The sequence below is a fragment of the Gordonia jinghuaiqii genome (assembly GCF_014041935.1).
GTDB classification, from domain to species: domain Bacteria; phylum Actinomycetota; class Actinomycetes; order Mycobacteriales; family Mycobacteriaceae; genus Gordonia; species Gordonia jinghuaiqii.
The window spans coordinates 2,189,308-2,246,978 of record NZ_CP059491.1 but is presented as its reverse complement, the minus strand read 5'-3'; the positions used below and the strand labels follow the sequence as shown (position 1 = coordinate 2,246,978).

50 protein-coding genes and 2 tRNA genes (2 of these 52 only partly in view) are annotated in these 57,671 nt (G+C 67.8%); 15 read left to right on the top strand and 37 right to left on the bottom strand.

Annotation, left to right across the window (positions count from 1 at the left end; genetic code table 11):
* The 4 genes from H1R19_RS09960 to rsmD form a co-directional block, all read right to left on the bottom strand.
* On the bottom strand, positions 1-80 hold the 5' end (the start) of the coding sequence (locus H1R19_RS09960; RefSeq protein WP_219851319.1) for a YceD family protein. 541 nt of this gene lie to the left of the window's left edge; only the first 80 of its 621 coding nucleotides appear in the window; the start codon lies at positions 78-80; its stop codon lies off the left edge, out of view.
* A 131-nt stretch (positions 81-211) separates the two neighbouring features.
* A complete protein-coding gene (locus H1R19_RS09955) occupies positions 212-1,063 on the bottom strand; it encodes a DivIVA domain-containing protein (RefSeq protein WP_188329309.1) in 852 nt (283 codons plus the stop codon).
* Between the two features lie 154 nt (positions 1,064-1,217).
* Positions 1,218-1,706: a pantetheine-phosphate adenylyltransferase gene (gene coaD / locus H1R19_RS09950; RefSeq protein ID WP_219851318.1), complete on the bottom strand. Its 489-nt coding sequence runs from the start codon at positions 1,704-1,706 to the stop codon at positions 1,218-1,220.
* Between the two features lie 16 nt (positions 1,707-1,722).
* Positions 1,723-2,274, bottom strand: coding sequence for a 16S rRNA (guanine(966)-N(2))-methyltransferase RsmD (gene rsmD, locus H1R19_RS09945; RefSeq protein ID WP_219851317.1), 552 nt, complete (start codon positions 2,272-2,274; stop codon positions 1,723-1,725).
* A 164-nt stretch (positions 2,275-2,438) separates the two neighbouring features.
* On the opposite strand from rsmD, the gene ectA reads away from it, so the two are divergent.
* The 3 genes from ectA (at position 2,439) to H1R19_RS09930 (ending at position 4,866) form a co-directional block, all read left to right on the top strand.
* Positions 2,439-2,966, top strand: coding sequence for a diaminobutyrate acetyltransferase (gene ectA / locus H1R19_RS09940; RefSeq protein ID WP_188328989.1), 528 nt, complete (start codon positions 2,439-2,441; stop codon positions 2,964-2,966).
* A gap of 197 nt (positions 2,967-3,163) precedes the next feature.
* On the top strand, positions 3,164-4,435 hold the full coding sequence (ectB, locus tag H1R19_RS09935) for a diaminobutyrate--2-oxoglutarate transaminase (RefSeq protein ID WP_188328988.1): 1,272 nt from the start codon (positions 3,164-3,166) through the stop codon (positions 4,433-4,435).
* Positions 4,432-4,866 (top strand): ectoine synthase, encoded by a 435-nt coding sequence (locus H1R19_RS09930; RefSeq protein WP_188328987.1) that lies wholly within the window; start codon positions 4,432-4,434, stop codon positions 4,864-4,866. Before ectB ends, H1R19_RS09930 begins: the two co-directional genes overlap by 4 nt.
* 21 nt (positions 4,867-4,887) lie before the next feature.
* Here the strand turns inward: H1R19_RS09930 and H1R19_RS09925 are convergent, their stop codons facing one another.
* A complete protein-coding gene (locus H1R19_RS09925) occupies positions 4,888-5,793 on the bottom strand; it encodes an alpha/beta fold hydrolase (RefSeq protein WP_219851316.1) in 906 nt (301 codons plus the stop codon).
* Positions 5,794-5,885: 92 nt separating this feature from the next.
* On the opposite strand from H1R19_RS09925, the gene H1R19_RS09920 reads away from it, so the two are divergent.
* Complete coding sequence (locus tag H1R19_RS09920; protein WP_244970934.1) at positions 5,886-6,503, top strand: TetR/AcrR family transcriptional regulator; 618 nt, start codon at positions 5,886-5,888, stop codon at positions 6,501-6,503.
* Between the two features lie 21 nt (positions 6,504-6,524).
* Entirely contained in the window at positions 6,525-7,403 is an 879-nt protein-coding gene (locus H1R19_RS09915; RefSeq protein ID WP_188328985.1) for a Sir2 family NAD-dependent protein deacetylase, read from the top strand.
* An 18-nt stretch (positions 7,404-7,421) separates the two neighbouring features.
* On the opposite strand, the gene proB is transcribed toward H1R19_RS09915, so the two are convergent.
* The 11 genes from proB to mobA all read right to left on the bottom strand — a co-directional run bounded on the left by proB (position 7,422) and on the right by mobA (position 21,635).
* A complete protein-coding gene (proB, locus tag H1R19_RS09910) occupies positions 7,422-8,549 on the bottom strand; it encodes a glutamate 5-kinase (RefSeq protein WP_188329307.1) in 1,128 nt (375 codons plus the stop codon).
* A gap of 20 nt (positions 8,550-8,569) precedes the next feature.
* Positions 8,570-10,036, bottom strand: a complete 1,467-nt coding sequence (obgE, locus tag H1R19_RS09905) for a GTPase ObgE (RefSeq protein ID WP_219851315.1) — start codon at positions 10,034-10,036, stop codon at positions 8,570-8,572.
* 98 nt (positions 10,037-10,134) lie between these two features.
* Positions 10,135-10,398 carry a 50S ribosomal protein L27 gene (rpmA, locus tag H1R19_RS09900; protein WP_188328983.1) on the bottom strand — a complete coding sequence of 88 codons (264 nt, stop codon included), beginning with the start codon at positions 10,396-10,398 and terminating at the stop codon, positions 10,135-10,137.
* Between the two features lie 39 nt (positions 10,399-10,437).
* Positions 10,438-10,749 carry a 50S ribosomal protein L21 gene (rplU, locus tag H1R19_RS09895; RefSeq protein WP_188328982.1) on the bottom strand — a complete coding sequence of 104 codons (312 nt, stop codon included), beginning with the start codon at positions 10,747-10,749 and terminating at the stop codon, positions 10,438-10,440.
* Positions 10,750-11,048: 299 nt separating this feature from the next.
* Complete coding sequence (locus H1R19_RS09890; RefSeq protein WP_219851314.1) at positions 11,049-14,672, bottom strand: translation initiation factor IF-2 N-terminal domain-containing protein; 3,624 nt, start codon at positions 14,670-14,672, stop codon at positions 11,049-11,051.
* A gap of 428 nt (positions 14,673-15,100) precedes the next feature.
* Complete coding sequence (gene ndk / locus H1R19_RS09885; RefSeq protein ID WP_188328980.1) at positions 15,101-15,517, bottom strand: nucleoside-diphosphate kinase; 417 nt, start codon at positions 15,515-15,517, stop codon at positions 15,101-15,103.
* A gap of 38 nt (positions 15,518-15,555) precedes the next feature.
* The gene (locus H1R19_RS09880; RefSeq protein ID WP_188328979.1) at positions 15,556-16,017 is read right to left on the bottom strand and encodes a hypothetical protein; all 462 of its coding nucleotides are present in this window, start codon (positions 16,015-16,017) and stop codon (positions 15,556-15,558) included.
* Positions 16,018-16,220: 203 nt separating this feature from the next.
* Positions 16,221-16,610 (bottom strand): DUF4233 domain-containing protein, encoded by a 390-nt coding sequence (locus tag H1R19_RS09875; protein WP_188328978.1) that lies wholly within the window; start codon positions 16,608-16,610, stop codon positions 16,221-16,223.
* Entirely contained in the window at positions 16,607-18,145 is a 1,539-nt protein-coding gene (gene folC / locus H1R19_RS09870; RefSeq protein WP_244970933.1) for a bifunctional tetrahydrofolate synthase/dihydrofolate synthase, read from the bottom strand. The genes H1R19_RS09875 and folC overlap by 4 nt, the downstream gene beginning before the upstream one ends.
* Positions 18,142-20,817 carry a valine--tRNA ligase gene (locus H1R19_RS09865; protein WP_188328977.1) on the bottom strand — a complete coding sequence of 892 codons (2,676 nt, stop codon included), beginning with the start codon at positions 20,815-20,817 and terminating at the stop codon, positions 18,142-18,144. The genes folC and H1R19_RS09865 overlap by 4 nt, the downstream gene beginning before the upstream one ends.
* Before the next feature lie 155 nt (positions 20,818-20,972).
* A complete protein-coding gene (mobA, locus tag H1R19_RS09860) occupies positions 20,973-21,635 on the bottom strand; it encodes a molybdenum cofactor guanylyltransferase (RefSeq protein WP_372632649.1) in 663 nt (220 codons plus the stop codon).
* Positions 21,636-21,684: 49 nt separating this feature from the next.
* Here mobA and H1R19_RS09855 point away from each other — a divergent pair, with 49 nt between their 5' ends.
* Complete coding sequence (locus tag H1R19_RS09855; RefSeq protein ID WP_188328976.1) at positions 21,685-23,994, top strand: FdhF/YdeP family oxidoreductase; 2,310 nt, start codon at positions 21,685-21,687, stop codon at positions 23,992-23,994.
* 85 nt (positions 23,995-24,079) lie between these two features.
* Here H1R19_RS09855 and clpX read toward each other — a convergent pair whose 3' ends face one another.
* The 5 genes from clpX to H1R19_RS09830 all read right to left on the bottom strand — a co-directional run bounded on the left by clpX (position 24,080) and on the right by H1R19_RS09830 (position 28,783).
* A complete protein-coding gene (gene clpX / locus H1R19_RS09850; RefSeq protein WP_188328975.1) occupies positions 24,080-25,360 on the bottom strand; it encodes an ATP-dependent Clp protease ATP-binding subunit ClpX in 1,281 nt (426 codons plus the stop codon).
* A gap of 243 nt (positions 25,361-25,603) precedes the next feature.
* The gene (locus tag H1R19_RS09845; protein WP_280527234.1) at positions 25,604-26,302 is read right to left on the bottom strand and encodes an ATP-dependent Clp protease proteolytic subunit; all 699 of its coding nucleotides are present in this window, start codon (positions 26,300-26,302) and stop codon (positions 25,604-25,606) included.
* A 79-nt stretch (positions 26,303-26,381) separates the two neighbouring features.
* Positions 26,382-26,981, bottom strand: a complete 600-nt coding sequence (locus tag H1R19_RS09840) for an ATP-dependent Clp protease proteolytic subunit (protein WP_280527233.1) — start codon at positions 26,979-26,981, stop codon at positions 26,382-26,384.
* A 277-nt stretch (positions 26,982-27,258) separates the two neighbouring features.
* Positions 27,259-28,623: a trigger factor gene (tig, locus tag H1R19_RS09835; RefSeq protein ID WP_219851313.1), complete on the bottom strand. Its 1,365-nt coding sequence runs from the start codon at positions 28,621-28,623 to the stop codon at positions 27,259-27,261.
* 86 nt (positions 28,624-28,709) lie between these two features.
* Positions 28,710-28,783, bottom strand: a tRNA-Pro gene (locus H1R19_RS09830).
* 227 nt (positions 28,784-29,010) lie between these two features.
* Here H1R19_RS09830 and H1R19_RS09825 point away from each other — a divergent pair.
* Positions 29,011-29,084 (top strand) — tRNA-Gly (locus H1R19_RS09825).
* A gap of 64 nt (positions 29,085-29,148) precedes the next feature.
* Here H1R19_RS09825 and H1R19_RS09820 read toward each other — a convergent pair.
* Complete coding sequence (locus tag H1R19_RS09820; RefSeq protein ID WP_188328973.1) at positions 29,149-29,313, bottom strand: hypothetical protein; 165 nt, start codon at positions 29,311-29,313, stop codon at positions 29,149-29,151.
* 391 nt (positions 29,314-29,704) lie between these two features.
* Between H1R19_RS09820 and H1R19_RS23405 the strand changes: the two genes are divergently transcribed.
* Entirely contained in the window at positions 29,705-29,890 is a 186-nt protein-coding gene (locus tag H1R19_RS23405) for a hypothetical protein (protein ID WP_308258839.1), read from the top strand.
* Positions 29,891-30,214: 324 nt separating this feature from the next.
* Positions 30,215-30,913, top strand: coding sequence for a L,D-transpeptidase (locus tag H1R19_RS09815; RefSeq protein WP_188328972.1), 699 nt, complete (start codon positions 30,215-30,217; stop codon positions 30,911-30,913).
* Between the two features lie 89 nt (positions 30,914-31,002).
* Here H1R19_RS09815 and H1R19_RS09810 read toward each other — a convergent pair whose 3' ends face one another.
* From H1R19_RS09810 to H1R19_RS09795, 4 genes are all read right to left on the bottom strand, one after another.
* Entirely contained in the window at positions 31,003-31,920 is a 918-nt protein-coding gene (locus tag H1R19_RS09810) for a PE-PPE domain-containing protein (protein ID WP_219851312.1), read from the bottom strand.
* Between the two features lie 92 nt (positions 31,921-32,012).
* The gene (locus tag H1R19_RS09805; protein ID WP_372632653.1) at positions 32,013-32,468 is read right to left on the bottom strand and encodes a cupin domain-containing protein; all 456 of its coding nucleotides are present in this window, start codon (positions 32,466-32,468) and stop codon (positions 32,013-32,015) included.
* A gap of 165 nt (positions 32,469-32,633) precedes the next feature.
* The gene (locus H1R19_RS09800) at positions 32,634-33,437 is read right to left on the bottom strand and encodes an Fpg/Nei family DNA glycosylase (RefSeq protein WP_188328969.1); all 804 of its coding nucleotides are present in this window, start codon (positions 33,435-33,437) and stop codon (positions 32,634-32,636) included.
* 3 nt (positions 33,438-33,440) lie between these two features.
* The gene (locus H1R19_RS09795; RefSeq protein ID WP_219851310.1) at positions 33,441-33,920 is read right to left on the bottom strand and encodes a ribose-5-phosphate isomerase; all 480 of its coding nucleotides are present in this window, start codon (positions 33,918-33,920) and stop codon (positions 33,441-33,443) included.
* A 22-nt stretch (positions 33,921-33,942) separates the two neighbouring features.
* Here H1R19_RS09795 and H1R19_RS09790 point away from each other — a divergent pair, with 22 nt between their 5' ends.
* A complete protein-coding gene (locus tag H1R19_RS09790) occupies positions 33,943-34,989 on the top strand; it encodes a M48 family metallopeptidase (protein ID WP_219851309.1) in 1,047 nt (348 codons plus the stop codon).
* An 83-nt stretch (positions 34,990-35,072) separates the two neighbouring features.
* On the opposite strand, the gene H1R19_RS09785 is transcribed toward H1R19_RS09790, so the two are convergent.
* Complete coding sequence (locus H1R19_RS09785) at positions 35,073-35,693, bottom strand: mycothiol-dependent nitroreductase Rv2466c family protein (protein ID WP_188328966.1); 621 nt, start codon at positions 35,691-35,693, stop codon at positions 35,073-35,075.
* Between the two features lie 205 nt (positions 35,694-35,898).
* Here H1R19_RS09785 and H1R19_RS09780 point away from each other — a divergent pair, with 205 nt between their 5' ends.
* The gene (locus tag H1R19_RS09780; RefSeq protein WP_219851308.1) at positions 35,899-37,125 is read left to right on the top strand and encodes a TetR/AcrR family transcriptional regulator; all 1,227 of its coding nucleotides are present in this window, start codon (positions 35,899-35,901) and stop codon (positions 37,123-37,125) included.
* A 37-nt stretch (positions 37,126-37,162) separates the two neighbouring features.
* Positions 37,163-39,751, top strand: coding sequence for an aminopeptidase N (gene pepN, locus H1R19_RS09775; protein WP_219851307.1), 2,589 nt, complete (start codon positions 37,163-37,165; stop codon positions 39,749-39,751).
* 74 nt (positions 39,752-39,825) lie between these two features.
* On the opposite strand, the gene H1R19_RS09770 is transcribed toward pepN, so the two are convergent.
* Entirely contained in the window at positions 39,826-40,506 is a 681-nt protein-coding gene (locus H1R19_RS09770) for a response regulator (protein WP_219851306.1), read from the bottom strand.
* Positions 40,503-42,083: a sensor histidine kinase gene (locus H1R19_RS09765; RefSeq protein ID WP_219851305.1), complete on the bottom strand. Its 1,581-nt coding sequence runs from the start codon at positions 42,081-42,083 to the stop codon at positions 40,503-40,505. Before H1R19_RS09765 ends, H1R19_RS09770 begins: the two co-directional genes overlap by 4 nt.
* A 125-nt stretch (positions 42,084-42,208) precedes the next feature.
* On the opposite strand from H1R19_RS09765, the gene H1R19_RS09760 reads away from it, so the two are divergent.
* Positions 42,209-43,675: a cation:dicarboxylate symporter family transporter gene (locus tag H1R19_RS09760; protein WP_219851304.1), complete on the top strand. Its 1,467-nt coding sequence runs from the start codon at positions 42,209-42,211 to the stop codon at positions 43,673-43,675.
* A 176-nt stretch (positions 43,676-43,851) separates the two neighbouring features.
* Here the strand turns inward: H1R19_RS09760 and H1R19_RS09755 are convergent, their stop codons facing one another.
* The 3 genes from H1R19_RS09755 to H1R19_RS09745 form a co-directional block, all read right to left on the bottom strand.
* The gene (locus tag H1R19_RS09755) at positions 43,852-44,346 is read right to left on the bottom strand and encodes a DUF5130 family protein (protein WP_219851303.1); all 495 of its coding nucleotides are present in this window, start codon (positions 44,344-44,346) and stop codon (positions 43,852-43,854) included.
* Complete coding sequence (gene ctaJ / locus H1R19_RS09750) at positions 44,333-44,587, bottom strand: aa3-type cytochrome oxidase subunit CtaJ (RefSeq protein ID WP_188329302.1); 255 nt, start codon at positions 44,585-44,587, stop codon at positions 44,333-44,335. Before ctaJ ends, H1R19_RS09755 begins: the two co-directional genes overlap by 14 nt.
* Before the next feature lie 160 nt (positions 44,588-44,747).
* Positions 44,748-45,311, bottom strand: coding sequence for an HNH endonuclease (locus tag H1R19_RS09745; protein ID WP_219851576.1), 564 nt, complete (start codon positions 45,309-45,311; stop codon positions 44,748-44,750).
* 188 nt (positions 45,312-45,499) lie between these two features.
* On the opposite strand from H1R19_RS09745, the gene H1R19_RS09740 reads away from it, so the two are divergent.
* Positions 45,500-45,949 (top strand): globin, encoded by a 450-nt coding sequence (locus H1R19_RS09740; RefSeq protein WP_244970932.1) that lies wholly within the window; start codon positions 45,500-45,502, stop codon positions 45,947-45,949.
* Between the two features lie 86 nt (positions 45,950-46,035).
* Positions 46,036-47,961, top strand: coding sequence for a glycoside hydrolase family 13 protein (locus H1R19_RS09735; RefSeq protein WP_219851302.1), 1,926 nt, complete (start codon positions 46,036-46,038; stop codon positions 47,959-47,961).
* A gap of 26 nt (positions 47,962-47,987) precedes the next feature.
* Here the strand turns inward: H1R19_RS09735 and H1R19_RS09730 are convergent, their stop codons facing one another.
* The 5 genes from H1R19_RS09730 to ettA all read right to left on the bottom strand — a co-directional run.
* Positions 47,988-48,674 carry a DUF8185 domain-containing protein gene (locus H1R19_RS09730; protein ID WP_188328959.1) on the bottom strand — a complete coding sequence of 229 codons (687 nt, stop codon included), beginning with the start codon at positions 48,672-48,674 and terminating at the stop codon, positions 47,988-47,990.
* Positions 48,674-49,159, bottom strand: a complete 486-nt coding sequence (locus H1R19_RS09725; RefSeq protein ID WP_219851301.1) for an acyl-CoA thioesterase — start codon at positions 49,157-49,159, stop codon at positions 48,674-48,676. Before H1R19_RS09725 ends, H1R19_RS09730 begins: the two co-directional genes overlap by 1 nt.
* A gap of 78 nt (positions 49,160-49,237) precedes the next feature.
* Positions 49,238-51,484, bottom strand: coding sequence for a molybdopterin-dependent oxidoreductase (locus tag H1R19_RS09720; RefSeq protein ID WP_219851300.1), 2,247 nt, complete (start codon positions 51,482-51,484; stop codon positions 49,238-49,240).
* Between the two features lie 91 nt (positions 51,485-51,575).
* Positions 51,576-56,315: an NAD-glutamate dehydrogenase gene (locus H1R19_RS09715; RefSeq protein ID WP_219851299.1), complete on the bottom strand. Its 4,740-nt coding sequence runs from the start codon at positions 56,313-56,315 to the stop codon at positions 51,576-51,578.
* A gap of 40 nt (positions 56,316-56,355) precedes the next feature.
* A protein-coding gene (gene ettA / locus H1R19_RS09710; protein WP_188328955.1) for an energy-dependent translational throttle protein EttA crosses the window boundary here: on the bottom strand, positions 56,356-57,671 show its 3' portion. Its footprint extends 361 nt past the window's final position; 1,316 of the gene's 1,677 nt are visible here — the last part of the coding sequence; its start codon lies off the right edge, out of view — the gene reads right to left on this strand; its stop codon occupies positions 56,356-56,358.

Sequence of the window (57,671 nt, the reverse complement as noted above, 5' to 3'; positions counted from 1 at the left end):
CGTCCCAGCGATCTGATGTCGAGGACGAAGGGTTCGCGCCGCGGCGCAGAATCGCGACCGTGCGACGCTTCTGATGTCACAGCATGATCAGCCACAGACGACCACCATACGCTCGGAGCGGCGAATGATCGACCGGCCCCGGCGGCGTGTGCGGAGCCGAGCTCTCGACCGCGTTTCCGATCGGACTTCGCGCACGCCTTTTCCCCTCCGGTCAGACGGCCAGCGGAGATCCCTGGTCGCGGTCGTAGCTGTTGTGCGTCGAGGCCTCGCGGGGACGGTTTCCCGCGGTACGTGCGTCGCCACGACCCTGGTCGTCGACCCCGCGCGGGTATTCGACGTAGTCGTGCATGCCGGCGCCGGTGCGCAGCTGGTGGCGTCCGCGGTTGACCGACCGCATTGTGCCGGTGAGGATCTCCTCGAACTGCGCGAGCTTCTCGTCGACGTAGACGTCGCAATCCCCGCGCAGGCGATCGGCCTCGGCATGCGCCGCATCGATGATGCGCTCGGCCTCGGACTTCGCCGCACCGACTACCTCGGTCTCGGAGACCAGCCGCTGCTGCTCGGCGATGCCGTCGGCAACCGACTTGTCGTAGGTGTTGTTGGCGGCGTCGATGGTGCGCTGCGCCTCGGCACGCGCCCGGCCGGTGACGGCCTCGAATTCCCGTGCCGCGCTGGTCTGCAGCCGGTGCGCCTCTTCGGTCGCGTCCTCGAGGAGCGAGTTCGAGTGCGACGCGGCCTCGTCGACCATGCGGTCGGCCTGCGCCTTGGCCTCGGAGAGGATGCGGTCGGCTTCGGCCCGTGCGTGCGCGAGCACCGCCTCGGACTCGGAGTCCGCCTTGGCGACCGTCGTCTCGGCGTGGTGTCGCGCGTCACCGATCAGGGTGTCGCGCTGGTCCAGGACGTCCTGGGCGTCGTCGAGCTCGCCGGGGATGGAGTCCTTGATGTCGTCGAGAAGTTCCAGCACATCCCCGCGTGGGACGACGCACCCCGCGGTCATCGGCACGCTACGCGCCTCTTCGACTATCGCGACGAGCTCGTCGAGAGCCTCGAATACCCGGTACACAGCCACCCCAATCCGGCTTCTGCCTGTTTGTAACAGTTGGTGATCTTGTGGCCATTGTGCCGAATGTTGCGCTTGTGACTCGTGAAGCGGGAGGGGTGTGTCGCGATTGCCCAGGTCGGCTCCCATCCCGGCGACCCTCAGGGCAGACGTCCGCTCAGACCGACCGCTCCCCCGACAGTCGCGCCTGCAGGCGCTCGTGGATGTGCGCGGACAGGAACGGTGTGACGTCCCCGCCCAGCTTGGCGACCTCTTTCACCAGGGAGCTCGACACATGGGCGAACCGGGGATCGGTGAGGAGGAATACGGTCTCCACGTCCGCGAGCTCGCGGTTCATCTGGGCCATCGGCACCTCATAGTCGAAGTCGACGGCCGAGCGCAGCCCTTTCACGATGGTGTGGATCGACTCCTGGCGCAGATAGTCGACGAGCAATCCCTCCCACCGATCGACGCGCACGTTGCCCAGATCGGCACAATCCTCGGCGATGAGGCCGATCCGCTCGTCGACGCTGAACATCCCGCGCTTGTTGGGATTGACCACCACGGTGATGACGACCTCGTCGAAACAGGCCGCCGCGCGTTCGACCACATATCGATGGCCGAGGGTGAAGGGATCGAAGGAGCCGGGACACACTGCCGTTGTCATGGACCGAACTTACCGGTCAGATACGGACGCCGACCTCCACCCGGGTGTCGCCGTACGACTTGTCCAGGACCGCCTCGAAACCCTCGGGCCAGATGTCGCCGCGTGAGCGCGTCGACCTCTCCACCACGACCAGCGCACCGTCGGCGAGCCGGGAGACCAGATGACCGAGGTCCGCGGCGATCGTCTGCGCATCGAGGTCGTAGGGCGGGTCGGAGAAGACGAGATCGAAGACGCGCTCCGGAGAAGACGACAGGTAGGCAGACACCGAACGCGCGAGTACGGTGGCGGAGGATGCGATTCCACAGGCCTTCACATTGGCGCCGATCGTCGCTGCGGCCTTACGTCCGGAGTCCACGAACGTGACGTCGGCGGCACCGCGGGACACCGCCTCGATGCCCAGGGCGCCAGATCCCGCGTAGAGGTCGAGCACCGACATGCCGTCGAGATCGAAGCGAGCGTCGAGCATGTTGAACACCGACTCGCGAACCCGATCCGATGTGGGCCGGGTCCCCTCGTCCGGGACGCGCAGACGCCGCCCCCGCAGCTCGCCCGCGATGATCCTCGTCATGGGGCCATTCTGCCGTCCACCGCACCCCCGAACCCAATCAGGAATCACGTCTTTGTGACCCACTTCACATTGCGTGCCTGAGCAGGCGTAAGGTAGGCGTTCGCGGGGGCAATTTCGCCTGGTACATGACTTCGCCGACACGCGTTGTTAACGTCGAATGCGTTATGAGCCCTTCCCAAACAAGATCGGCCCCAACAACCGCCCTCGCTGTCGACTACCGCGTACCAACGGTCGACGACGGCACACGACTCTGGGAAATCGCGTCGGATTCGAAGGTCCTCGACGTCAACTCGAGTTATTCCTATGTTCTCTGGTGCCACGACTTCGCCTCGACGTCCATCGTCGCCGAAGTCGACGGCCGCGTAGTCGGTTTCGTCACCGGTTACCGTCGGCAGAGCGACCCCTCGACCCTGATGGTCTGGCAGGTCGCCGTCGACGACGATGTTCGCGGACACGGCATCGCCGGCTCCATGCTGCATCACCTCTTCGATCGGGTCAACCGCCAGGGCATGGTCGCGATGCACACGACCATCAGCCCGGACAACGTGCCCTCGCAGCGCCTGTTCGAGTCTGTCGCCAAGGCGCGGGGACTTCGTTTCGAGCGTCGAGACCTGTTCCCCGTCAACGCTTTTCCGGACGCACACGAGCCGGAGGACCTCTACATGCTGGAACCGGAGATCCCCGAGCCCTGACGGGCAGCGATAGCGATCCCGCGCGCATGCGCCGGCGAGACGACACGGCTTTACCCCGATTGCGGGTGCACCCCGGGAGATGCACCCGCACAACGGCTTTCATCGGCGCACCCCTGATCGATGGACTCATGACAGCGCCTCTGCGATCTCGGCGAATAAACCTGAAAAAGATGTCACACCAGAAGGAAGCACGAATCATGCAACTTCTCGACACCACCATCGACGACTCCGTCTTCACCACCCACGAATCCGAGGTTCGCAGCTACTGCCGTAACTGGCCCGCTGTGTTCACCACCGCCAAGGGTTCCTACATCACCGACCAGAACGGTCGCGAATACCTCGACTTCTTCGCCGGTGCCGGTTCGCTGAACTACGGCCACAACAATCCCGTGCTGAAGAAGGCCCTCCTCGAGTACATCGAGGCCGACGGCATCACCCACGGTCTGGACATGGCGACCGTGGCCAAGGGGAACTTCATCGAGAAGTTCACCGAGCACATCCTGGCGCCGCGCGGCCTGGACTACAAGATCCAGTTCCCCGGCCCCACCGGCACCAACGCCGTCGAGGCGGCCCTCAAGCTCGCCCGTAAGGTCACCGGCCGCGAGTCGATCATCAGCTTCACCAACGCCTTTCACGGCATGACCCTCGGATCGCTGGCGGTGACCGGCAATTCGATGAAGCGCGCAGGCGCCGGAATCCCGCTGGTCCACGCCACCCCGATGCCTTTCGACAACTACTTCGGTGGCGTCATGGAGGACTTCGGCTGGTTCGAGCGCGTGCTCGACGACTCCGGCAGCGGTCTCAACCGCCCCGCCGCGGTCATCGTCGAGACCGTCCAGGGTGAGGGCGGCGTGAACGTCGCCCGCACCGAGTGGCTGCGCGCCCTCGCCGACCTGTGCGAACGTCGCGACATCCTGCTCATCGTCGACGACGTGCAGATGGGTTGCGGCCGCACCGGCGAGTTCTTCTCTTTCGAGGAAGCCGGCATCAAGCCCGACATCGTCACCCTGTCCAAGTCCATCAGCGGGTACGGCCTGCCGTTCGCACTGACCCTGTTCAAGCCCGAGCTCGACGTGTGGACCCCCGGTGAGCACAACGGCACGTTCCGCGGCAACAACCCGGCCTTCGTCACCGCGGCCAAGGCGATCGAAACCTATTGGGCCGACGACACTCTGAGCCGCGAGGTGCACGCCAAGGGCGAGCGCATCAATGAGGTCTTCGCCGAGCTGTGCAACCGCTACGACGGCATCTCGACCCGCGGTCGCGGCATGGTTCGCGGACTCGCTTTCGACGACCACACCGCGGCGGGCAAGGTCTGCGCCCTGGCGTTCGGCGAGGGCCTCCTCGCCGAGACGTCGGGTCCTTCCGACGAGGTCGTCAAGTTGCTTCCGCCGCTGACGATCTCGCGCGAGGACCTCGACCGCGGCCTGTCCATTCTGACCGATGCAGTCAAGGAGGTGCTCGGATGATCGTCCGAACCACAGCTGAAATCAGCGGTACCGACCGCGAGGTCGCCGACCCCAAGGGCAACTGGGTCTCCAAGCGCATCATTCTCGGCGGCGACAACGTGGGCTTCTCGTTCCACGAGACGACGATCAACGCCGGCTCGGTGAACGAATTCCACTACGCCAACCATGTCGAGGCCGTCTGGCTTGTCGAGGGTGAGGGCACCCTCCTCGACCGCGAGACAGGCGAAACCTATCCCCTCGCCCCCGGCACGATGTACCTGTTGAACGGTCATGAGCGGCACACCGTCACCGCCGATACGCAGTTGCGCATGCTGTGTGTCTTCAACCCGCCGGTCGTCGGCACCGAGGTCCACGACGAACACGGGGTGTACCCGCTGGTCGCCGTCCCACAGCCGACCGGTAAGCACGCCGAGGAGGCCGTCTCCTCCTGAGTTCCCGACGTCAGAGAGCTCTCACAATCGCCGCTCCCGTGGCGGTCGCCGGTTGTCGGCGATCGTCGTCGGGAGCGGCGATTTCGTTGTTTTCTGCGGTGCCGTCGTCTTGTCCGATGTCTGCGCCCAGAAGGCCAGCACGGCATCGGCTGTCCGGGCCGGTTGTTCGAGGGCGGGGATCACCCGGGCTTCGCCGATGGTGACCTCACGGGCGTCGTGCATGGTGCGCGCCACCGCGCGGGCCTCCTCCGGCGTCCACTCGCCGCGGTCGTCGGTCGTGACGAACAGCACCGGGCATGCGATGCGCGCAGCCGCCCATGTCAGGTCGGTGCGGTTGAGGATGGCCGTCCGTACGGCCGGGATCATCGACCGGCCCGAGACTGCGAGACCGCGACGCAACGTGGCGACGGCGTCGGGGTCGTCGCGCCGGGTGGCGTCGGTGAGCAGGGTGGTCGAGATGGCCGACCACACCGGGCCTCGTGCGCCGATGATCCGGTAGAGCGGCAGCAGCAGCTGGATTCGGCGCCGCAGCTCGCGGTCGATCGGCCCGGTGGGTGCGCTCATCGCCACCAGGGTGTTGATGCGCGCCGGCTCGACCGCGGCGAGATGCATGCCGACATGGCCGCCCCATGCGTTGCCGACCCAGTCCACCGCATCCGCCCCACACCGGTCCCCGACCGCCTCGATGAGCTCGGTGGCCACACCCACGCACGTCTCCATGTCCGCGGCCGGAGCCGACTTCTCGCTCGCGCCGCACCACGGTGCGTCGACGATGAACAGCCGACGGTGCGCTGCGAGCCCGGGCACGATGCGGTCCCAACTCGCCGAGTCGACGAACATGCTGTGCCACAACACCGCCGGTGGCCCGTTCCCGACATCGCGGACGTGTATGCGCCCGAGCCGTGTCTGTACCTCGAAGTCCGTCATGGGTGCTCCCCCCTGAGATGGTGGCCCTCTGCGCGGATCACCGACAATTGGAATTACACCGTGTATTTCCAATTTTGTCTAGACTGTCATTCGTGTCCAGGACCTACACCTCGGAACTGCGGACGACGCGAGCGCGCGAGAACCGCGCCCTGGTCATCGACACCGCCACCGCCATGTTCTGTCAGGAGGGTTGGGTCACGACTACGATGGCCGGGGTGGCCGGCCGTGCGGGACTGACACGGCCGACCGTCTACCGCCAGTTCGCCACCAAGCTCGATCTTCTCGATGCGTGCATCGTCTCGGCGCTACGCCGGAACGAAGACGTCCCGGTACGCGAGACCGCCGAGTACCAGGCGATGGGTCACGGCGATCGCCACGAACGCATCCGCGCCGCGGCGTCCTGGTTGTGCGCCACGCACATCCGTTCCGCCGCCATCCAGCATGTTCTGGACCAGGCCGCCGTCACCGACGACGAGGCGTCCGCGCTTCGGGACCGGCGCGAACAGACCCGCTGGCAGGAGGTGCGCTGGGCGCTCACCCTGATCCAGGGCCGGGAACCGGACGACGAGGTGGTGGACTCGATGTGGATACTCGCCTCCCGGACCGTGTGGCTTCGACTCACCCAGGAACGGGGCTGGAGCCCCGACCGCTGGGAACGGTGGTTCGTGGCGCAGACCACGGCCGCGCTGGACCCGGCGGACACCGTCTGAGTCGCGCCTATCCTGGTCAGGGTGCGTACCCGTCTCCAGCTCGGCCACAGCCCGGCCGAACACACCCCGCCCGACGACGACGTCGAGGACCGGATCGCCCTGTCCGCCGACATCCTCGCCGGGCGTCGCTTCGCGGTACTGACCGGTGCCGGGATCTCCACCGATTCCGGCATCCCCGACTACCGCAGTCCCGGGTCTCCGCCGCGGACGCCGATGACCCTCGAGATGTTCCTGTCCTCCCCGGAGTTCCGTCGCCACTACTGGGCCAGGAATCATCTCGGCTGGCGGCACATGGACGCGGCACTTCCCAACAGCGCACATCTCGCGCTCACCGATCTCCAGCGGCGAGGTCGGCTCTCGACGGTCATCACCCAGAACGTCGACATGTTGCACACCAAGGCCGGCACGCGGGGGGTGGTGGAGTTGCACGGCTGCTACGGGCGGGTTCGCTGCCTGGCCTGCGACTGGCGCATCTCCCGGCACCGGCTGGCCGGGCTCCTCGAGTCCGTCAACGAGGGCTTCGCCGAGCGGGTCGGCGGGCGCGGGGCCATCGAGGTGGCCCCCGACGCCGACGCCACCCTCTCCGACACCTCCGGCTTCCGTATGGTCGACTGCCCGCACTGCGGCGGCATCCTCAAACCCGACATCGTCTATTTCGGTGAGACCGTGCCGAAAACCACTGTCGAGCACGCGTTCTCGGTGGTCGACGACGCCGACGCACTTGTCGTCGTGGGGTCGTCGTTGACGGTGATGTCAGGTCTGAGGTTCGCGCGACGCGCGCACCGCGCGGGCAAACCGCTGATCATCGTCAACCGCGGTCACACCCGCGCCGACGACATCGCGACCTTGAAGATCGATCACGAGGCCGGGGTGGTCCTGCCCGCCATGGCCGCCATGTGAGCCCGCCGGGTGGCTCGGTCAGCGCGTGACGACGACGAGATCGTCGGCGTGCACCACCGGGCGTTGCAGCTCGGCCGGCAGATCGCCGGTCGACCGGCCGATCATCGAGGTGACGTCGTCGGCTGTGTAGGCCGCGACCCCTCGCGCCCGCACCGCTCCGTGCCGGTCGACCAATTCCACGACGTCGCCGTCGAAGAACCTGCCCTTGACCCCCACGATTCCCGCGGCGAGCAACGACCGGCGCCGGCGGGACACCGCGGCCACCGCGCCGTCGTCGAGGATGATCTGCCCGCGCGCGTCCGCGGCGTGGCGTACCCAGAACCGACGTGCGGACATGCGCTCGGGACGTGCGGCGAACACCGTCCCCACGGAGGCGTCGGCCAGCGCCTGCGCGGCCGACGAGGCGGCGGCCAGCAGCACCGGCACCCCGGCGTCGGCCGACAACCGGGCGGCCGCCAGTTTCGACGCCATGCCGCCGGTCCCCAGCGCTCCCCCGGATCCGGCGATCACGCCGTCGAGGTCCTCGGGACCGTTCACCTCGGGGATCAGCCGCGCACGCCGGCCGTCGACGCCCACCTTGCGCGGGTCACCGTCGTACAGGCCGTCCACGTCGGACAGCAGAATGAGCGCATCGGCGCCCGAGAGATGGGCGACGAGCGCGGCGAGCCGGTCGTTGTCGCCGAACCGGATCTCGGTGGTCGCCACGGTGTCGTTCTCGTTCACCACCGCGACCGCGCCCAGCGAACGCAAACGGTCCAGTGTGCGTTGGGCATTCGCATGGTGACTGCGATTGGAGATGTCATCGGCGGTGAGCAGGACCTGGCCGACCGTACGACCGTACCGCGCGAAGGAGGTCCCCCAGGCGTGTGCGAGCGCCAGCTGTCCGACGCTCGCCGCCGCCTGCTTGGTCGCCAGGTCGGTGGGACGTTTCTTCAGGCCGAGCGGGGCGATGCCCGCGCCGATGGCTCCCGAGGACACCACGATCACATCGGAACCGGCGCGCATCCGCGCCTCCAGCGCATCGGCGAGCGCATCGAGGCGGTTGCGGTCAAGCCCTTCGGCGAGGTCGGTCAGCGCCGAGGACCCGATCTTGACCACGACGCTGCGGGCATGCGCGATCCGGTCCCGAACTCCCCCGTCGTGCATCCCCTGGCTGGTTGCCGAGGTCACGGCAGGTCCTGCTCCCCGTCCTCACCCGGCACTCCGCGCCGCAGCCGGCGGGCCTGCTTGCGTTCGGCGGCGCCGACGCGATCGGACCGGTCGAGACGAATGTCGGTGCCGCGCCCGGTGATCGGGACCTCGTCACCCATGGGTGTGGTCGGTTCCCAGTCGAACGTCACGGCCCCGATCGTGACCGGCGCACCCGGCTCGGCACCTCGGCGCACCAACTCGTCCTCGACGCCGAGCCGGGTGAGCCGGTCGGCGAGGTAGCCCACCGCCTCGTCGTTGTCGAACTGTGTCTGCGCGATCCAGCGTTCCGGACGCGTGCCGCGAACGATGAACCCGCCTTCGTTGTCCGGATCGGTCTCGATGGTGAAGCCGGTCTCGTCGGCGGCCTTGGGCCGGATGATCGCACGCTTGGGCACCTTCGCCGGCTGGGCTTCCCGGTACTCCCGAACCATCCGCGCCAGCGCGAAGGTCAGCTCACGCAGACCCTCGTGGGCGACGGCCGAGATCCGGAACACCGGCCAACCGCGTTCGGCGATTTCCGGTTCGACGAGATCGGCGAGTTCGGCGGCATCGGGCACATCGATCTTGTTGAGGATGACCACGCGCGGGCGAGAAGCGAGATCACCGAGTCCGTGGTCGGCGTCGAGAGCCGGTCGGTATGCGGCCAGTTCGGCCTCGAGAGCATCGATGTCGGACAGCGGGTCGCGGCCCGGTTCCAGTGTGGCGCAGTCGACGACGTGCGCGAGCACGGCACACCGCTCGAGGTGGCGCAGGAACTCCAGGCCGAGGCCGCGTCCCGTCGAGGCGCCCGGGATGAGGCCGGGGACATCGGCGATGGTGAACACGTCACCGGCGGCCTGCACCACGCCCAGGTTCGGGACCAGCGTCGTGAAGGGGTAGTCGGCGATCTTCGGCTTGGCGGCGGAGAGCACCGACACCAGCGACGACTTGCCCGCGGACGGGAACCCGACGAGACCCACGTCGGCGACCGACTTGAGTTCGAGAACCAGGGAGCGTTCCTGCCCCTCCTCGCCGAGCAACGCGAACCCGGGGGCCTTGCGCGCCTTCGAGGCCAGGGACGCGTTGCCCAGCCCGCCGCGGCCACCGGCCGCGGCGTCGAAGGTGGTGCCCGCGCCGACGAGGTCGGCGACGATCTTGCCGTTGTCATCGAGGACCATGGTGCCGTCGGGCACCTTGAGGACGAGGTCCTCACCGTTCGCACCGTCGCGGTTGTCGCCGGCGCCCGGCTTGCCGTTGCCGGCCTTCGCATGTGGGTGGAAGTGGAAGTCGAGCAGCGTATGCACCTGCGGGTCGACGACGAGCTTCACCGAGCCGCCGTTACCACCGTTGCCGCCGTCCGGGCCGCCGAGAGGCTTGAACTTCTCCCGGTGGACCGACGCGCAGCCGTGGCCGCCGTTACCCGCCGCGACATGAATGGTCACGCGGTCGACGAACCGTGACATCGAAATCCTTCTTCCGTTCAAAAAAGAACAGGGCGGGCGGGGTACGCGATGACCCTGCCCGCCCTGTCCAAGAGCTTCTGTCGTGCCGGTTGCTCGGGTCAGACCTGAGCGGGTTCCGGGACGATGTTGACCGTCTTGCGGCCACGCTTGGAGCCGAACTCCACCGCGCCCGCGGAAAGCGCGAACAGGGTGTCGTCGCCGCCGCGTCCGACGTTGACGCCGGGATGGAACTTGGTGCCGCGCTGGCGAACCAGGATCTCGCCTGCGCTCACCTGCTGGCCGCCGAAGCGCTTCACGCCGAGTCGCTGGGCGTTTGAATCGCGACCGTTGCGCGAGCTGGACGCGCCCTTCTTATGTGCCATGTGTCAGTCCTCCTGGGGTCTTCGTAGAAGCTGCGTCGACTACTTGATGCCGGTGACCTTGAGGACCGTCAGCTTCTGACGGTGGCCCTGGCGCTTGTGGTAGCCGGTCTTGTTCTTGAACTTGTGAATGCGGATCTTGGGGCCCTTGACGTGCTCCACGACCTCACCGGTGACCGAGATCTCGGCCAGCTTGTCGGCGTCGGTGGTCAGGGTCGAGCCGTCGACGACCAACGCGACCGGCAGGCTCACCGTGGAGCCGACCTTTCCGTCGATCTTCTCGACCTTGACAGTGTCGCCCTCAGCGACCTTGTACTGCTTGCCGCCGGTCTTGACGATCGCGTACGTTGCCATCGAAGTTCTTCCTCTTACTCGTCTGTCGGGCCTCTGAACGCTGTGCGCTCGTGAGGCGTTGGTGTTGTACACCCGGCGCGGGCCGTAGTTCACCCAACCTTGAGGCCGGGAATGGCTGCGGTTCACACCAGAGGGCCTGCCGACGGGGCTCGCACCGTGTGCCGTGCCGAAGCAGGCAGAACAGCGCACACCCTCCGCGGGAGGCGACTTTCCAAGGTTACGGGACCGGCGGCATTCGGGTCAAACTCACTCCCCGTCCGCGCGCCGAGCCCCTCGCCCCGGTGATCCGGTGCGCCGGATCATGTGTCGGCCGGCGGCGGTCCGGCCGGCCGGCCGGCCGTCCGCTTGCGGGGTCGACGCCGCACCGCGACGGTCGCCTCACCCGGATCCGTGGAGATCGGCCCGAAGGTGGTCGTCGGGGTCTCCGGGACCACATCCACCGCGGTCATCACCACGTTCTCGGGTGCCGTGGTCGTCTGCGCCGGGCGCCGCACCACTCGGCGACGTCGTCGCGCGACCGCCGGTGCTCCGCCGTCCGTCGGCTCCGCCGCCACTGCGGCCTCCGCCTTCTCGGCGGGTGCGGCCACCTGGGCATCGACCTGCGGGCGGACCTTCTCGGTGTCCGGTTCGGTCACCTGCTCGGCCTTCTCGTCCTTGGCCTCGGATTCGGCCGCGCGCGCCCGGCGTTCGCCGCGCGACACCTCGGCAACCGCGACATCGGCAGGAGCAGCCTCGTCGTGTCCGCCCTCGACCTCTTCCCCGTCGTGGGTGGTCGCAGCCATCGCACGGAACAGCGGATGCTCCGCCGCAGGCTTGTGCGCGGGATTGACCGCAGGCTTGCTCTCGGCAGGCGTGTCGACCTTCTTCTTGCCGCGCCGCGACCTCTTGGACCCGGCGGCGTCGGGGCGCGCCGTGTCGTCGGACCTGACCTCCACCGGATTGGCGTGCACGATGATTCCCCGGCCGTTGCACGAGGTGCACGTGGTCGAGAAGGCCTCGAGCAGACCGGTCCCCAGTCGCTTACGCGTCATCTGGACCAGACCCAGCGACGTCACCTCCGACACCTGGTGCCGGGTACGGTCCCGGGCCAGGGCCTCGGTGAGCCTGCGCAACACCAGATCCCGGTTGGACTCGAGGACCATGTCGATGAAGTCGACGATGATCATGCCGCCGATGTCGCGCAGTCGCATCTGGCGCACGATCTCCTCGGCGGCTTCGAGGTTGTTACGGGTGACCGTCTCCTCGAGGTTGCCGCCCGAGCCGGTGAACTTGCCGGTGTTGACGTCGACGACGGTCATGGCCTCGGTGTGCTCGATGATGAGCGTGCCGCCCGAAGGCAGCCACACCTTGCGATCCAGGGCCTTGGCCAGCTGCTCGTCGATGCGGTGCACGACGAACGAGTCGGGCGCGTCGGCATGCGGCTTCTCGAACTTCTCGACGCGCTCCATCAGATCGGAGGCCACCGAGTTGACGTAGCCCTCGACCAGGTTCCACGCCTTGTCGCCTTCGACGACGAGCTTCTTGAAGTCCTCGTTGAACAGGTCGCGAACCACGCGCACCAGGAGGTCGGGCTCCTCGTACAGCGCCTTCGGGGCCGACGCCCCGCCCTTCTTGGCCTCGGCGACCGACGCGTCGATCGCCTTCCACTGCGATTCGAGGCGTGCGATGTCGGCGCCGAGTTCCTCGGCACTGACACCCTCGGAGGCAGTGCGGATGATCACGCCCGCCTCGTCGGGGACGAGCTTGGCGAGGATCTGCTTGAGGCGCTTGCGCTCCACGTCGGGCAGTTTGCGGCTGATACCGGTGGACGAGCCACCCGGCACGTACACCAGGTAGCGGCCCGCGAGTGAGATCTGCGTGGTCAGGCGAGCACCCTTGTGCCCGACGGGGTCCTTGCTGACCTGCACCAGCACGTTGTCGCCTGGCTTGAGTGCCTGCTCGATCTTGCGGGAACCCCCGTCGAGACCGGCAGCGTCCCAGTTGACCTCACCGGCGTAGAGCACTCCGTTGCGCCCGCGACCGATGTCGACGAACGCGGCCTCCATGCCGGGCAGGACGTTCTGCACCCGACCGAGGTAGATGTTGCCGACCATCGACGACGAGGTCGACGTCGTCACGAAGTGTTCGACGAGGACACCGTCCTCGAGCACGGCGACCTGGGTGTAGTCCTCCACCGCGTCGATCTCGTGACCGTCACCGGTGGAGATACGGCTGTTGGCGCTGCGCTCACGCACCACCATCACCCGGTCGACGGCCTCGCGGCGTGCGAGGAACTCCGACTCGGTCAGGATCGGCGGCCGACGACGACCGGCATCGCGGCCGTCGCGACGCCGCTGACGCTTCGCCTCGAGCCGCGTCGACCCCGAGATCCCCTGGACCTCGTCGCGGACACGCTTGCTGCGCGGTTCCCGCTCGTGGACCACGGTGTTCGGGGGATCGTCCGGCGACGCATCCTCCTGCTCGCCTCCGACCTTGCGCCTGCGGCGACGACGGCGCCGGCGGGTCGACGACCCGTCACCCGACTCGTCGTCCGCGGAGTCGTCGGAGTCGTCGGCGTCAGCGCCGGCGGAGTCACTCCCCGAACCGTCCTGGTCGGCGGCGTCTGAGCGTGCCTTCGTGCCCTCGGCGTCATCGGTCCTGTCGCCACCTGCACGACGACGCCGCTTGTTGCGCTTCCCGGACGGGCGGCCGTCCTCCGAGCGCGAATCATCCGCGCCCTCGGCGTCGGCGTCGGCCTCGTCGGAGTCGTCACGATCGCTCGCGGCGTCGTCGGCGCCGCCGGTGCGGTCGGCCCTGCCACGGTCGCCGGTATCGGTATCGGTGTCGCGGTCGACGGTCTTCGCGGCTCCGGTGTCCGCGGCGGTATCTGCGGCGTCGGTGCGTGCGGCGTCGGTGTCGGCGGACTCGTCGTCGTCACCGTTCTCACCGCCCTGATCGCCGCGGCCACGGCCACGACCCCGCCGCCCGCGGCGACGCCGCCGGCTGCGTCCGGAACCCGAGTCGTCCGCATTCGAATCGTCGGTGTCCGAGTCGTCGGTGTCCGAGTCATCGGTGTCCGAGTCATCGTCCGTGTCGTTGTCATCACCGGCATCGGCGTCGGCGGCGGTCTCCGCATCCGCGGTGCCCACAGTCGTCCTGCCGGTGCGCGCCTCGTCTGCGCTCGGCTCGTCTGCGCGCGGCTGGTCTGCGCTCGGCTGGTCTGCGCTCGGCTGGTCTGCGCCCGCCTGGTCTGCGCCGGCCTCGTCTGCCTTCGCCTCGACACGACCCGAGTCGGTCGGGGTCTGGTCAGGGGACGCCGCCTCGGCGGGGGTGTCGGTCTGGCCCTGCTCGGCGCCGTCCTGCACGGGCGTCTTGACCTTGGCCTTCGCGCGGGCAGACCGTGCGGCCTTCGGCTTCTCCTCCGGGGCTTGCGGCTGAAGGAACAGCGGTCCGCCTCCGAACGATGGCTCCTCCTCGCCGGTGGCGGCGAGAGGGGCGTCGTAACCGGATGATGCCGCGGAGAACAGCGTGGGCGCCTCGGCGTGCGCTCGTTGGCCGGCCGGGTTCTCGACCGCAGCGGCTTCTGGTTGGGTCGGCGCCTCGGGTGCGGCCGCCGGTTCTGCGGCGGGCACCTCTGCTGTTACGGGCGCCTCTGCTGTTTCGGGCGCCTCGGTCGGTGCCGCGCTCGGCTCGGCCGGGGCCGCCGCAGTCTCGTCGCCCTCGCCCTCGGCGCGCACCCGTGCGGCCACCGCCTGGGCGAGCTCGCGGTCGACGCTCGATTGCGGGCTGCGGGTCTGCACCCCGAGATTCGCCAGGTGCGCCAGCACCTGCCGACTCGTCAGGCCCAGGAATCTGGCCAGGGCGTGCACACGAAGTTTGCTGGGAAATTCTTCCGCCGGTTCTGACGCTGCGTTCGCGTCAGCCGGCGACCCGTTGTCGGTCACTCAGTCTCCTCGAACCCCCGGGCGCGTCGGGCTGACGCGGCCACGCGAGGGTTTGCTCTGTGTCCCGGCCCGGTCGGGCCGGTGTTGTGTGGTCTGCGCGTCATCGCGATGATCCGACGTGCGAATCAACCGACGACGCTCTTGCTGTGTCGATGACCGCATCCCCGGACGCCTTCCACGCCACCGGGCACAGGCGCGAACCTGAGTGCTCGCCTGCTGGCAGCAGTGCGAACCTCGGTGGGGTCAGCTGCGGTTCCGTGGCGTCGCGATGCGGACCAGCCGCACCGCGACGCGCCGAAACCAGGGCGCGTCATCCGGTCATCGCCGACAAAGTGTGTCGCCGATAACTGTGCAAGTATCCCATACCGCGCTCCGATGACCGCAAAGTATGGACGTTTGACCGCGCGCGTCGAGCCGTGTGACCCCGCTCAGCTGGTGAGTTCGGGGAACCAGAGAGCGATCTCACGTTCCGCCGATTCGGGAGAATCGGACCCGTGGACCAGGTTGTACTGCGTGTTCAGAGCGAAATCGCCGCGGATGGTTCCGGGCACCGCCTTCTCCACCGGATCGGTGCCGCCGGCGATCTGACGGAAAGCGGCAATCGCACGAGGGCCTTCGAGTACGGCCGCGACCAGCGGGCCGGAGGTGATGAATTCGAGCAACGACGAGTAGAAGGGTTTGCCCTCGTGCTCGGCGTAGTGCCCGGCGGCGACGTCGTCGCTGACGGTCTTGAGTTCGAGAGCCGCGAGGGTCAGGCCCTTGCGCTCGATTCGGCTGATGATGTCGCCGACGAGTCCGCGTTCGACGCCGTCCGGCTTGATGAGTACGAGAGTGCGTTCAGTCACGACTGACACCTTATCGACTCGTCGGCGCCATCAGGCGGTCAGGAGCAGTACTCGCCCGCCACCGGGAAGAAGCCGTAGTTGAACAGGCTCCCGGTCCGCGAGCGCGGATCGACGACCACCTGGACGCAGCCTCCCGGCGATGCGAGTGCACCGGCGAGCGCGAGGTCGAACTGTTGGGCCAGAGCAAGATTCGCGGGACGGTATTGAACCGGCACCGGCATGGACGCGATCGCCTCCGGCGCCTTCATCCCGGCGGCACGCTGGGTGATCGAGTGGGTCGCGATGTAGCTGAACTCACCCGGTCCGACCGGAACAGGTGCGTCGGCGACCGGAGCCGAGAAATTCGCGATCGCGGGCGGAGCCTGCTGGGGAGCGGGAGCCGCCGACGCCGCGGCCGGAACCGCCAGGGCGAGAGCCGCGCCGGCAAGCACCGCCACGCGGGTTGTCGCGCGACCGATGCGAGCGGAGATGGCGGGCGTCCGGAAAGAGTGGAACTGCACGTACGTCCTCACGTTGGATGTCTCAGCGATGGGTGAAGCTGCGCGGAATGACCCGAATGCCCCGCAGCTTGGGCCATTGTTGCAGCAACCTCCGGGCTCCGCCCGCCTTCGCCGGTAACGGTCCGGCCACAGGTATTGAGGCCACCAAAGGCCAGACATCATCAACGAGAAGAGACCCGGTCAGATGTCCAGGTCTACTGCGGTCAGTCGATCGGTTCCTGCCCCGGGAGCAGGCCCCGCTCGACCCTCTTCTCGACGTCGGCCTTGATGTAGCGGATGTAGAGCCACACCGATCCGAAGACGACGCCGACGACGGCGATCGACCAGTGGAAGACACCGCCGACGATGAGGGCGACCTGCAGGCCGAGATCGATGGCGATCGCGTTGCGGCGCCCCTGCATCCCGCAGGCGAGGATCATCGCGACGATGAGCACCACGAGATAGCCGCCCGAGAGCCATGTCAGTCCGTCGCCGAGCCGCCACACGACGGGAAACGCCAGGATGACCACGATGACCTCGAGGATCATCGTGCCGGCCATGACACCGCGCAAGCCCTTCCACGGATCGTTCGTGGGCGGGGTGTACCGGGTCATGAGGGTTCCTTACCGAACAGGGTGCGGGCGGCACCGGCGGTCACGACCGAGCCGGTGATGACGACGCCCGCGCCCGACACTCGTTCGCCGTGGGCCTCCTCGGCCAGGGCGATCGCCTCCTCGACGGCGTCGGGCAGGAACGGCTTCACCACGACGCGGTCCTCCCCGAAGACCTCGCGGGCGTACTCGGCGAGAGTCTCGGGATCGAGCGCACGGGGCGATCCGTTGTCGGTGACGACGACGGCGTCGAGGACCGGCTCGAGCGCTTCGAGCAGCCCGCGCGCGTCCTTGTCACCGAGCACCCCGACGACGCCGATGAGACGCCGGAAGTCGAATTCCTCGGCGAGCGCGTCGGCCAGTGCTGCGGCACCGTGCGGATTGTGCGCTGCGTCGGCGAACACCGTCGGTGCACTGCGCAACCGTTCGAGCCGACCCGGATTGGCGACGGTGGCGAAACCCGCACGGACGGTGTCGATGTCGAGCTGACGACCGGGACCGGCGCCGAAAAATGCCTCGACCGCGGCCAGCGCCAGCGCGGCGTTCGATGCCTGGTGGGCGCCGTGCAGCGGCAGGAACACCTCGTCGTAGACGCCGCCGAGCCCCTGGATCCTGAGCATCTGCCCGCCGACCGCGATGACCGAGTCGAGCACCGCGAATTCCGAACCCTGCCGGGCGACGACCGTGCCGGCCTCGACCGCCGCACGTAGCAATACGTCCATGACCTCGGGCGTCTGCTCGGCGATCACCGTGACCGGATCGACCGCGCCCGGGGCATCGGATTCGCCGGGCTTGATGATGCCCGCCTTCTCCCCCGCTATCGCGGCCAGCGTGTCCCCGAGGTAGTCGGCGTGATCCATCGCGATGGGCGTGATGACCGAGACCGCACCGTCGATGACGTTGGTGGCGTCCCAGCGGCCGCCCATGCCGGTCTCCACCACCGCGACGTCCACCGGCGCCTCGGCGAAAACGGCGTAGGCCATGGCGGTCAGCACCTCGAACTTGCTCATCCGAGGACCGCCGGCCGCCGTCGAGCTGTCGTCGACCATGGTGATGTAGGGCTCGAGCTCGCGATAGGTGTCGATATAGGTGCGCGCCGGAATCGGCTTGCCGTCCAACGAGATCCGTTCCGTGACACGCTGCAGGTGTGGACTCGTGATCCGTCCGGTTCGGCGATGAAACGCCGTCATCAGGGCGTCGATCATCCGTGTCACCGACGTCTTGCCGTTGGTGCCGGCGACGTGGATCGCCGGGTAGCCGTGCTGCGGCGAGCCCAGCAGGTCCATGACTGCGGCGATCCGGGTCAGCGACGGCTCGATCTTGGTCTCGGGCCACCGGGTGTCCAGGTCGGCCTCGACGTCGGCGAGCTCGGCCAGGTCGTCGGCGCTGTCGGTCACCCGCAGCGGCGCGATCTCGCTCTCGGCGTCGGCGGCCCGCTCCTCGTCGTCGAGCAGCGCCGACAGCTCCAGCGGGTCGCCCGAGGCATCCATGCCCAGGACGGCGGGGTCCTCCTCGGGGAAGCCGTTCTCGTCGCTCACGCGCCGGCCAGACTCGACAGTTTCGCGGTCAACCGCTCGACCTCTTCCGTCGCTATCCGTTGGCGGTCACGGATTTTCGCGACGACGTGGTCGGGCGCCTTGGACAGGAACTGCTCGTTGCCCAGTTTGGCCGACGTGGTCGTCAGCTCCTTCTCCGCGACGGACAGGTCCTTGGTGAGGCGCTTGCGTTCGGCCTCCACGTCCACGGTCCCCGAGGTGTCGATGGCGACCACGACAGTGGCGACGCTGAGGCGGACCTCGATGGTCGCCGTCGCGCCGAAGCCGGGGCCGGCCGGATCGAGTCGGGCGAGGGAGGCCACATACGGCAGCAGCGGTTCGAGACCGGCCTCGTTCAGTCCGTCGAACTGCACCGCGACGCGCTGTCCGGGACGGAGCCCCTGATCGCTGCGGAACCGGCGCACCTCGGTGATCAGACGTTGCAGATCTTCCACGCGTGCGGCCGAGTCCGACGACCAGTCCCGTCCGGACGGCCTCGGCCATGCGGCGACGACCAGGGACTCGCGGCCGGTGAGCGTCTTCCAGAGGACCTCGGTGACGAACGGCATCACCGGCGACAACGCGCGAAGCAGCGGTTCGAGCACCGCGCCCAGCACGATCGCCGTCGACTCCGAACGCGTCGCGTCGTTCTCGGCGAACTGCACCTTGGCGAGCTCGAGGTACCAGTCACAGACCTCGTCCCACGCGAAGTGATAGAGCGACTCGCAGGCCTTGGAGAACTCGTAGGACTCGAAGCCGGCGTCGACCTCGTTGAGCACCTCGTCCAGGCGCCCGAGGATCCAGCGGTCGGCATCGGTCAGCGTCTCGGGGTCGGGCAGTTCGCCGACCTTGGCGCCGTTCATGAGTGCGAACTTCGTGGCGTTGTACAGCTTGGTCGCGAAGTTGCGCGAGGACTGCGCGTGATCCTCGCCCACCGAGATGTCCGAGCCGGGGTTCGCGCCGCGGGCCAGGGTGAACCGCAGGGCATCTGCGCCGAAGCGCTCCACCCAGTCGAGCGGATCGATGCCGTTGCCCTTGGACTTCGACATCTTGCGGCCGTGCTCGTCGCGGACCAGGCCGTGCAGGAAGAGGTTGTGGAAGGGGATCTCGTTGCCCGGTCCCAGATCTTTGCCGACGTAGGTGCCGAACATCATCATGCGCGCCACCCAGAAGAACAGGATGTCGTAGCCGGTGACGAGAACCGAAGTGGGATAGAACTTCTCGAGGTCGTCGGTCTTGTCCGGCCAGCCCATGGTGGAGAACGGCCACAGTCCCGAGGAGAACCAGGTGTCGAGGACATCGGTCTCCTGGACGTATCCCTGCGGTGCCTGCTCGTCGGGTCCGAGGCACACGACCTCGCCGTCGGGGCCGTACCAGATCGGGATGCGATGGCCCCACCAGAGCTGACGCGAGATGCACCAGTCGTGCATGTCATCGACCCAGGCGAACCAGCGCGGCTCCATCGACTTCGGGTGGATCACCGTCGACCCGTCACGCACGGCGTCACCGGCGGCCTGCGCCAACGAGGAGACGTCGACCCACCACTGCATCGACAGGCGCGGCTCGATCGGCTCACCGGTGCGCTCGGAGTGTCCGACGCTGTGCAGGTAGGGGCGCACCTCCTTGACGATGCGTCCCTGCTCGGCCAGCGCCTCACGCACCTTGACGCGCGCCTCGAACCGGTCCATGCCGTCGAATTGCGTTCCGGTGTCGGCGATCCGGGCCGAGGCGTCCATGATCGTCGGCATCGGCAGGTTGTGCCGCTGCCCCAGGGCGAAGTCGTTGGGGTCGTGGGCGGGGGTGATCTTGACTGCGCCGCTGCCGAACTCGGGATCGACGTAGTCGTCGGCGATGACGGGGATGGTGCGGTCGAGGAACGGGTGCGGCAGCTCGGTGCCGACCAGGCTCGCATACCGCTCGTCCTCGGGGTGCACCGCGATCGCGGTGTCGCCGAGCATCGTCTCCAGACGCGTTGTGGCCACGACGATGTGGGGTTCGGAGTCGTCGAGCGAGCCGTAGCGGAAGCTCACCAGCTCACCCTCGACGTCGGCGTAGCTGACCTCGATGTCGCTGACCGCGGTCTTCAGAACGGGCGACCAGTTCACCAGACGCTCGGCCTGATAGATCAGTCCGTCGTCGAACATCTTCTTGAAGACGGTGTGCACCGCACGCGACAGACCCTCGTCCATGGTGAACCGCTCGCGTGACCAGTCGACGCTGTCGCCGAGCCGTCGCATCTGCTCGCCGATGTTGCCGCCGATCTCGGCCTTCTCCGCCCACACCCGCTCGATGAACGCCTCGCGTCCCAGATCGTCACGGGTCTTGCCCTCGGCGGCCAGCTTGCGCTCGACCATCGTCTGCATCGCGATCGCCGCGTGGTCCATGCCGGGCAGCCACAACACCTCGTAGCCCTGCATGCGACGGCGACGCGACAGGGCGTCCATCAGCACGTGTTCATATGCGTGCCCCATGTGCAGGGACCCGTTGACGTTGGGCGGCGGGATCACGATGGAGAACGGCGGCTTCTCGCTCGACGCGTCGGCGGTGAAGTAGCCCGCATCCACCCAGCCCTGATAGAGCGACGCCTCGTGCTCGGCAGGGTCCCAGGACTTGGGCAGCCCGGTCTCGGGGATCGCAGTCTCGGGCGTCACAGATGTCGGGTCGGGTGCAGTCACAGCCGCTATTCTATTTGTCCGCCGGGCCTGGTCTCGCCCGGGACTCTCCCACCGTTCCCGCGGACCTGTTCGGCTCCCGCCGATCCGACCCAGAAGCAGGTGGGAAGCGAGCCGGCGGGAGCCGTGGCAGTGCCGTTCGACGAGTACGCGGCGTCCTAACTCGCCGACGCGCGAAGCCTGTGCAGATCCTCGGGAGCGTTGACGTTGACGAGCCAGTCGGGCTCGGAGACGCCGACGCGATGGGTGTTCAGCGCATCGATGGCACCGAGCATCCGTCGCTCGCCTGCGGCGACGACCTCGGCGATGACCGGCCCCGCGTCGGTCCGGTACACCCCGGCCATGGGGTGGTCGCGTTGCGCATCTCGGGCGATGACCGCCTGGGTGGAGCCGGTCAGGCCCAGACACAGTTCGTCGATCAGTTCCGGTGCGATCAGCGGCATGTCGGTCGCGCACACGAAGGCGAGTTCTGCGCCGGCGGCGGCCGCGGCCGCCAGCCCCGCGACGAGGCCGCCGAGCGGACCCGCCCCCTCCTGCTCGTCGGTCACCCAGTGCACCTTCGACGAGTCGATGCCCGGCGCCGCCCGGTTCCTGATGTCGTCGATGCCGCGGAAGGCGGCCGAGGTCTCCCCGGCAACCACGAACACGGGGTCACACCGCTGCGCCACCACGCGCACGACGCGGGCGAGCATGGGTTCACCCTCCCAATCGAGGGCGGCCTTGTCGCTCCCCATGCGCCGCGAGCGTCCGCCGGCCAGCACGATGCCCGCGAGCATCGGCCGGTCCGGTCCCCGAGAGTCGTTCTGTGTGTGATCCGTCATGGTCACCAGTGTGTGCGATGGGACACGGTTACGGGGCAAGATAGGGATCATGAGCAACACTCACGACGGCGATCCCCATCCCGTCGACGAACCCCGCGACGTCCGGATCAAGCATGTGAAGTCCTATGCCGCGGGAGTCCCGGCCGTCGCGGTCGCACTCAAGCGGGGCCTCGAGCAGATGGGGCCGGTCCGCACCGCGCAGACGCTGATCAAACTCAACCAGCGCGACGGTTTCGACTGTCCCGGGTGCGCCTGGCCGGAGACCCCCGGCCACCGCAAGCACGCGGAGTTCTGCGAGAACGGCGCCAAGGCCGTCGCCGAAGAAGCGACCAGACGTGCCGTCACACCGGAGTTCTTCGGCGCGCACAGCGTGGAGGACCTGCGCACGCGCAGCGGCTACTGGCTCTCCCAGCAGGGCCGCCTGGCTCATCCGATGTACCTCGCCCCCGGTGACACCCACTACCGTCCCGTCAGCTGGGACCAGGCCAACGCGCTCATCGCCGACGAGTTGGCCGCGATGGACTCCCCAGACGAGGCCGTCTTCTACACCTCGGGCCGCACCAGCAACGAAGCCGCCTTCGTCTACCAGCTGTTCGCCCGCAGCCTCGGCACCAACAACCTGCCCGACTGCTCCAACATGTGCCACGAATCCTCGGGTGCCGCACTCGGCGCGTCGATCGGCATCGGCAAGGGGTCGGTGACCGTCGGGGACCTCGAGGCCGCCGACCTCATCCTCATCGCCGGTCAGAACCCGGGCACCAATCACCCGCGCATGCTGGGCACGCTGGAGAAGGCCAAGCGCAACGGCGCACGGATCATCGCGATCAATCCGCTGCCCGAGGCCGGGCTCATGCGATTCAAGGATCCGCAGAAGATCGGCGGGGTCGTCGGCCAGGGCACCAAGCTCGCCGACGACTTCCTCCAGGTGAAGCTCGGTTCCGACATGGCGTTGTTCCGTGGCGTCGCGCGCCTGCTGCTCGACGCCGAGCGCGCCGCACCCGGCACGGTGTTCGACCAGGAGTTCCTCGACGAGTCGTGCGCCGGGGTCGAGGACTACCTCGCGCTGCTGGCCGACGTCGACATCGACGACATCGCCGGCATCACCGGCCTGTCCCGTGCCCAGATCGAAGACCTCGCCGAGGCCGTGCGGACGTCACAGCGGATCGTGCTCTGCTGGGCGATGGGACTCACCCAGCACCGACACGGCGTCGCCACCATCGCCGAGGGCACCAACGTGTTGTTCCTGCGCGGCATGATCGGCAAGGTCGGCGCCGGACTGTGCCCCGTCCGCGGACATTCCAACGTGCAGGGCGACCGCACCATGGGCATCTACGAGAAGATGCCCGAATCGTTCCTGGCCGCACAGGATGCCGAGTTCGGCATCGTCAGCCCCCGCAAGCACGGCCACGACACCGTCGCGGCGATCAACGCGATGGCCGCCGGCCGGGTACGGGTCTTCATCGGCATGGGCGGCAACTTCGTGTCCGCCTCGCCCGACACCGAGGCCACCGCGGCCGCACTGCGACGCTGCGCGCTGACCGTGCACGTGTCGACGAAGCTCAACGAGTCGCACCTCGTCACCGGCCACGGCGCACTGATCCTCCCCACCTTGGGCCGCACCGATCGCGATGTCATCAACGGAGTGCCGCAACGGGTTTCGGTGGAGGACTCGATGTCGGTCGTGCACCTCTCGCGCGGATCGCTGCCACCGGTGTCGCCAGAGTTGCGTAGCGAGGTCGCCATCGTCTGCGATCTGGCCACCCGCGTCCTCGGCGACGACCATCCCGTTCCGTGGCAGGAACTCAAGGCCGACTACGACAGGATCCGGGAGCGCATCGAGCGGGTGATTCCCGGGTTCGACGACTTCAACATCCGGGTCCGGCGCAGCGACGGCTTCGTCCTGCCGCATCCTCCGCGCGATGCCCGCACCTTCGGCACACCGAACGGGAAGGCCAACTTCGCTGTGCACGAGCTGGATTGGGTGCGCATCCCGGAGGGCAGGCTCATCCTGCAGACGCTGCGCAGCCATGACCAGTACAACACCACCGTCTACGGGCACGACGACCGCTACCGCGGGATCTCCGGCAACCGGAATGTCGTGCTGATCAACCCCGACGACATCACCGATCTCGGCCTTCGTGCCGGGCAGCTCGTCGACGTCGTATCGGAGTTCGAGGGAGCGGGCGGTCTCGAGGAACGTCGGGTGCGGGGTTTCGAGGTGGTGCCCTACGACACCCCGCGCGGAAACGCGGCGGCGTACTACCCGGAGACCAATCCGCTGGTCCCGCTCGGGTCGGTGGCCAGGGAATCCAACACTCCGGTGTCCAAGGCCGTCGTCATCCGATTCGAACCCGCCTGACACCCCACCCGAGGGGACAGCTGAGAAAGCGATCCCCGCCCGGAACACCGGGCGGGGATCGCTCTGCTTCGAAATCCGTTGTACGTCAGGCGCTCTTGTCACGCCGTTCGTCGCTGGTCGGCTTACGCGGCACGATGGTCGGCAACACGTTGTCGCGCACCGTCTCACCGGTCACGACGACCTTCTCGACATCGTCGCGGCTCGGGATGTCGTACATCACCGGTAGCAGGACCTCTTCCATGATGGCCCGCAGACCACGAGCACCGGTGCCGCGGTGGATCGCCTGGTCGGCCACCGCCTCGAGCGCGTCCTGGGTGAACTCGAGTTCGACGTTGTCCATGTCGAACAGCCGCGTGTACTGCTTGACGAGTGCGTTCTTCGGCTCCGAGAGGATGCTCACCAGCGAGGCCTTGTCCAGGTTGGTCACCGAGGCGACCACCGGCAGCCGGCCGATGAACTCCGGGATCAGACCGAACTTGATCAGATCCTCCGGCATCACGTCGGCGAACTGATCCGACATGTCGGTCTCGTCCTTGCTCGCCACCTCGTTACCGAAACCGAGGCCGCGCTTGCCGATCCGCTCGGACACGATCTTCTCGAGCCCGGCGAACGCGCCCGCCACGATGAACAGCACGTTGGTCGTGTCGATCTGGATGAACTCCTGGTGCGGATGCTTGCGCCCGCCCTGCGGCGGCACCGAGGCCTGAGTGCCCTCGAGGATCTTCAGCAGCGCCTGCTGCACACCTTCACCGGACACGTCCCGGGTGATCGACGGATTCTCACTCTTACGTGCGATCTTGTCGACCTCATCGATGTAGATGATGCCGGTCTCGGCGCGTTTGACGTCGTAGTCGGCGGCCTGGATCAGCTTCAGCAGGATGTTCTCGACATCCTCACCCACATAACCGGCTTCGGTGAGCGCAGTGGCGTCGGCGATTGCGAACGGGACATTGAGCATCTTCGCCAGTGTCTGCGCCAGATACGTCTTGCCACAACCGGTCGGGCCGAGCATGAGGATGTTCGACTTCATCAGCTCGACGGTCTCACCCGTACGGGCGTCCTTCTTCTCACCCGCCTGAATGCGCTTGTAGTGGTTGTACACCGCCACTGCGAGAGTGCGCTTCGCCGTGTCCTGGCCGATCACGTACTTCTCGAGGAAGTCTCGGATCTCTGCCGGCTTGGGCAGTTCGTCGAGTTTGACGTCGCCGTTCTCGGCGAGCTCCTCCTCGATGATCTCGTTGCACAGGTCGATGCACTCATCGCAGATGTACACGCCGGGGCCAGCGATGAGCTTCTTCACCTGCTTCTGGCTCTTCCCGCAGAAAGAGCATTTCAGCAGGTCGCCGCCATCTCCGATTCGTGCCATCTCGCGCTGTACCTACTTCCTCGTAGCCGGACTGCCGTGTGGGGAACCGTCGTGTCGCACGGAGCCGGGCACGGGTCATCTGATCGACACTTGAATGCCCAGTAACCCCCGACGGTACCCGCGTGCCGCTCGAACTTCGACCGATAAGGCCAAATGTCGCGACTTAAATAACCGGGACTTCTGTACTGATTGTTCGGGTTCTTCTCGGGGGAACCGCCGCCGTTCGCGACTATCGCCGCACCGTCAGGACTTTCTCATGGACTTCTTGCGGTACTCGAAGACCTCGTCGATGATGCCGTACTCCTTGGCCGCCGCGGCGGTCAGGATGTTGTCACGATCGGTGTCCTTGCGGATCTTCGCCTTGTCCTGACCGGTGTGACCGGAGAGGATCTCGTCGAGCCGGTCACGGATGCGCTCGATCTCGGCGGCCTGGATCTCGAGGTCGGAGACCTGACCCTGGTAGGCGCCGCCGGTGCGCGGCTGGTGGATCAGGACGGTCGCGTTCGGCAGTGCCGCACGCTTGCCGGGGGTTCCGCCCGCGAGCAGGATCGCCGCCGCCGACGCCGCCTCACCGAGGCACACCGTCACGATGTCGCAGTGGACGTACTGCATCGTGTCGTAGATGGCGAGCATGTCCGGCACGCTGCCGCCGGGCGAGTTGATGTACATGGTGATGTCGCGGTCGGGGTCCTGCGACTCGAGAACGAGCAGCTGCGCCATGACGTCGTTGGACACGACCTGGTCGATCGGCGTGCCGACGAAGACGATGCGCTCCTCGAAGAGCTTGGCGTACGGGTCGTACTGGCGCTGCCCGTTCGGAGTGTGCTCGATGAACGACGGCAGGATGTAGCGCGCCTGGATGTTCTTGAGCGCCAGCGCCGAGCTGGGGATTCCGGCGGCGACCTCGGCGGGCATACCGTCCAGAGAGGGAGAGTTGGTCATCTGTTGCTCCATTGAGTAGGTGTGACTCGAAGGTGACTTGATCGCGGTGGTCGGATCCGGGGTCATCGAATCCCGGGGGTCACTGACCCGGACGCGAGATCACCTTGTCGACGAAGCCGTACTCCTTGGCCTGCTCCGCGGTGAACCACTTGTCACGGTCGGCATCGGCTTCGATCTTCTCGAGCGGCTGACCACTGAAATCGGCGTTGAGCCGGTTCATCTCCTTCTTGGTGAGCGCGAACTGCTCGGCCTGGATCGCGATGTCGGCGGCGGTGCCACCGATACCCGCCGAGGGCTGGTGCATCATGATCCGCGCGTGCGGCAGTGCGTGACGCTTGCCCTTGGTGCCGGCGGCGAGCAGGAACTGTCCCATCGACGCGGCCATACCCATCGCGTAGGTCGCGATGTCGCACTCGGCGAGCTGCATGGTGTCGAAGATGGCCATGCCCGCGGTGACCGAGCCACCGGGCGAATTGATGTAGAGGTGGATGTCCTTGTGCGGGTCCTCGGCGGCGAGCAGCAGGATCTGCGCACACAGCCGGTTGGCGATCTCATCGTCGACCTGGGTGCCCAGGAAGATGATGCGTTCGCGCAGCAGACGCTCGAACACCGAATCGGTCAGGTTCAACCCAGCCATACCCGAACTCATCGAGGGTGTGTGGATGGTCGGCTCACTCACGGGTTCCTACCTTTGCCTTGTTGTCATGACCTGTGCGTCACCCCTCGCGAGGTGTCGCACACGTTCCGTCGGTCTGTATCTGACGTCCTCACCGACACTAACCAATGCACACCCGCGGACACTCCCGAGGACACGTCTATTCGCTGAGAGCAGAACAGGCCCCCGTCCCGGCGGGCGCGCAGGAGAGGCGCGGAGGTGACGGCAATCGCCGGCCCCCGCGGACGGGGACCGGCGATGTGCGTGCGAAAACGATGCGGGTGGCCAGTCCCGCGCCGACTCAGTTGTCGGAGTCGGAGTCGGACTCGTCGGCAGCGGCGTCGTCGTTACCGGCGAAGTACTCGGTGGTGTCGACGGTCTCACCGTTGGTGTCGGTGACGGTCACCTCGCCGACGATGGCGGCCAGCGACTTGCCTCGGCGGACGTCGGCGTAGACGGCACCCACCTGGTTGGCCTGCGTCAGCTGCTGGATGAACTCCTGCGGCTGCATGCCGTACCGCTGTGCGGTGAAGATGATCTGCTGGGTCAGCTCGTCCTGGCTGACCTCGGTGTCCTGCTGGTCGGCGATCGCGTCGAGAAGCAGCTGCTGCTTGACCGACTTCTCGGCCTCACCGCGTGCCTCGGCGTCCCACTCCTCGCGGGTCTTGCCCTGCGCCTCGAGGAACTTCGCGACCTGCTCGTCGTCGTGACCGAGCGCGTGGATGATCTGGTGCTGCTGACCCTCGACCTCTTCGTCGACGACCTTCTCCGGCAGCGGGATGTCGACGGTCTCGATGAGCTTGTCGAGCACGGCGTCGCGGATCTTGTTGGCCTGCTCCAGCTTCGCCGTCTGCGCCACCCGCTCACGCAGGCTCTCGCGCAGCTCGTCGACGGTGTCGAACTCGCTGGCCATCTGGGCGAAGTCGTCATCGACCTCGGGCAGCTCGCGCTCCTTGACCGACTGAACGGTCACCTTCACCAGCGCCTCGTCACCGGCGTGATCGCCTGCGACCAGCTTGGTGGTGAACTCCTTGCTCTCCCCTGCCTTGAGGCCGATGAGGGCATCGTCGAGGCCGTCGATCAGCTGTCCGGAACCGACCTCGTGGGACAGACCCTCGGTGGTGGCCTCCTCGACGGGCTCGCCGTCGACGGTGGCGGCCAGATCGATCGAGACGAAGTCACCGTTCTCGACGCCGCGCTCGACGCCCTTGAGGGTGCCGAAGCGCGCACGCAGGCCTTCGAGCTGCTCGTCGACCGCCGCGTCGTCGATCTCGATGGCGTCGACCTCGACCGAGAGGGTCGAGTAGTCGGGCAGGGAGATCTCGGGACGGACGTCGACCTCGGCGGTGAAGGTGACGGACTCGCCGTACTTCAGCTCGGAGAGATCGATCTCGGGCTGGCCGATGGCCTTGGTCTCGGTCTCTGCGACAGCCTCGGAGTACTTGGCCGGGATGGCATCGTTGACGACCTGGGCCAGGATGGAGTCGCGGCCGACACGAGCCTCGATCAGCTTCGCAGGCGCCTTACCCGGACGGAATCCGGGGATGCGGATCTGCTGGGCCAACGACTGGTATGCCCGGTCGAAGTCTGCCGACAGCTCCTCGAACGGGACCTCGACGTTGAGCTTCACTCGGGTCGGGGTGAGTTGTTCGACAGTGCTCTTCACGCCTCAATGCTCCTTATATCTGCGTTGTGGTGAAAGTCCGGTTTTCGGTGACTTCTCCGGTGACCGGGTCGGCCACATCGTTCGAGTCGGGATGACAGGATTTGAACCTGCGACCCTCCGCTCCCAAAGCGGATGCGCTACCAAGCTGCGCCACATCCCGTGGTCCGTTTCACGCGACGACGACCCTGTCGGGCGACCGTGCATCAGGGCCAACAGAAGATAGTACGTGGCATGCCCGGCGGCCCCGCCGACGGGTGCCCGAAGGGGTCCGCCGGACCACCTCTCCGAAGGCCGGCCGCGGGCGGTGACCCCGATTTCGAAATCCGGGGCGTCTACCGGTACAGTCCTCTTCGCAAGCGCAGCCGGGTTCGCCCGGCCGCAGGCAACGCGGGTGTAGCTCAATGGTAGAGCCCTAGTCTTCCAAACTAGCTACGCGGGTTCGATTCCCGTCACCCGCTCCACATGGGGACGTCACCCCGGCCGGATCTCATCCGGGGTGACGTCCGGCTCGTGAGCCCATCCCTATCAGGCGAACAACTCCCAGAGCTCGACGATGACGATGTCGCGTTGTGCCTGTTCGTCTTGCTTGCCCTGCTGCGATTGCCCGGAATCGGCGTAATCCGTTCCCGGACCGGTCGAGACGACCGCAGGTGGGCAGGGCACGCGGTGACCGTCGGCGAGGGTGGTCATGCAGGGTGCCTCCGCATTGGCCAATCCTGCGCCCCCCAAGCCGGCGGCGATGGCGAATGTTAGTATTGCTATGGGTCGGAACTTCGTTGTTCCATTCATATCGGTCTTCCTTTGATCGGTCGACCCCTCCGGACGAGAGGGGTCGCGTTCCTCGCTCCGCCTCCCTTCTTCGTGCTGGCGTTTGCGTACACGTTCCACTTCCTTTGCACACTCGTTGCGATTTCGCGCTCATCGAGTCCGATTCGACGCCGATACTCCACACAACCGAGCTCAATCCAGCGCGCAGCGCCTTTACAATCCCCCGATCTCGGGTCGCGAGCAGGCCATACCGGCCGCCGCGAGCGAGATCGAACATGTGACCCACACCACACGCGCGGCGTACGCTGAGGCCATGTCCTCTACTCACACGAAAACTCAGCGGAAATGCCACTCCTGCGGTGCGCCTCTATATGTGCGCCGGGACGTCACGGAGTCCGAGGCAGGCGTCGGCCGCGTCGACGTGATGCTCGTATGCCGCGACGAGTCATGCTCCGAACCGGTCCGTCATCTACGCACCGAGCACCCCCAGCCCGCCTGAGGCGAACGTAAACAGAAGTCAAAGTCCAAGTAACAGTGGATAAACGATTCCGTTCACTTTCCTCGGCACAGCGACGAAGCACGGGCGACCAAGATGGGCGCCTGCACCACGAAGACGGTCGTGCGAGACCCCGATGTGATGACAGTCACACCAGATTGAGACATGGTCCCCACCTCGGGTTTTTACCACTTCGTACTGCCAATTCGTGATCGCGGCCTTGGTGAACACCGTCGACTCTTGGTCCGTACACAACGGTTGTGTAACGATGGAATCTGCGCTCAGGCCGATGCGCGGAACATTCATCGAATCAAAGGTACGACCAAAGTGCTGACTTCCCAAGTGCCGACCTCGCGGTCGACTCGCCGACGCTCGGCTCGACGACTCACCGCAGTCGTCTTCGGCGTCCTGGCCATGTGCCTCGCGCTCCCGGGTGTGGCCAACGCCGTCCCGGTCACCGTCATCCCGGGCCTGCCGCCAGTCGAGATCCCTCAGATCCCCGGCCTGCCCACTCCCCCGCCGTCGACCACCCCGGAAGCTCCGGCCCCGCCGTCGAGCACCACCGAGGACAAGCCCGCCGATCCCGCGATGCCGAACGTCAAGACGTCGACCGGTTACATCGCGCTGGCAGACGACAACACCCACACCATCACCTGGTGGCACAACGGCAAGGTCGTCAAGAAGATGCCGATCTCGATGGGCTCGGACAAGCATCCGACCCCGAACGGCGTCTACCACACCAAGGAGAAGTACCGCGACATGTACATGGATTCGTCCACGTACGGCGTCCCGGTCGACTCCGCCGAGGGCTACCGCACCTATGTCGAGTACGCGACACGCATGTCCTGGGACGGCATCTTCATCCATGCCGCTCCGTGGTCGGTCAATCAGCAGGGACGCAGCAACGTGAGCCACGGCTGCATCAACGTGACCACCGAGTACGGCAAGTGGGTGTACGACAACGTTCCCCGCAACACCCCGATCGTCGTCCGCAACACCGTCGGCCCGCAGTTCGCCGGCGACTAGGTCGCCGATTCCGCTCAGGACACAACCGAGATTCGACGAGGGGCCGGTCACCACGCGGTGACCGGCCCCTCGTCGTTGCGGTGGAGCGCCTACGCCGCGGGGAGCCCGGCGAACGTCACCTGCACCTGTAGCCACTGCGCGATCACCTGACAGCCCGTCGACGCGGGGTCGGTGATCGAGGCCCGGCGGTACGGCTCGGTCTGATACGACGTGTGCCGGCCCCCCGGCGAATTGGTGACGGCCACACCCCTGACCCGCATCACCGCGGGCAGGTAGCACCTGATCTCCCACCACGCCGAAGCCAGCCGCCCGACGTCGCGCCGCCATTGCGCGGGACCCACCGAGGTGCGTCGAGCATTCTGAAATGAATTGCCGCGCATGACTTCCCATACGCTCCGCCGCCATCTGCCGGCGGCCGCGAAGGTCATCGCGCGGGTGAGGTCGGCGATGTCGCGCACCAGCGAGTCGGCGCGGGCGTTGCAGATCATGTCCTCGGGAGCTCCCACCCACCGCACAGCGACGCCCGGAGGCAACTCGCCACCGGGTCCCGCGACACCCCAACCGTCACAACCGGGCACCACGCCGGGCGGTTGGTGCGGATCGGCGACGAGTCCGACGCCCAGCAGCCGGTCGAACACCGCGCTGCCCGACGCCCGGAGTTCGGCGAGCGCGACCCGGATGACCACGGCGCCCTGGGAGTAGCCGACCAGCGCGACGGGGCCGGCCACCGTCTCGATCGCGGCTCGTAGCCTGCGAGACCCCATTGCCACACTCGCGGCGAAACTCAGCCCGCCCGGATGCGGTGTGGGTCCGTAGCTGGCCGGATAGCCTACCCAGCGGCAGTCGAAGCGCTCGTCGAGTTCGGCGGCGACCGCACCGAGAAGCCCGGAGACCCTGGTGCGGACGTCACCGGGATAGGATTCGCCCGTTCCCCCGACGACGAGCACCGTGACCGCGGGTCCGGCGTCGACCGGCGCTCGGGTGCTGCGCTCCAGGCATTCGCTCATCCCACCCATGGTGCCGAGGCCAGGTGTGATCTTCCCGCCGGGACGCTGAGGGTTGGCTGAGACCTACCGGCGGGGATTCTCCGGCCGGGACGTCAGGAGGCGACGCCGGGCGGCGGCTTCGCGACGTATTCGGCGGTCTCGATGATCGCGATGAAGAATCCGCTGCCCTCGATCACGTTGGCGCTGTGGGTCAGACCCGCCGGGATGTAGATACTCGCCGGCGCCTCGACCTCGTAGACCTCGTCGCCGAGAGTGATCTCGTAGACCAGGTGGTCCATCGACAGCAGGATGTTGATCTCCGGGCAGTCATGCACGTGGGGTTCGCAGTAGTCACGAGAGGCGGCGGACACCGCACGCATCTCGTGGGCGACCACGCGCTTCTCCGCCTGCGGGAAGATGTCGCCGCCGGCGAGGACACGGCGCGTGATCGGCGCATCGGCGCCGCCGTGGAAGGGCACGTCCTTCAGCGGCGACACCTCGCCACGCGAGATCAACCCGGCGTGGGTCCCGATACCGTCACTGACTGTCACACTGCTCCGTTCGATCATCCCGACTCTTTTCGCGTGTCCCCCACTGCGCCGGCCCCTGCACTGCGCTGATCCCTACACTGCGCTGATCCCTACACTGCGCAGGCCCCTACACTGCGCAGGCCCCCGAGACTGCGTGCGATGCTACGGCGGTTCGCCCTCGCGCACCGATCACGAGGCGACCGGTCAACTCTGACAGACCGGGCACCAGTAGAGTTTTCTGGCCTCCAGTTCGGCGAGCGACACCGGGGTGCCGCAGACCCGGCACGCCTCTCCGGCCCGGCGATAGACATAGGTCCGCGGCCGGTTCGCCGCATATGCCGGCGCCCCGTGATCGTCCTCGGGACGGATGACATGGATGCGCCCGCGACGCACCCCCACTTTCATGAGGGCGACCAGGTCCGTCCACAACTCGTCGAATTCGGTTCGGAGAACACGCTTTCCGGGGCGCATCGGATCGATACCGGCACGGAAGAGGATCTCCGCGCGATAGACGTTGCCGATGCCGGCGATCACTTTCTGATCCATCAGCAACGCGCCGACCGGTCGCGCGGATCGGCTGATCGCCGCCCATGCCCGCTCCGGATCGGCATCCGCCCGAAGCGGGTCCGGGCCGAGCCGGGCCACCAACGTCTCGAGGTCGGCGGGGTGGTAGATCTCACACGCGGTGGGCCCCCGCAGGTCGGTGCCTGCCTGCTCCCCCTCGATGCGCACACGGACCTGGCCGACCGGCTCCGGCAGCGGGACCGACAACTCGGTGAAGGCTCCGTAGAGCCCGAGATGGATGTGCACCAGCTTCTCGGTCCGCGAGTTCCGGTAGCGGTGCACGAGGTGTTTGCCCCATGCCTCGGCGGCGTGGAAGGTCATCCCGTCGACGGCTGCGGCGCCGTCGACGAACCGTCCCTGCGGACTGCTCACCCGGACCTGTTGGCCACCGAAGAGTCGTTGCTGACGACGGGCGAGCCGATGGAGCGTATGGCCCTCGGGCACCGGTTACGCCGGCGCTCCCGGCACCTGCGGTGCGTCACCTGTGCGCTCGTACTCGGCGAGGATGTCGATGCGGCGCTGATGCCGGGGTTCTTCCGACCACGGGGTGGTCAGGAACGCGTCGACGATGGCCAGCGCCTCTTCGGTGGAGTGCATGCGTCCACCGATGCCGATGAGCTGGGCGTTGTTGTGCTGCCGCGCGAGCTGGGCGGTCTCGACACTCCATGCCAGCGCACAGCGGGCGCCCGGGACCTTGTTGGCGGCGATCTGCTCGCCGTTGCCACTGCCGCCGAGCACGATGCCCAGGCTGCCGGGATCGGCAACGGTCGCCGCGGCGGCGGCGATGCAGAACGCCGGGTAGTCGTCGGCCGGGTCCATCACGTGTGCGCCGCAGTCCACCACCTCATGTCCCGTCGCCGTGAGATGGTCGGCGATCTGGTTCTTGAGTTCGAATCCGGCATGGTCGGCACCGAGGTAGACACGCATGGCGCCACTATAGATTGAGGGCGTGGACACGCCCCAGCCCATCCCCCGGGAACCCGTCGAGCCGAGGGTGAGTGCTCCGGCACCGATCCCGAACGTGCCCGGCGTCGTCGATCCACCGCCGCCCGGACCACCCGATCCCGCTCGGCGCTGGCTGCGACCGGCGCACTTCGCCGCACGCCCCCGACTGCACCCCTGGGAGATCCCCACCCTCGTCGTGGTGATCCTCGCGACGGCGCTGGGCTACGCGACGGTCATCGTCCTGGTCGCGGCGGGAACGCTCGATCAACTGTTGCTGGGTGCGTTGGCATTTCCGTTGCTGCTGTTCGTGATCCGCGGCCTGACGTATGCGTCCCCGCGGGTCAACGGTGTGCAGATGACCCCCACCCAGTTTCCCGACGGGCACCGGATGGTCGTGGAGGCGGCAGCACGGTTCGGTCTCGAGTACGTGCCCGACGCCTACGTCGTGCTGGGCAACGGGCAGATCAACGCCTTTGCCTCCGGCCATGGATTCCGCCGGTTCGTCGTCGTGTACTCCGACCTCTTCGAGGTGGGCGGCGCCGCGCGCAGCCCCGAGGCGCTGCGGTTCATCATCGGTCACGAGGTCGGGCACATCGCGGCCGGTCACACCTCGTACTGGCGGCAGCTGTCGACGATCATCGGGATGAACATCCCCGTCCTCGGCTCTGCGCTGTCGCGGTCCCAGGAGTACACCGCCGACAACTACGGCTACTACGCGCAGCCGTCGGGTGCGCCGGGCGCCGTCGGAGTCCTGGCCGCGGGTAAGTACATGCTCTCGGCGGTGGACTTCGACCAGTTCGCCGACCGCGCCACCCACGAACGCGGCTTCTTCACCTTCCTCACCAACGCGCTGTCCTCACACCCGGTCCTGACCTGGCGGGCGGCCGCTCTTCGCGACCGGACACGGCCGGGGGCGATGTTGCTCCGCCCCCGCCAGATCGTGCGTGGGGTGGGAAGCGGGAACGTGGTGGCGGTCCCGCCGCCACCACATCCGGCCACCCTGCCGGCCGGCTCCCTACCCAACGGCATCGAATCCCCACCCAGGTTCTGATCCCGCGCCGGTTCTGATCCCGCGCCGGTTCTGATCCCGCGCCGGTTCTGATCCCGCGCCGGCTCTGTCGACGCAGCGATGGCTCAGTCGAACTGGGGACCTTCGGTCCGGCTGCGCTTGAGCTCGTAGAAGTGCGGGTAGGACGCCAGTGCGAGCGTTCCGTCCCACACCTTGCCGGCGTCCTCCCCGCGTGGAATCCGGGACAGTACGGGCCCGAAGAAGGCGACATCGTTCACGTGGATCGTCGGGGTGCCGACGTCGTCGCCGACCTTGTCCATGCCCGCGTGGTGGCTCGCGCGGATCGCCTCGTCGAACTCCTCGCTGTCGGCGGCCTCCGCAAGCGACGCGTCGAGACCGAGTTCGGCGAGGGAACCGGCGATGACCTCGTCGAAGTCCGCGATGCCCTGGTTGTGGATACGCGTACCCATGGCCGCGTACAGCGGCGCGAGGATCTCATCGCCCTTCGCGGCGGCGGCCGCGGCGATGACGCGCACCGGACGCCACGCGTGCTTGAGCCCTTCCCGGTATTCGTCGGGAATGTCCTTGCCCTCGTTGAGAACCGCGAGGCTCATGAGGTGGAAGTTCACCTCGATCGAACGGACCTTCTCGGCCTCGAGGATCCAGCGCGAGGTGATCCAGCACCACGGGCACAGCGGGTCGAACCAGAAGTCGACGCGATCGGTGGTGGGGGCCTGTTCTGACATGGAGCGTCCTCTCGAGAGTTGGCGACACCGGCGACCGCCGGGTGCGCCTGCTTCTGCTCAGACCGACCGACGACGCCGTCGGAGCTCCTCAACACCTGCGTGAACCGAACTGTTCCCGGCCGCGCTCGCGCGGTGTGCAATCCGGCAGCCTGGTTCGTCCGCGGTGTGAGATGGTGCAGAGCGACCGAGGAACAGGAATCCCGCGATGCAGTCACCGCCGTCCGACCCGGACGAGTCGCCCGGCCGGACGAGCGGACGCGCTCGCAACTCGGGACCACGATCTGAGCAGATCGTCCGCGCAGCAACGTCACTCTTCCAGGACGCCGGATACCGCAACGTCAGTATCGAGCAGATCGGCGCCGCCGTCGGTCTGACGGGTCCGGCCGTGTACCGGCACTTTCCTGGCAAACACGACATCCTGGTCCAGGCGCTGTGGACCCACTCCGACCTCGTCGAGCAGCTCACCGTCGACGCCGACGCCCGCGGCACGACACCGTCGGAACAACTGGACCTCTTCCTCAACGGACTCGGCGACCTCACCGTCACCCGCGACGCGTCGACACTGTGGCGACGGGAGAAACGTCACCTGCAGGCAGCCCAGGCCGACCTTCTCGACGCCCGCGCGGTCTTCCTCCACCAGCATCTCGAATCGAAGATCTCGGCCGTGCGGCCCCCGGGACCGGCCGGGGCCGGGGCACTGCTGAGTGCGGCGGTGCTGAGCGTCTACTCCAACACCTCGGGGATGCGCGGGACCCTGAAGCCGCACCGGCTCATAGAGGTCCAGCGCGCCGTGGCCGACGCGGTCGTCGGCTGCACCCTTCCCCCCGCGGCGTCCGACGCCGGGCAGCGGTATCGAACCGGCCGACAACCGGTGAGCCGGCGCGAGAGGATCCTCGACGCCGCGACACAGCTGTTCTCCGAACGCGGCTTCCACGACGTTCGGATCGGCGACATAGCCCGTGCGGCCGATGTGTCGGTCGCCACCTTCTACCAGGAGGCCACGAGTAAGGCCGATGTCCTGCGGACCGTCCTCTGGCGCGGGGTGGAAGGCATCTTGTACGTCTCCGCCGATGCACTCACCCGCGCATCCGATTCCGAGGCGCTCGACGCACTGGTCAACGTGTTCGTCCACTACTCCCTGGGACTCCACGGCCGGATCATGCCCGTGTTCACACGCGACCTGATGTACCTCTCCGAGGCCGACCGGGCACCGCTGCTCGACGCCCAGCGCGACTACCGAGCCGAGTGGATCGCCGCCATCCGGGTACGCACACGCTCGCTGTCGTCCGCGGATGCCAACGCACTCGCGCAGGCGTTGTTCGGCGTCACCGGCGACATCATCGCGTCGCCTCACCTCCGCTCCCGGCCGGGGATCGTCGCCGAACTGACAGCACTCGCCCTGGTGATCTTGTCGCCCGTCGGGCTTCGCTGACCTCCACCGTCGCCGTCGCGCCGATAAGCTGGCCTGCGTGACTGCCCCGAACCTCACCAGAGACCAGGCCCGCGAACGCGCTTCGATCCTCGATGTGTCGAACTACCAGATCGAACTCGACCTCACCGACGGCAACGGCGCTCCCGGGACCGACACCTTCCGATCCACGACGACGGTCACGTTCACCGCGACCGAGGGCGCCGACTCGTTCATCGACCTCGTCGCGCCGAACCTGATCTCGGCGACGCTCAACGGCGCCGAGCTCGACGTCGCCGATTTCGACGAATCGGTCGGGATCGCGCTGTCCGGTCTGGCCGCCGACAACACGCTCACCGTGGTCGCCGACTGCGCGTACTCCAACACCGGCGAGGGCCTGCACCGCTTCGTCGACCAGTCCGACGACTCGGTGTACCTGTACTCCCAGTTCGAGACCGCCGATGCCAAGCGGATGTTCGCCTGCTTCGACCAGCCCGACCTCAAGGCGACCTACACCCTGACCGTGACCGCGCCGGAGGACTGGAAGGTCATCTCCAACGCGGCGCACGAGAGCACCGACGCCGGGAATCCCGGTGTCGTGCACCGGTTCCGGGAGACGGTCCCGATGAGCACCTACCTCGTCGCGCTGATCGCCGGCCCGTACGCGGAGTGGACCGACGTGTACTCCGACTCCCACGGCGACATCCCACTGGGCATCTACTGCCGGGCCTCGCTGGCCGAGTTCATGGACCAGGACCGCCTCTTCACCGAGACCAAGCAGGGATTCGCGTTCTACCACAAGAACTTCGGCATCCCCTACCCGTTCGGCAAGTACGACCAGCTCTTCGTCCCCGAGTTCAACGCCGGGGCCATGGAGAACGCGGGCGCGGTCACATTCCTCGAGGACTACGTCTTCCGGTCACGCGTCACCAAATACCTCTACGAGCGTCGTGCCGAGACCGTGCTGCACGAGATGGCACACATGTGGTTCGGCGACCTGGTCACCATGCGCTGGTGGGATGACCTGTGGCTCAACGAGTCCTTCGCCACGTTCGCCTCTGTGCTCTGCCAATCCGAGGCCACCGAGTACACCAGTGCCTGGACGACGTTCGCCAATGTCGAGAAGTCGTGGGCCTACCGGCAGGATCAGCTGCCCTCGACGCACCCGGTCGCCGCCGACATCCCCGACATCGCCGCCGTGGAGGTCAACTTCGACGGCATCACCTACGCCAAGGGCGCCTCGGTCCTCAAGCAGCTCGTCGCCTATGTCGGCGTCGAGGACTTCCTCGCAGGACTGCGCGACTACTTCGAGGCCCACAAGTTCGGCAACGCATCGTTCTCGGATCTCCTCGGCGCACTGGAGAAGTCGTCCGGCCGCGACCTGTCGGATTGGGGCGACCAATGGTTGCGCACCACCGGGATCAACGTCCTGCGACCCGATTTCGAGGTCGACGAGGCGGGCGCGTTCACCCGCTTCACCGTCGTCCAGGACGGCGCGGCCCCCGGCGCGGGCGAGACCCGCGTCCACCGGCTGCGCGTCGGCGTGTACGCCGACAACGGATCCGGCCGGATCGAACAGACCCGCAGCGTCGAACTCGACGTCGAGGGTGAACGCACCGACGTCGCCGACCTGGTCGGCGTCGAACGCGGGGATCTGGTGTTGATCAACGACGGTGACCTGACCTATGCGTCGGTCCGACTCGATCCCGAGTCACTCGCGACGGCGACGGCCCGCATCGGCGACATCGCCGACCCGATGCCGCGAACCCTCGTCTGGTCGGCCGCCTGGGAGATGACCCGGCAGGCCGAGATGCGCGCCCGCGACTTCGTCGAGCTCGTCCAGCGCGGCATCGCCGCCGAGACCGAGATCGGTGTGGTCCAGCGAGTCCTGCTGCAGGCGACAACCGCGATCGAGTCCTACTCCGATCCGGACTGGGCTGCGACCACCGGTCGTCCCGCCTTCGGCGCCCGCATGCTGGAGCTGGCCCGGGCCGCCGACGCGGGCTCGGACCATCAGCTCGCGTTCGTCAACACCTGGCTCGCCGGCAAGCTCGACGACGACCAGACCGACGTCGCCCGTGCGCTTCTCGACGGGGCCGACCCGGCAGGCCACGGACTCGGTGGACTCGCGGTCGACACCGACCTGCGCTGGAAGCTCGTGCGCGCGCTGGCGACGGCAGGGGCCATCGACCCCGAGCCCACGTCCACACCGGTCATCGACGCCGAGGCCGCCCGCGACAACACCGCCACCGGTACCCGTCAGGCTGCCGCGGCGCGGTCGTCGCGTCCGCTGGCCGAGGCCAAGGCGGACGTGTGGTCACGGGCGATCGAGGACGATTCACTGTCGAACGTCTTCACCCGCACCATGATCGAGGGCTTCGCCCGTCCCGGCCAGGGCGATCTGCTCGAGCCGTATCTGGAGAAGTACTTCGAGGCCGTCCCCGAGGTGTGGGCCCGACGCTCCAGCGAGGTCGCCCAGACCGTCGTCATCGGTCTGTACCCGAGCTGGGCGATGACGCAACGCGCACTCGATCTGGCCGACGAATTCCTCGCCGGGGATCACCCGCCCGCCCTCAAGCGCCTGATCTCCGAGGGCCGCGACGCCGTGGCGCGGTCGCTGCGGGCCCGGGTCTTCGACGCGCAGGACTGACACACGCAGGACTGACACAGGTCCGTCGCGGCGGCGCGCCAGGCGCCGCCGCGACGGACGCGCGTGCCCGAGGTTCAGCGCCGCCGCCACCGATACCGCACCTGCGGGCGGCCCGCCGAGCCGTACTCGGTGTCGCGGTCGACGACGTGGTCGTCGGCGAGCCGTTCCAGATAACGCCATGCCGTGACCCGGGACGTACCGAGCGCACGGGCCACCTCCGACGCGGTGAGCCCGTCGGCGCTGTCGCGTACCGCCCGGCTCACCGCGTCTTCGGTGTTCGGGGCGGCACCCTTCTTGGCCGACCGGCGGGCGTCACTCGTCCGCAGCTCGGCCAGCGCCCGGTCCACGTCGCGCTGACTGACCGCGTCGGTGTCGCCGGTGAGTGCTTCCCGATAGCGCAGGTACTGCTCGATCTTCTCGCGGAACGCGGCGAAGGTGAACGGTTTCAGCAGGTACAGCAACACTCCCCGGGACATCGCACTGCGGACGGTCGCCAGGTCGCGCTGGGCGGTGATGGCGATGACGTCCGGGGCGGGACGGACACCGGACAGCGCCGACGCCAGGTCGACGCCGCGCGCGTCGGGCAGCCCGAGGTCGAGGAGCACGAGATCCACCGGATCGGCGGTGGCCGCCCGCAGCGCTTCCTGCGCCGTGGACACCGCCCGCACGATCTCGAACCCGCCGATGCGGGCGAGGTAGTCGCGGTGGGCCTCGGCGATCACCGGTTCGTCCTCCACGATCAGCACGCGGATCATCGCCCGCCCTCCTCGGCATCCGTGCCGGTGCCGGCGCCGGCGAAGACTCGGGCCGAGACGACCGAGCCGTAGGTGTCCTCGGCGGTCAGGGACCCGCGATGACGTGCCACGACCTGGGCGACGAGGGCGAGTCCCAACCCCCGGCCGGCCTCGTCACCGCCCGCCTTGGTCGAGTAGCCGCGGGTCGTCGCGAGCGCGAATGTGCCGGCGTCCATCCCGGTTCCGCTGTCGGCGACGACGATGTCGAGGGCGTGGTCGTCGCCGGTGACGGTCACCTCGACCCACGGGTCGGCCGGGTCGCAGGCGTCGAGCGCGTTGTCGATGAGGTTGCCCACGACGGTGATCAGCTCCCCCGGCGTCAGAATCCGGGTGGCGGCATCACTCACCTGCGACCCCTCGGTGAGGGAGAGCTGGATTCCCCGTTCGGCGGCCTGGGCGGTCTTGCCGAGCAGCAATGCCACGAGGGTCGGCTCGGCCACCGCCTGGGTCATCCGGTCGATGAGGTGTTGGGACAGTTCGAATTCGGTGGTAGCCAACCGGACCGCCTCGTCCGGCCGTCCCATCTCGACGAGCGCGATGACGGTGTGCAGCCGGTTGGCCCCGTCGTGCGCCTGCGATCGCAACGCCTCGGCGAACCTGGTCATCGTGTCGAGTTCACCCATGGCCTCCGAGAGCTCGGTCCGGTCGCGAATGGTGACGACCGACGAGCGACGCCTCCCGGACACCGGGGACCGGTTGACCAGCAGCACTCGTCCGCGGTCGGCGTAGAGCATGTCGTCGACCGGGTCCTGTCCCTCGGTGAGGAACACGGGCAACTCCTCGGGCGGCGTCTCGGTGTCGATGCCGAGCAAGCGGTGCGCCTCGGCGTTGACCAGCGCCGGCCGCCCGTCCTCGAGGACGATCAGTCCCTCGCGCACCGACCGGAGTACCGCATCGTGGTGGTCGTACATGAGCCGCAGCTCGTCGGGGGCGAGCCCGCCGGTCTGGCGGACGAGCCTGCGCCGGATCAGCCACAGCCCGACCACCGCGGTGAGCAGTGCGGCCAGCGCCGTGAGACCGATGAGCGGCAACTGGGTGAGCCACGACGAGGTCAGTGAGCGCTGCGTGATCCCCGCCGCCACCATTCCGATCACGCGGCCGTCCTCGTCGAACACCGGCGCGATCGTCCGGATCGACGGGCCGAGGGTGCCGGTGTAGGTCTCGGTGACCGTCTCACCCCGCAGCGCCGCGTCGATGCTGCCGATGTAGGGCTTCCCGATCAACTCCGGGTCGGTGTGGGTGTAGCGCGTCCGGTCCGGTGCGAGCACGGTGATGAAGGCGACGCCCGTGGCCGCGCGCACCCTCTCGGTGACCGGCTGCAGGACGACGCTGGGATCGGGCGAGGTGAGGGCGGTGACGGTCGAGGGCGACTGCGCCAGGCTCACCGCGACCGCGGTGACCTCGTCGCGCGCGGCGCGGTCGGCATCGACGCGGGCATCGACGGCGGCGAGCACACTGCCCGCGACGACGACCACCGCGACGACGACGAGTGCGAGCGCGGCCACCTGACCGGCGAGCGTCCGCGGGTACCACCGCATGCGGACCCTCTCTTCCCGCCTGACAGGCGCTGAACGTAATGAACAGAACCGTGACCCTCGTCACCGCGGCGGTCCACAATCCTAACCAACAGATGGTGACCGTTGTACGAGGAGAGGATCGGCCGATGAACGTTCGACAGGGGCCCGGTGACAGCCGGGGCGGAGAACCCTCCGACCCGGCGGGGAGCACCGGCGCCGGGACCGCGGAGGGCGGGACTGCGGAGGACGGGACTGCGGACCCCAAGGGTCGCAAAAAGGATCGCACGCACTGGCTCTACATCGCGGTCATCATCGCGGTCGTCGCCGGCGTCGTCGTGGGTCTCGTCGCACCCGAGGTCGGCAAGGACCTCGGCGTCCTGGGCACGATGTTCGTCAGCCTGATCAAGATGATGATCGCACCGGTCATCTTCTGCACGATCGTGCTGGGTATCGGTTCGGTCCGCAAGGCCGCGACCGTCGGCAAGGTCGGCGGCCTGGCCTTCGCCTACTTCCTGATCATGTCGACCGTGGCGCTGGCCATCGGCCTGGTCGTCGGCAACCTCATCCAGCCCGGCGAGGGACTCAACATCGATCCGGTCTCGGGTGAGGGTGAGAAACTGGCGGCCGACGCCCACGAATCCGGCGGCACCATGGACTTCATCCAGGGCATCATCCCGGAGTCGATGCTGTCCTCACTGACCGGCGGGAGCGTCCTGCAGGCCCTGTTCATCGCGCTGCTGGTCGGTTTCGCGATCCAGAGCATGGGTCGTACGGGCGAACCGATCCTGACCGCCATCGCATACTTCCAGAAGCTCGTCTTCAAGGTCCTGACCATGGTGCTGTGGGTTGCCCCCATCGGCGCGTTCGGCGCCATCGCCAACGTCGTCGGACAGACCGGCTGGGCGGCGGTTCAGCAGCTGCTCACCCTGATGCTGGCGTTCTATATCACCTGCCTGGTCTTCGTCTTCGGCGTGCTCGGAGTGCTGCTGCGGACCATCGCCGGAGTGTCGATCTTCCGCCTCGTCCGCTACCTGGCCCGCGAGTACCTGCTGATCTTCGCGACATCGTCGTCGGAGTCGGCGCTGCCCCGCCTGATCGCGAAGATGGAGCACCTCGGTGTGGAGAAGACCACCGTCGGCGTCGTGGTCCCGACCGGCTACTCCTTCAACCTCGACGGCACCGCGATCTACCTGACCATGGCCTCGATCTTCATCGCCGACGCGATGGGCGACCCGCTGTCCATCGGTGAGCAGATCGGCCTGCTGGCCTTCATGATCATCGCCTCCAAGGGAGCGGCGGGCGTGAGCGGCGCCGGACTGGCCACCCTGGCCGGCGGACTCCAGGCGCATCGCCCCGAGTTGCTCGACGGCGTCGGACTCATCGTCGGCATCGACCGGTTCATGTCGGAGGCCCGTGCGGTCACCAACTTCTCCGGCAACGCGGTCGCCACCCTGCTGGTCGGCTCGTGGACCAGCACCATGGACAAGCAGCAGATCGACGAGGTTCTCTCCGGTCGCCTGCCGTTCGACGAGACCAACATGGTCGACGACGAGCTCGAGTCCGCAGGCGCCGGCGCTCACGAGGCCGGCACCCAGAAGGTGCTCACGCACTGACCCGAGACCCCGTCACGACAAGGAGGCCGCCCCACCGGATCGGTGGGGCGGCCTCCTTGTTTGTCTGTCTTGTCTGTCTGTGTTTCTGTGTGAACCGACCAGCCGCCTGCAGCAGCGGTGCTGACCAGCCGCCTGCAGCAGCGGTGCTGACCAGCCGCCTGCAGCAGCGGTGCTGACTAGCCGCCTGCGGCAGCGGTCGCCATGACGCGCAGCGCGGCGATCAGACCGTCGATCAGGTTTCCCTGCCGGAAACCGGTGACCGCGGCGGTGACGCCGAGAGCGGCGACGCGATCGTTGACGCGGCTCGACACCTTGCTGCCGGACACCACGACCACGTCCCGAGTGTTCGGCGAGACGGCGATGAGCGTGCCGTACGCCGGTTCGGGCGACTTCGCGAGGATCGCGCGGGCGCCGGCCTCGGGGTCGCCGTCGAGGTCACCGATGTAGACCGAGAAGCGCACGAGCGCCTTCTCGCTGGCGGCCTTCAGAGTGTCGTCGAGTGCGATCAGATCGCGCTGACTGAACGGCGGAGTCGTCGGTGAGTCACCCGGGTAGCGGGCCGCGGAGATGCGACCGCTGTTGGTGATCACTGCTCCGAGCGGCAGTTCGGCGGCCGACCGGGCCGCGACCTCTGCACTCACATTCGCGTGCGAAACCTCACCACTTGCCACTTGCCGAGCTCCCATCCACATCGCCGGGTTCCGCGTGCCGCGGAAGTGCCATCGGTTCGATGTCGGTGGCACTGAAGAGAAGCGGTGCATGCTCCCACTGCTGGTCGAGGGTGTACTCCTTGACCTTCGGGTACTTGACCCCGGAGGAGAACACCATCGCGACAACACAGAGCAGCACGAAGAGCACCGTCACGATCGTGACTGGCACTCCGATGGGGACGATCAGGCTGTCGACGTCCATGTCACCCTTTCGATGGTCGCGCCGGACCCGCCCGTTGTCGGCGCAGGTCATCGTTGATCAATCTAGCCCACCAGCGACCGACCGGTACATCGGGCCCTACAGCGCGTCGTAGACGCATCCGCGAGCCTCCGGTGACCGATTCCCGGCGCGCGAGGACACCTCATGCCGCGCCCGCGTCGATGTACCGAACCCAGGCCGGGTCGATGTCCTTGACCGTCGCGAGCAGGCGCCAGTGCCTGCCCCTCGGCTCGGCCGGGACGGTGCGGAGCGCCCAGCCCAACTCGCTGAGCAGCCGGTCGGCCTTGCGGTGATTGCACGACGCACAGCACGCCACACAGTTCTGCCAGTCGTGGGTCCCGCCGCGGCTGCGCGGCACGATGTGGTCGATCGTCGTCGCCCGTGTGCCGCAGTACCCGCACCGAAACCGGTCGCGGTGCAGAAGGGCGGCGCGGTTCATCGGGACCGCCGCGCGATAGGGCACGCGGACGTAGGTCCGCAGCCGGATCACGGTCGGGACGGGCACCGAGGTACCACTCGAGTGGACCGCGTCTCCTGTCTCGTCGGCGTGGACCAGATCGGCGCGTTCGGCCAGGACGAGGACGACGGCACGCCGGACGGTGACGGCGGTGAGTGGCTCGTAGGTGGCGTTGAGCAGCAGGACCCGCCGGCGTGTCCACGCCCGCGCACCCGTGGTGGCGCTCTCCGCGGGCGCGGCGCGCACCATCGTCAACCCGGCCTTCTTCTTGTGTGAGCCGTGCGTCACGTCGCCTCCCTCACCTCGCCTGGGGTCACCTCGACGAGCACAAGTCCACCACGGTCGAGCTCGTCGTGCAGGTGGTTTCGCCGGTGTCCGGGCAGCTCACGGGCGGCTGGCGGACGGTCACGTTGAGAGCGGCCGCGGCGGTGAGGACAATGGCAAAGGTGACTGGCGAACCCGGCAACATCCCTCCTGCGGCCCCAGCGGCCGAACCGACCCCCGCGCGCAGCTTCTACGACGAGGTCGGTGGCGCCGAGACCTTCCGGCGGCTGACCGAGGTCTTCTACATCGAGGTTGCCAAGGACCAGGTGCTGCGTCCGCTGTATCCCGAGGAAGACCTCGGCCCGGCCGAGCGCCGGCTGCGCATGTTCCTCGAGCAGTACTGGGGCGGCCCGCGCACCTACTCCGAGGAGCGCGGCCATCCGCGATTGCGGATGCGCCACAACCCGTTCCGCGTCGGTCCGATCGAGCGTGACGCGTGGCTCCGCTGCATGCACACCGCCATCGCCGCGATCGACGACGAGACCCTCGACGCCCCACATCGCAAGGCGCTCACCGATTACATGGAGATGGCCGCCCAGTCGATGGTGAACTCGCCCTTCTGAGGCCACTTTCCGCGCGACACGCCGCGGACTCACCACCGACTCGCCGACTGACCTGGATTTCTCGAAGAAATCTCAGGTAGGGCACAATGACCACGGTGAGCGATGAGACACCACCCGATGTTGTCCCCGCCGAACCATCTGACCGGGGTCAGCCCGACGGCGCGCACGACGAAGTACCGTCACCGGGTTCGCAGGGTGGCGCGGGTACCGACCATGTGGTGAGCACCGACGATGTCTCGGACGAGCCCCTCGGCGTCCTCGCCGACGAGCCCCTCGACGAGGACGCGATCGAAGCCGACGCCGATGCCGAAGCCGACGACATCGAGGAGTCGCTGGAGCCGACGACCGAGACCGCGGCCGACACCGAGCCCGGGGACCGGCAACCGGCGGCGGCCGTGGTGTCCCAACTCGATCCGACCGACACGAGCTGGTGGCAGTCGGCGGTGTTCTACCAGATCTACCCGCGGTCGTTCTCCGACCTCGACGGTGACGGCGTGGGTGACCTCGCCGGAGTCATCGACAAGCTGGGCTACCTCGAACTACTCGGCGTCGACGCCATCTGGCTCAGCCCGATCATGACCTCACCGATGGCAGACCACGGTTATGACGTCGCCGATCCACGCGACGTCGACCCACTCTTCGGCGATCTCGCCGTCTTCGACGATCTCGTCGCCGAGGCCCACGCGCGCGACATCCGCGTCACCATGGACCTCGTGCCCAACCACACCAGCGATCGGCACGAGTGGTTCCGGGCGGCGCTGGCCGCCGCGCCCGGCAGCGCCGAACGCGAGCGCTACATCTTCCGCGACGGCCGCGGCGACGACGGCGACGAGCCGCCGAACAACTGGCACAGCATCTTCGGCGGTCCGGCGTGGACCCGCGTCACCGAGGCCGACGGCACACCCGGCCAGTGGTACCTGCACATCTTCGCCAAGGAACAGCCCGACCTGAACTGGGAGAACCCCGAGGTCTTCGCCGACCTCGAGAAGACCCTGCGGTTCTGGCTCGACCGCGGTGTCGACGGCTTCCGCATCGACGTCGCGCACGGCATGGCCAAGCCCGCGGAGCTGCCGGACATGGACCTCACGGACACCAAGCTGCTGCAGAACTCCGACGACGACCCGCGCTTCAACAACTATGCGGTGCACGAGATCCACCGCAAGATCCGCAAGGTCATCGACGAGTACCCCGGCGCCGCGAACGTCGGCGAGATCTGGGTCGACGACAACGAACGTTTCGCCGAGTACCTGCGTCCCGACGAGCTCCATCTCGGCTTCAACTTCCGGCTCGCCAAGGCGCCCTTCGAATCCGGCGCGATCCGCGAGGCCATCGAGAACTCTCTCGACGCGGTGTTGTCGGTCTCGGGAACTCCCACGTGGACGCTGTCGAATCACGACGTCGCCCGCGAGGTGACCCGCTACGCCGTCACCGACCCGCAGACCGGCGTCCTCGATCTCGAGCGCGGTACCCGGCGGGCCCGCGCGATGCTCGTCGTCGAGATGGCGCTGCCCGGAACCATATTCCTCTACAACGGCTCCGAACTCGGTCTGCCGAATGTCGACGACCTTCCCGACGATGCCCTGCAGGATCCGGTCTGGGAACGTTCGGGTCACACCGAGCGTGGTCGCGACGGGTGCCGGGTACCCCTTCCGTGGGAGGGCACCGAGCCACCCTTCGGCTTCAGCACCTCACCGGACACGTGGCTTCCGATCCCCGCCTCGTGGCGGGCACTCACCGTCGAGGCCCAGCTCGAGGACGTCGGCTCGATGCTGTCGCTGTATCGGGCTGCCATCGAATTGCGGTACACCCGTAGAGAATTCGCGGGTGACCACCTCGAGTGGTACGGAGCCCCCGAGGGGTGCCTGGCCTTCCGCCGGTCCGAGGGACATCTGGTGTGTGCGCTGAACGCCGGCGACGAGCCGGTGCCGCTGCCGCCGGGCGAGCTGCTGCTGGTCAGCTCACCTCTGGTCGAGGGCATGCTCGCCCCCGACTCGGCGGCCTGGCTGGTCTGAGGACCCACCGAGCGGCCGCAATCGGTTCAGAGCACGGTGACCGCGAGGTCGCGGTGACGCCGCTGATACACCGAGCCGTACCGGGCGTCGATGCGAATCCACGCCGCCGACATGCGGATTCGTACGGGTTCGTCGGCGGCGATGGCGTCGACGTCGGAGGATTCGGTGACGGCGCGGCCGTCGGTGTCGCGGATGAATCCCATTCCGGTGAGCGCGAACAGCGAGCGCATCGCGACCGCCGCCCGTAGCGCCCCGTCGCCGGAGGACACCTCGAGTACGTCCTGATCGAGCAGACCCGTCGGCGGGCCGTGCGCACTGCCCTCGTCGCGGGCCACCCGTGCCCCCTCCCGGGACAGGGACACCACGCTGCGAGCAGGCACATCGTCGATGTGCCGGAAGCCGGCGGCCGCGGGAAGTGCTCCGCGCCAGGCACTGTCGAGCGAGAATCCCGGATCGATCGCCGCACCGGGTGCGGCCGAGCCCAACGCCGAATGCAATGCCTCCGCGTCGCAGACCAGGTCGGCGGGCGCCACGCGCCCGGTCACCGACCGGGTCGCGAGGACCTCGAAACCGGTGTGCGACCACAGTGCGACCAAACCGTCACGACGCGCCACCACCCGGACGACGCCTGCGTCGTCGAGGCGCAACGAGTGCGCGAGGAACGCGAGCGCGTTGCTGCGGTCCGAGGCGGCCACCTCGACGAAGCGCTCCATCAGCGGGGACTCTTCGGCACCGAATCGGCTGCCGGGCGGCGGAACTCGGCGAGGTACTCCTTCTGTTCCGGGCTGAGCCGCGCGATGCGCTGGGCGTCGACGTCGAAGGCGACGAGCTGTGTGCTCGCGACGACCGCAGGCTTCGACGCCGGGTCGGCACCACTCGCGCGCACCTCGTATCCGACGGTGAAGTCGACGGCGCGCACGCGCTGTACGTACATGGTGACCTCGATCGGCCCCTCGGAATGACGCAGCTGTGCCTGATATTTCACGTGCAGGTCCGTGACGAGGCAGCCCTCGCGGAGCGACGCGGTCGGCCGGCCGTCGTAGAACAACCAAGGGATGCGTGCCTCTTCCAGCAACGTGACCATCCGGGCGTGGTTGATGTGCGCGTAGACATCCATGTCCGACCAGCGCACCGGTACCTTCACCATGTAGCCGTCGGCGGTCGTGGTCCCGGCGTCCTTGTTCAGCACGTGCGTCATCCCCTTGTGGTCGATCGTCGGTGGCGACGTCCCGGCACTCGGTGTCCGGCGCGTCCCGCGACCAACCCTACGCACCCCTCAGGCAGGCGATATCTCCACCGGCAGACCGTTGAGGACGACGGTCCCCGACAGCGGGTCGAGCATCGTGCCGTCGTTGAGTTCGTTGACGTTGACCCCGGGTTCGGCGGTGGCGACGCGGAGCCGGGTGCCGTCGGGGTCGTGCCCCCAGCCGTGCGGCAACGACGCGACGCCGGGTCGGATGTCGGTGGTGATCTCGACGGGCACGGTGAGCGACCCGCCCGCGCCGCGGACCTTCGCGACGTCCTCGATCCCGAGGCGGTCGGCATCGTCGGGGTGGAGGTGGAGCGTGCAGCGGTTGGTTCCTCCGGTCAGCGCCGGGAGGTTGTGCATCCAGCTGTTGTTGGAGCGCAGGTGACGGCGCCCGACCAGAAGCAGCCGCGCCGGACCCGGCTCGGCGTCGACGGCCGCCCGCAGGCGGGCCAGGTCACCGATGAGCGGGCCGGGGGCGAGCTCGACCCTGCCCGACTCCGTGCGCAGCACACCGGGTAGCCGGGGCTGCATGGGTCCCAGATCGATGCCGTGCGGCGCGGCCAGGACCTTCTCGAAGGTGAGACCGTCGCGGGCGCCGAAGGCATCTCCGTAGGGCCCGAGTCGCAGCATCATGTCCAGGCGGCGCCGATGGCCCGGCGCGTCGGGCAGCATCGCGTGCAGCGTCCCGGCGTCGCGACCGGCCACCGGCGAATGCGGATCGGTCACCTCTTTCGCCAGCGCCGCCGCGATGACCTGTTCGTCGACGAGACCGGGATCGGCGTCGACGCCCGCGCCGGAGAGTCCGAGGATCAACCGCGCGACGATGTCGATCTCGTCGGGGCGCCCCTCCGGCAGCGGCAGCACGGCCGGCGAATAACGTGCGGTGGCGCGCACCGCGAGGTTGTTGAGCACCGCATCGAAGTGTGGGCTCTGCGACGGACGGGGCGGCGGCAGGATGATGTCGGCGTGGCGCGTGGTCTCGTTCAGATAGGGGTCGATGCAGACCACGAGGTCCGCCGCGTCGAGCGCGCGGGCCAGGCGGCCGCCGTTCGGCGCGGACAGCACCGGGTTGCCTGCCACCGTCACGAGTGCACGCAACCGTCCCTGCCCGGGGGTCTCGAACTCCTCGGCCATCGCGACGGCCGGCAGCTCCCCGGCCACTTCCGGGTGGCCGGACACGCGACTGCGCCACCGCCCGGTCCGGAAACCGCGACCCGCGCGCGCCGGACGAGGAGCCTGCGCGGTCGGGGCCATCGGGAACATCACCCCGCCCGGACGGTCGAAGTTACCGGTCACGATGTTCACGACATCGATCAGCCAGCTGCCCAGGGTGCCGAATTCGACTGTGGTGGTACCCATCCGACCGTAGACAGCGGCGCTCGGCGCTCCCGCGATGTCCCGCGCGAGTGCCCTGATCTCGGCGGCGGGTACGTCGCAGTACGACGCCACTCGTTCTGGACTGAGATCCTCGATCTCCCTGCGCAATTCGTCGAGGCCGAGAACGTGGCGGCCGATGCCGCCGAGATCCCCGGCGATGAGGTCCTCGTCGAAGAGGCACTGCACGATCGCGCACAGCAACGCCGCATCGGTCCCCGGGCGCGGGGCGAGGTGGGTGTCGGCGAGTCTGGCGGTCCGGGTGCGCGCGGGATCGATGACGGTGAGTCTGCCGCCTCGGCGCCGCAACTCCGCGAGCTTGCCGGGAAAGTCGGCGGCCGTGGTCATACTCCCGTTGGAGACAACGGGATTGGCGCCGATGATGACGAGGTGGTCGGTGCGGTCGAGATCGGGCACCGCGAACGTACCGGCATGCCCGACGAGGTGACCCATCGCCGCCTGCTTGGGCATCTGGTCGAGGGTGCTCGCACTGAAGACGTTGCGGGTTCCGATGGTGCGCGCCAGAATCGGGGCGTAGAGGGTCCCCGCGATGGTGTGTGCCGACGGGTTGCCGAGGTAGAAACCCACCGACTCCCCGCCGTGCTCGGCGATCACCCCGCCCAGCTTGTCGACGACGAGCGCCAGTGCCTCATCCCACCCGGCCTCCACGAATTCACCGTCACGGCGGACGAGCGGGTGCTCCAGCCGGTCCGGATCGTTGTCGAGCTGGGCGAGACTCGCGCCCTTGGGGCAGATGTAGCCGTGGCTGAACACGTCGTCGGCGTCGCCGCGCGCACCCGTGACGACTTCCCCACCGCCGGCGGGGTCGCGGTCGATGGTGAGGGTGAGCCCGCAGGTCGCCTCGCAGAGCGGACAGATTCGCGGTGCCGTGCGGGTCATGTGCCCAGGCTAGGTGGCAGCGAGCCCCGGCGGGGGCGAACGAGCACCCCTGGTGACGCCCCTGGGGGACCACCCCGGCGACGCGCCGGGGTCAGCGGATGACGCTGCGCAACTGTCGGGCCGCGACCGACAAGGTCGCGAGGTCGGGCGTGCCGGTCTCCTCGATCTCGGCGAGCACGCTGCGGACCCTGCTCAACCGGTTCGACTGAGACGATTCCCACTCGGCGATCTTCTCCGCGGAGGTCTCCTCCGGCTCGCTGACCTCGAGGATCTTGAGGGTGAGCGCGCGCAGGGCACCATGCATGTCGTCGCGTAGTGCAAGTCGTGCGAGGGCGTGCCAGCGATCGCCGTAGTCGAGGTTGGACACGGCGGTGAGCAGTTCCTCCAGGCCGAAGTGCTCCATCACCGCGAAGTAGAGTTCGCCCACCTCCTCGGGGTTGCGGTCGGCGATCTCGGCGGCGTCGATGATGTCGAGGAGGCAGAACCGGTGCAGGCTCACCGCGACGTGTTGCGCGAGGTCGGCGGGTACGCCCTGGTCGACGAACGAGCGGGCCCGATCGGCGACGTCGCGCGCCGAGCTCTCGCCGTACCATCCGTCGATCACGTCGGTCAGCGCCGCGACGCGTGCGCTGTACCGGGTGACCTCGGCGGCGAGCGCCAGCGGCTGCGGCCGGAAGGCGAGCAGCCATCTCGAGGCGCGGAACAGCAGGCGCCGGGTGTACAGCATCATCTCGTCGATGGCCGCCACGGGCGCCGGTGCATGGCGGATGCGCTCGAAGATGTCGTTCATCCCGAAGATCTCGTTGGACACCACGTAGGCACGGATACCCTCTTCGGTGCTGCAACTGCTCCCCTCGCTCAGTCGGAAGAGATGGGTCGTCCCGGCGTGGTCGATGACATCGTTGACCAGTGTGGTCGCCACGATCTGACGTCGCAGGCGGTGGCCGTTGATCGCCTCGGCGTATCTGTCGCGCAACGCTTCCGGGAAGTACCGCGCGATACGCGGGGCGAAGACGTCGTTGTCGGGCAGGTCGCTGGCGAGCAGGTCGGCCTTGGCCTCGAGCTTGACGTGGGCCATCAGCGTCGCGAACTCGGGCGAGGTGAGTCCACGGTGCAGTTCCCCGTCGACCCGTTTGCGGAGTTCCCGTGCGGTCGGGAGCGCCTCCAGGCGCAGGTCGACGCCCCGCGTGTGCGCCAGATGATCGAGCATGCGCGCGTGGACCTCCACACGCGCCAGCGAGAAGGAGCGACAGAATCCCAGCTCCGAGTTCTGCGAGATGTTGTCGGCCAGAACGAGTTCGGCCACCTCGTCGGTCATCGACTCGAGCAGCGGGTCGCGGTCGGCGGCGCTCAGACCTCCCGCCGAGACCACCGAGTCCAGCACGATCTTGATGTTGACCTCGTGATCGGAACAGTCGACTCCCGCGGAGTTGTCCAGCGCGTCGGTGTTGATCCGTCCACCGGCGAGATCGAACTCGATACGCCCGCGCTCGGTCACCCCGAGGTTCCCGCCTTCGCCGATCACCTTGGCGCGCACCTGATCTCCATTGACGCGGATCGCGTCGTTGGACTTGTCCCCCACGCTGGAATCCGACTCCGCGGACGCCTTGACGTAGGTGCCGATTCCGCCGTTCCAGAGCAGATCGACCGGCGCGAGCAGGATCGCGCGGATCAACTCCGGAGGGGACAGCTCGTCGACGCCGCCCTCGAGGCCGAGAGCGGAAGCCATCTCCGGGCTGATCGGGATCGACTTGCGGTCACGTGCCCACACCCCGCCCCCGGCACTGATGAGATCGGTGTCGTAATCGGCCCACGAGGACCGCGGCAGCTCGAAGAGCCGCTTGCGCTCGCCGAACGACGTCTGCGCCCGCGGGTCGGGGTCGACGAAGATGTGCCGGTGATCGAAGGCGGCGACCAGACGGATGTGCTCGCTGAGCAGCATGCCGTTGCCGAACACGTCGCCGCTCATGTCACCGATCCCGACGACCGTGAAGTCCTCGGACTGGGTGTCGGTGCCCATCTCACGGAAGTGCCTCTTGACCGATTCCCAGGCCCCGCGGGCGGTGATACCCATGGCCTTGTGGTCGTAGCCGGCCGACCCGCCGGAGGCGAACGCGTCGCCGAGCCAGAAGCCGTACGACTTCGAGACGTCGTTGGCGACGTCGGAGAACGACGCGGTTCCCTTGTCTGCGGCGACGACGAGGTAGGTGTCGTCGGCGTCGAGGCGGACCACCCCGCGGGCCGGGATGATCGCGCCGGTGGCCCGGTCGATGTTGTCGGTGACGTCGAGCAGTCCGGCGATGAACTGCCGGTAGCACGCAACACCCTCGGCCCGGTGCGCCTCGCGGTCGTTCGCCGCGTCCCCGGTCGGCCGTGGCGGACGTTTCACGACAAAACCGCCCTTCGCACCGAGGGGCACGATGACCGCGTTCTTCACCGCCTGCGCCTTCACCAGACCGAGGACCTCGGTGCGGAAGTCCTCACGTCGGTCCGACCAGCGCAGTCCGCCGCGCGCCACCGCCCCGAACCGTAGATGCACGCCTTCGACGCGGGGCGAATACACGAAGATCTCATGCAGCGGACGCGGTTTCGGGGTCTGCGGGATGTCGCGCGGCGCGAGTTTCAACGAGATGACCGGGCGGTGTTCACCGGTGTCGGAGGTCACGAAGAAGTTCGTGCGGGACGTCGCGTTCATCACCGAGGCGAACGCCGACACGATGCGATCGGCGTCGAGACTCAGGACCAGGCCGATCGCCTCGCGTAGCTGCCCGCGCACCCGGTCCCGGCGTTGCGCATCGGCGGTGTCCGGGTCGAAGGAGGCGACGAACAGATCCACCAGTCCGCGCGTGATGGTGGGGTGCTGCCCCAGCACGTTGGCGACATGGGCGGTGCTGTAGGAGAATCCACACTGCCGCAGGTATTGCCCGTAGGCCCGCAACATGGCCGCCGACCGCCAGTCCAGGCCGCACCGGATGACGAGTTCGTTGTAGACGTCGACTTCGGCGGCGTCGAGCCAGATCTGGCGGAACGCCTCGGTGAACCGTTCTTCGAGACTGCCGACGTGGTCCTGGTCCACCGACATCCCGGCGGTGAGCTGAACACTGAATTCGTATGCCCAGCACACCGTTTCGTCGACGCGGTGGATCTGGTACGGATGCTCCTCGAGGACGTCGAGTCCGAGACTGTGCAACACCGGCAGCACATCGGTGAGGGTCGCCGACGCACCGCACAGATACAGCGTGAAGATCCACCCGGAGCCGGGAGCACCGTCGCCCGACGCGACAGCGCCTGCGGCCTTGAGCGTGACCGCGATGCCCCCCGGCGCCAACCCCACCACATGGGAGAGGTCCTCGAGGGCGTCGGCGGGTTCGCGCTGTTCCTTGTAGTCCTCGGACAACGACGACAACTGGCGCAACAGGACTTCCGGACCCCCGTCGAACGCGGGCACCTGCTCGGACGTGGCGAGCTCGCGGACGCGTTCGTCCCAGCCGCGGATCGCGGCGGTCAGGGCCGCCTGCATGCGCGCGTGGGCGGGCGAGCCGGTGTCCACCGAGCCCAGTTCGGCCGCGGTGGCGGGATCGATGCAGACGAGGACCTGCAGCAGCGCGAGTGGCATCTCACTGACCCGGGCGGTGTATTCCAGTGAGGTGCCGGTCAATTCGTCGAGCAGCGCCTTCTCGAGTGCCAGCCTGCTCTGCGTGTTGTACCGGTCGCGGGGCAGATAGATCAGCGCGACCGCGGTGCGGCCGTCGTAGTTGGTGCGGACGAACAGCCGCAATGAACGGGTCGCCACCGCGTCGAGCATCTCGGTGACACGACGTTCGAGCTCGTCCTCTGTCGAGGAGAACATCTCCACGAGAGGGTAGTTCTGCAACAGCTCGATCATCGACTGCCCGGCGAAGGAGTCCTCGTCGACGCCCGCGTGGGCGAGGACGTCGTGCACCTTGGTCCGTAGCACCGGGACGTCGAGCACGGCCTGGTGGACGCCTGCGGAGGTGAGCGTGCCGAGGAAGCGGTGTTCGCCGTCGTGGTTCCCGTGCCGGTCGAAAGCCGGGACCTGGAGCAACACCGGGAAGTTCGAACGCTGGATGCCGGTCGACACGAAGACGCGGCTGGCGCGTGGCAACAGCGGCGGAGCGGTCACCGACGGGAAGTCGCGGTTGATGGAGTCCGTGCGCCACACGCCCAGACGTTCGACGGTGTCGGCGCGTCCGTCGGAGCCGACCCGGGCGTATCCGAGCGGATGGAAGTGGGTGCCGGCGAACCACTCGAGCAGCTTGGCGTACTCGTAGCGGTCGGTGTCGCGGATACCGGTGGACTCCCCCAGCGGAGCGACGGACAGCTCGGCGGCGCAGGCCGACATCCGTGAGCGCATCGCCGACGCATCATGGTCGACGTCGGCGACGCGGGAGACGACCTCGTACAGGTCGGCGCGCAGCGTCCCGGCGTCGATACCGGGGTGGCCGGCTAGCCCGTCGACGAAGATCCATGATTCCCAGACCGCCTCGGCGACATCGTCGATGGCCACCAGGATGCCGTCGGCGTCCCGCTGGACCGGCATCACCGGGTGATCCATCCGGCCGATGGACAGATCGTGTGCCTCGACTGTCGCGAGGACCGCCTCGACGAGCATGGGCATGTCGTCGTTGACGACGACGATCTCGATCTGTCCGCCCTCGTCCACGGTCACCTCGACGAGAGCCTGGCCCGGGTTGCGGACCCGCGCGACGTCGAGATGTCTGAGAACCTGCTCGGCCGCCGAGTCTGCTGCCGACCCGTCGGCCCGCGATCTGAAGTAGTGGTTCACCGCGTCCGGCACGAGTGACGTCACACCTGCCGATGCTAGTCACCCGTGCCGGACGGGGCCGGTGTTAATCGCGAGTCAGTTTGCGGTGGGTCACACGATGCGGGCGAGCCGCGTCGGCGCCGAGGCGCTCGACCTTGTTGGCCTCATACGCCTCGAAGTTGCCTTCGAACCAGAACCACTGGCCCTCTTCGACGTTGCCCTCCCACGCCAGGATGTGGGTACACGTGCGGTCGAGGAACCACCGGTCGTGGCTGATGACCACGGCGCATCCGGGGAACTTCTCCAGCGCGTTCTCCAGCGAACCCAGTGTTTCGACGTCGAGGTCGTTGGTCGGCTCGTCGAGCAGGATCAGGTTGCCGCCCTCTTTCAGGGTCAGCGCGAGGTTCAGGCGATTGCGCTCACCGCCGGAGAGGACCTCGGCCCGCTTCTGCTGGTCGGGACCCTTGAAACCGAAGGCGCTGACGTAGGCGCGCGAGGGCATCTCGTTCTGGCCGACCTCGATGAAGTCGAGCCCGTCGGAGACCACTTCCCAGACGTTCTTCTTGGGGTCGATGTTGGCGCGGTTCTGGTCGACGTAGCTCAGCTTGACCGTCTCGCCGACCTTCACGGTGCCGGAATCGGGCTCTTCCAGTCCGACGATGGTCTTGAACAGCGTGGTCTTTCCGACGCCGTTGGGGCCGATGACGCCGACGATGCCGTTGCGGGGAAGGGTGAACGACAGGTCCTTGATCAGGACGCGGCCATCGAATCCCTTGTCGAGGTGGCTGACCTCGACCACCACGTCACCCAGACGGGGCGGCGTCGGGATCTGGATCTCCTCGAAGTCGAGCTTGCGTGTCTTCTCGGCCTCGGCGACCATCTCGTCGTAACGCGAGAGACGTGCCTTGTTCTTGGTCTGACGGGCCTTGGAGCCCGAGCGCACCCACGCGAGCTCCTCCTTGAGGCGGCGCTGCAGTTTCTGGTCCTTCTTGCCCTGGACCTCGAGTCGCTCGGCCTTCTTCTCCAGGTAGGTGGAGTAGTTGCCCTCGTAGGGGTGCAGTTTGCCGCGGTCGACCTCACAGATCCACTGCGCGACGTGGTCGAGGAAGTACCGGTCGTGGGTCACGGCCAGCACGGCACCGGGGTAGCTCGCGAGGAACTGCTCGAGCCACAGCACGCTCTCGGCGTCGAGGTGGTTGGTGGGCTCGTCGAGGAGCAGCAGGTCGGGCTTCTGCAGCAACAGCTTGCACAGTGCCACGCGACGGCGCTCACCACCGGAGAGGTGGGTGACCGGGGAGTCCGCGGGCGGGCAGCGCAGGGCATCCATGGCCTGCTCGAGCTGCGAATCGAGGTCCCAGGCGTCGTTGTTGTCCAGGTCTTCCTGGAGCTTGCCCATCTCCT

What these genes read in the sequence shown, in the direction of transcription:
- H1R19_RS09760 (WP_219851304.1), top strand. Translation starts at nt 42,209, where the DNA reads ATGAACGTTCGACAGGGGCCCGGTGACAGCCGGGGCGGAGAACCCTCC.
- H1R19_RS09820 (WP_188328973.1), bottom strand. Translation starts at nt 29,313, where the DNA reads ATGACCACCCTCGCCGACGGTCACCGCGTGCCCTGCCCACCTGCGGTC.
- H1R19_RS09770 (WP_219851306.1), bottom strand. Translation starts at nt 40,506, where the DNA reads ATGATCCGCGTGCTGATCGTGGAGGACGAACCGGTGATCGCCGAGGCC.
- H1R19_RS09875 (WP_188328978.1), bottom strand. Translation starts at nt 16,610, where the DNA reads ATGACCCGGTACACCCCGCCCACGAACGATCCGTGGAAGGGCTTGCGC.
- H1R19_RS09735 (WP_219851302.1), top strand. Translation starts at nt 46,036, where the DNA reads ATGACCACGGTGAGCGATGAGACACCACCCGATGTTGTCCCCGCCGAA.
- ctaJ (WP_188329302.1), bottom strand. Translation starts at nt 44,587, where the DNA reads ATGGACGTCGACAGCCTGATCGTCCCCATCGGAGTGCCAGTCACGATC.
- H1R19_RS09720 (WP_219851300.1), bottom strand. Translation starts at nt 51,484, where the DNA reads ATGACCCGCACGGCACCGCGAATCTGTCCGCTCTGCGAGGCGACCTGC.
- ectA (WP_188328989.1), top strand. Translation starts at nt 2,439, where the DNA reads ATGAGCCCTTCCCAAACAAGATCGGCCCCAACAACCGCCCTCGCTGTC.
- H1R19_RS09855 (WP_188328976.1), top strand. Translation starts at nt 21,685, where the DNA reads ATGAGCAACACTCACGACGGCGATCCCCATCCCGTCGACGAACCCCGC.
- H1R19_RS09795 (WP_219851310.1), bottom strand. Translation starts at nt 33,920, where the DNA reads ATGCGTGTCTACCTCGGTGCCGACCATGCCGGATTCGAACTCAAGAAC.
- mobA (WP_372632649.1), bottom strand. Translation starts at nt 21,635, where the DNA reads ATGACGGATCACACACAGAACGACTCTCGGGGACCGGACCGGCCGATG.
- H1R19_RS09765 (WP_219851305.1), bottom strand. Translation starts at nt 42,083, where the DNA reads ATGCGGTGGTACCCGCGGACGCTCGCCGGTCAGGTGGCCGCGCTCGCA.
- ectB (WP_188328988.1), top strand. Translation starts at nt 3,164, where the DNA reads ATGCAACTTCTCGACACCACCATCGACGACTCCGTCTTCACCACCCAC.
- H1R19_RS09725 (WP_219851301.1), bottom strand. Translation starts at nt 49,159, where the DNA reads ATGACGCACGTGCTGAACAAGGACGCCGGGACCACGACCGCCGACGGC.
- H1R19_RS09730 (WP_188328959.1), bottom strand. Translation starts at nt 48,674, where the DNA reads ATGGAGCGCTTCGTCGAGGTGGCCGCCTCGGACCGCAGCAACGCGCTC.
- H1R19_RS09845 (WP_280527234.1), bottom strand. Translation starts at nt 26,302, where the DNA reads ATGACCAACTCTCCCTCTCTGGACGGTATGCCCGCCGAGGTCGCCGCC.
- H1R19_RS23405 (WP_308258839.1), top strand. Translation starts at nt 29,705, where the DNA reads ATGTCCTCTACTCACACGAAAACTCAGCGGAAATGCCACTCCTGCGGT.
- coaD (WP_219851318.1), bottom strand. Translation starts at nt 1,706, where the DNA reads ATGACAACGGCAGTGTGTCCCGGCTCCTTCGATCCCTTCACCCTCGGC.
- H1R19_RS09930 (WP_188328987.1), top strand. Translation starts at nt 4,432, where the DNA reads ATGATCGTCCGAACCACAGCTGAAATCAGCGGTACCGACCGCGAGGTC.
- rsmD (WP_219851317.1), bottom strand. Translation starts at nt 2,274, where the DNA reads ATGACGAGGATCATCGCGGGCGAGCTGCGGGGGCGGCGTCTGCGCGTC.
- H1R19_RS09780 (WP_219851308.1), top strand. Translation starts at nt 35,899, where the DNA reads ATGCAGTCACCGCCGTCCGACCCGGACGAGTCGCCCGGCCGGACGAGC.
- obgE (WP_219851315.1), bottom strand. Translation starts at nt 10,036, where the DNA reads ATGTCACGGTTCGTCGACCGCGTGACCATTCATGTCGCGGCGGGTAAC.
- H1R19_RS09925 (WP_219851316.1), bottom strand. Translation starts at nt 5,793, where the DNA reads ATGACGGACTTCGAGGTACAGACACGGCTCGGGCGCATACACGTCCGC.
- clpX (WP_188328975.1), bottom strand. Translation starts at nt 25,360, where the DNA reads ATGGCACGAATCGGAGATGGCGGCGACCTGCTGAAATGCTCTTTCTGC.
- H1R19_RS09810 (WP_219851312.1), bottom strand. Translation starts at nt 31,920, where the DNA reads ATGAGCGAATGCCTGGAGCGCAGCACCCGAGCGCCGGTCGACGCCGGA.
- rplU (WP_188328982.1), bottom strand. Translation starts at nt 10,749, where the DNA reads ATGGCAACGTACGCGATCGTCAAGACCGGCGGCAAGCAGTACAAGGTC.
- rpmA (WP_188328983.1), bottom strand. Translation starts at nt 10,398, where the DNA reads ATGGCACATAAGAAGGGCGCGTCCAGCTCGCGCAACGGTCGCGATTCA.
- H1R19_RS09785 (WP_188328966.1), bottom strand. Translation starts at nt 35,693, where the DNA reads ATGTCAGAACAGGCCCCCACCACCGATCGCGTCGACTTCTGGTTCGAC.
- proB (WP_188329307.1), bottom strand. Translation starts at nt 8,549, where the DNA reads ATGCACGACGGGGGAGTTCGGGACCGGATCGCGCATGCCCGCAGCGTC.
- H1R19_RS09745 (WP_219851576.1), bottom strand. Translation starts at nt 45,311, where the DNA reads ATGGTGCGCGCCGCGCCCGCGGAGAGCGCCACCACGGGTGCGCGGGCG.
- H1R19_RS09740 (WP_244970932.1), top strand. Translation starts at nt 45,500, where the DNA reads ATGGCAAAGGTGACTGGCGAACCCGGCAACATCCCTCCTGCGGCCCCA.
- H1R19_RS09805 (WP_372632653.1), bottom strand. Translation starts at nt 32,468, where the DNA reads ATGATCGAACGGAGCAGTGTGACAGTCAGTGACGGTATCGGGACCCAC.